Annotated in this window: 63 protein-coding genes, 2 tRNA genes and 1 pseudogene (1 of these 66 cut by a window edge); 42 read left to right on the plus strand and 24 right to left on the minus strand. The window is 63.6% G+C overall.

The window, feature by feature from the left end; all coding sequences use genetic code 11:
* Together JQ587_RS27350 and JQ587_RS27355 are read left to right on the plus strand one after the other, a co-directional pair.
* On the plus strand, positions 1-254 hold a 254-nt coding region (locus JQ587_RS27350), incomplete at its 5' end, for a hypothetical protein (RefSeq protein ID WP_212427375.1).
* A 391-nt stretch (positions 255-645) separates the two neighbouring features.
* Positions 646-918, plus strand: a complete 273-nt coding sequence (locus tag JQ587_RS27355; protein WP_212303762.1) for a hypothetical protein — start codon at positions 646-648, stop codon at positions 916-918.
* A 113-nt stretch (positions 919-1031) separates the two neighbouring features.
* Here the strand turns inward: JQ587_RS27355 and JQ587_RS27360 are convergent, their stop codons facing one another.
* On the minus strand, positions 1032-1247 hold the full coding sequence (locus JQ587_RS27360; protein WP_212427376.1) for a hypothetical protein: 216 nt from the start codon (positions 1245-1247) through the stop codon (positions 1032-1034).
* Between the two features lie 68 nt (positions 1248-1315).
* Here JQ587_RS27360 and JQ587_RS27365 point away from each other — a divergent pair, with 68 nt between their 5' ends.
* Positions 1316-1486 (plus strand): hypothetical protein, encoded by a 171-nt coding sequence (locus tag JQ587_RS27365; protein ID WP_212427377.1) that lies wholly within the window; start codon positions 1316-1318, stop codon positions 1484-1486.
* 85 nt (positions 1487-1571) lie between these two features.
* Here the strand turns inward: JQ587_RS27365 and JQ587_RS37220 are convergent.
* Positions 1572-1676: pseudogene (locus tag JQ587_RS37220) on the minus strand (PEPxxWA-CTERM sorting domain-containing protein); the annotation flags it as partial.
* 854 nt (positions 1677-2530) lie between these two features.
* Positions 2531-2728: a hypothetical protein gene (locus tag JQ587_RS27375; RefSeq protein ID WP_212303759.1), complete on the minus strand. Its 198-nt coding sequence runs from the start codon at positions 2726-2728 to the stop codon at positions 2531-2533.
* A 219-nt stretch (positions 2729-2947) separates the two neighbouring features.
* On the opposite strand from JQ587_RS27375, the gene JQ587_RS27380 reads away from it, so the two are divergent.
* The gene (locus tag JQ587_RS27380; RefSeq protein WP_212303758.1) at positions 2948-3127 is read left to right on the plus strand and encodes a hypothetical protein; all 180 of its coding nucleotides are present in this window, start codon (positions 2948-2950) and stop codon (positions 3125-3127) included.
* 22 nt (positions 3128-3149) lie between these two features.
* Here the strand turns inward: JQ587_RS27380 and JQ587_RS27385 are convergent, their stop codons facing one another.
* On the minus strand, positions 3150-3569 hold the full coding sequence (locus JQ587_RS27385) for a GFA family protein (protein ID WP_212427379.1): 420 nt from the start codon (positions 3567-3569) through the stop codon (positions 3150-3152).
* A 224-nt stretch (positions 3570-3793) separates the two neighbouring features.
* On the opposite strand from JQ587_RS27385, the gene JQ587_RS27390 reads away from it, so the two are divergent.
* The gene (locus JQ587_RS27390) at positions 3794-4081 is read left to right on the plus strand and encodes a hypothetical protein (protein ID WP_212427380.1); all 288 of its coding nucleotides are present in this window, start codon (positions 3794-3796) and stop codon (positions 4079-4081) included.
* A 234-nt stretch (positions 4082-4315) separates the two neighbouring features.
* On the opposite strand, the gene JQ587_RS27395 is transcribed toward JQ587_RS27390, so the two are convergent.
* A complete protein-coding gene (locus JQ587_RS27395; protein WP_212303755.1) occupies positions 4316-4543 on the minus strand; it encodes a hypothetical protein in 228 nt (75 codons plus the stop codon).
* A gap of 217 nt (positions 4544-4760) precedes the next feature.
* Between JQ587_RS27395 and JQ587_RS27400 the strand changes: the two genes are divergently transcribed.
* On the plus strand, positions 4761-4925 hold the full coding sequence (locus JQ587_RS27400; RefSeq protein ID WP_212303754.1) for a hypothetical protein: 165 nt from the start codon (positions 4761-4763) through the stop codon (positions 4923-4925).
* Positions 4926-5225: 300 nt separating this feature from the next.
* Complete coding sequence (locus JQ587_RS27405) at positions 5226-5447, plus strand: hypothetical protein (RefSeq protein ID WP_212303753.1); 222 nt, start codon at positions 5226-5228, stop codon at positions 5445-5447.
* Positions 5448-5488: 41 nt separating this feature from the next.
* On the opposite strand, the gene JQ587_RS27410 is transcribed toward JQ587_RS27405, so the two are convergent.
* Complete coding sequence (locus tag JQ587_RS27410) at positions 5489-5791, minus strand: hypothetical protein (RefSeq protein WP_212303752.1); 303 nt, start codon at positions 5789-5791, stop codon at positions 5489-5491.
* 163 nt (positions 5792-5954) lie between these two features.
* Positions 5955-7502: a carboxylesterase/lipase family protein gene (locus JQ587_RS27415; protein ID WP_212427381.1), complete on the minus strand. Its 1548-nt coding sequence runs from the start codon at positions 7500-7502 to the stop codon at positions 5955-5957.
* Between the two features lie 93 nt (positions 7503-7595).
* On the opposite strand from JQ587_RS27415, the gene JQ587_RS27420 reads away from it, so the two are divergent.
* From JQ587_RS27420 to JQ587_RS27440, 5 genes are all read left to right on the plus strand, one after another.
* A complete protein-coding gene (locus tag JQ587_RS27420) occupies positions 7596-8402 on the plus strand; it encodes an AraC family transcriptional regulator (RefSeq protein ID WP_212427382.1) in 807 nt (268 codons plus the stop codon).
* A gap of 275 nt (positions 8403-8677) precedes the next feature.
* Positions 8678-8974 (plus strand): HU family DNA-binding protein, encoded by a 297-nt coding sequence (locus JQ587_RS27425; protein ID WP_027542683.1) that lies wholly within the window; start codon positions 8678-8680, stop codon positions 8972-8974.
* Between the two features lie 488 nt (positions 8975-9462).
* Positions 9463-9603: a hypothetical protein gene (locus JQ587_RS27430; protein WP_212303749.1), complete on the plus strand. Its 141-nt coding sequence runs from the start codon at positions 9463-9465 to the stop codon at positions 9601-9603.
* Between the two features lie 344 nt (positions 9604-9947).
* Positions 9948-10301 (plus strand): GrlR family regulatory protein, encoded by a 354-nt coding sequence (locus JQ587_RS27435; protein WP_212427383.1) that lies wholly within the window; start codon positions 9948-9950, stop codon positions 10299-10301.
* Between the two features lie 207 nt (positions 10302-10508).
* A complete protein-coding gene (locus tag JQ587_RS27440; protein WP_212303747.1) occupies positions 10509-10706 on the plus strand; it encodes a hypothetical protein in 198 nt (65 codons plus the stop codon).
* Between the two features lies 1 nt (position 10707).
* On the opposite strand, the gene JQ587_RS36960 is transcribed toward JQ587_RS27440, so the two are convergent.
* Together JQ587_RS36960 and JQ587_RS27445 are read right to left on the minus strand one after the other, a co-directional pair.
* Complete coding sequence (locus JQ587_RS36960; protein WP_283815695.1) at positions 10708-10833, minus strand: hypothetical protein; 126 nt, start codon at positions 10831-10833, stop codon at positions 10708-10710.
* A 77-nt stretch (positions 10834-10910) separates the two neighbouring features.
* Positions 10911-11141 (minus strand): hypothetical protein, encoded by a 231-nt coding sequence (locus JQ587_RS27445; RefSeq protein WP_212427384.1) that lies wholly within the window; start codon positions 11139-11141, stop codon positions 10911-10913.
* Positions 11142-11423: 282 nt separating this feature from the next.
* Here JQ587_RS27445 and JQ587_RS27450 point away from each other — a divergent pair, with 282 nt between their 5' ends.
* Positions 11424-11708 (plus strand): hypothetical protein, encoded by a 285-nt coding sequence (locus tag JQ587_RS27450; protein ID WP_212303745.1) that lies wholly within the window; start codon positions 11424-11426, stop codon positions 11706-11708.
* A 72-nt stretch (positions 11709-11780) separates the two neighbouring features.
* On the opposite strand, the gene JQ587_RS27455 is transcribed toward JQ587_RS27450, so the two are convergent.
* Positions 11781-11945, minus strand: a complete 165-nt coding sequence (locus tag JQ587_RS27455; protein ID WP_200467923.1) for a hypothetical protein — start codon at positions 11943-11945, stop codon at positions 11781-11783.
* 270 nt (positions 11946-12215) lie between these two features.
* Between JQ587_RS27455 and JQ587_RS27460 the strand changes: the two genes are divergently transcribed.
* From JQ587_RS27460 to JQ587_RS27475, 4 genes are all read left to right on the plus strand, one after another.
* The gene (locus JQ587_RS27460; protein WP_212427385.1) at positions 12216-12977 is read left to right on the plus strand and encodes an SIR2 family NAD-dependent protein deacylase; all 762 of its coding nucleotides are present in this window, start codon (positions 12216-12218) and stop codon (positions 12975-12977) included.
* A 199-nt stretch (positions 12978-13176) separates the two neighbouring features.
* Entirely contained in the window at positions 13177-13809 is a 633-nt protein-coding gene (locus tag JQ587_RS27465; protein ID WP_212303766.1) for a cold-shock protein, read from the plus strand.
* Positions 13810-13973: 164 nt separating this feature from the next.
* Positions 13974-14459, plus strand: a complete 486-nt coding sequence (locus tag JQ587_RS27470; RefSeq protein WP_212427386.1) for a DUF192 domain-containing protein — start codon at positions 13974-13976, stop codon at positions 14457-14459.
* 112 nt (positions 14460-14571) lie between these two features.
* Positions 14572-14648: transfer RNA gene (locus tag JQ587_RS27475), tRNA-Pro, on the plus strand.
* 280 nt (positions 14649-14928) lie between these two features.
* Here the strand turns inward: JQ587_RS27475 and JQ587_RS27480 are convergent.
* Positions 14929-15318, minus strand: coding sequence for a hypothetical protein (locus tag JQ587_RS27480; RefSeq protein WP_212427387.1), 390 nt, complete (start codon positions 15316-15318; stop codon positions 14929-14931).
* A gap of 296 nt (positions 15319-15614) precedes the next feature.
* Between JQ587_RS27480 and JQ587_RS27485 the strand changes: the two genes are divergently transcribed.
* Positions 15615-16085: a hypothetical protein gene (locus tag JQ587_RS27485; RefSeq protein WP_212427388.1), complete on the plus strand. Its 471-nt coding sequence runs from the start codon at positions 15615-15617 to the stop codon at positions 16083-16085.
* A 154-nt stretch (positions 16086-16239) separates the two neighbouring features.
* Here JQ587_RS27485 and JQ587_RS36780 read toward each other — a convergent pair whose 3' ends face one another.
* Complete coding sequence (locus tag JQ587_RS36780; RefSeq protein ID WP_249210130.1) at positions 16240-16401, minus strand: RNA-binding protein; 162 nt, start codon at positions 16399-16401, stop codon at positions 16240-16242.
* 337 nt (positions 16402-16738) lie between these two features.
* Between JQ587_RS36780 and JQ587_RS27495 the strand changes: the two genes are divergently transcribed.
* Positions 16739-17104: a hypothetical protein gene (locus JQ587_RS27495; RefSeq protein WP_212427389.1), complete on the plus strand. Its 366-nt coding sequence runs from the start codon at positions 16739-16741 to the stop codon at positions 17102-17104.
* 266 nt (positions 17105-17370) lie between these two features.
* Here JQ587_RS27495 and JQ587_RS27500 read toward each other — a convergent pair whose 3' ends face one another.
* Complete coding sequence (locus JQ587_RS27500; protein WP_212303738.1) at positions 17371-17529, minus strand: hypothetical protein; 159 nt, start codon at positions 17527-17529, stop codon at positions 17371-17373.
* Between the two features lie 306 nt (positions 17530-17835).
* Here JQ587_RS27500 and JQ587_RS27505 point away from each other — a divergent pair, with 306 nt between their 5' ends.
* Positions 17836-18030 (plus strand): hypothetical protein, encoded by a 195-nt coding sequence (locus JQ587_RS27505; RefSeq protein WP_212303737.1) that lies wholly within the window; start codon positions 17836-17838, stop codon positions 18028-18030.
* Positions 18031-18045: 15 nt separating this feature from the next.
* On the opposite strand, the gene JQ587_RS27510 is transcribed toward JQ587_RS27505, so the two are convergent.
* Entirely contained in the window at positions 18046-18471 is a 426-nt protein-coding gene (locus JQ587_RS27510; protein ID WP_212427390.1) for a translational machinery protein, read from the minus strand.
* Between the two features lie 162 nt (positions 18472-18633).
* Positions 18634-19812 carry an OpgC domain-containing protein gene (locus JQ587_RS27515; RefSeq protein WP_212427391.1) on the minus strand — a complete coding sequence of 393 codons (1179 nt, stop codon included), beginning with the start codon at positions 19810-19812 and terminating at the stop codon, positions 18634-18636.
* Positions 19813-20065: 253 nt separating this feature from the next.
* Between JQ587_RS27515 and JQ587_RS27520 the strand changes: the two genes are divergently transcribed.
* A complete protein-coding gene (locus tag JQ587_RS27520; RefSeq protein WP_057754809.1) occupies positions 20066-20371 on the plus strand; it encodes an ETC complex I subunit in 306 nt (101 codons plus the stop codon).
* Between the two features lie 97 nt (positions 20372-20468).
* Positions 20469-20963, plus strand: coding sequence for an Lrp/AsnC family transcriptional regulator (locus tag JQ587_RS27525; RefSeq protein WP_212303734.1), 495 nt, complete (start codon positions 20469-20471; stop codon positions 20961-20963).
* A 64-nt stretch (positions 20964-21027) separates the two neighbouring features.
* Here the strand turns inward: JQ587_RS27525 and JQ587_RS27530 are convergent, their stop codons facing one another.
* Positions 21028-22065 (minus strand): AraC family transcriptional regulator, encoded by a 1038-nt coding sequence (locus JQ587_RS27530; RefSeq protein ID WP_212427392.1) that lies wholly within the window; start codon positions 22063-22065, stop codon positions 21028-21030.
* A 171-nt stretch (positions 22066-22236) separates the two neighbouring features.
* On the opposite strand from JQ587_RS27530, the gene JQ587_RS27535 reads away from it, so the two are divergent.
* Genes JQ587_RS27535 through JQ587_RS27555 form a run of 5 tightly spaced genes read left to right on the plus strand, consistent with a single transcriptional unit; the run spans position 22237 to position 28439 of the window.
* Positions 22237-23364: an isovaleryl-CoA dehydrogenase gene (locus JQ587_RS27535; protein WP_249154556.1), complete on the plus strand. Its 1128-nt coding sequence runs from the start codon at positions 22237-22239 to the stop codon at positions 23362-23364.
* Positions 23365-23405: 41 nt separating this feature from the next.
* A complete protein-coding gene (locus JQ587_RS27540; RefSeq protein WP_212427394.1) occupies positions 23406-25010 on the plus strand; it encodes a carboxyl transferase domain-containing protein in 1605 nt (534 codons plus the stop codon).
* Positions 25011-25014: 4 nt separating this feature from the next.
* On the plus strand, positions 25015-27057 hold the full coding sequence (locus tag JQ587_RS27545; RefSeq protein WP_212427395.1) for an acetyl/propionyl/methylcrotonyl-CoA carboxylase subunit alpha: 2043 nt from the start codon (positions 25015-25017) through the stop codon (positions 27055-27057).
* A 1-nt stretch (position 27058) separates the two neighbouring features.
* Positions 27059-27967 carry a hydroxymethylglutaryl-CoA lyase gene (locus tag JQ587_RS27550; protein ID WP_212303729.1) on the plus strand — a complete coding sequence of 303 codons (909 nt, stop codon included), beginning with the start codon at positions 27059-27061 and terminating at the stop codon, positions 27965-27967.
* A gap of 55 nt (positions 27968-28022) precedes the next feature.
* Entirely contained in the window at positions 28023-28439 is a 417-nt protein-coding gene (locus JQ587_RS27555) for a zinc-ribbon domain containing protein (RefSeq protein ID WP_212427396.1), read from the plus strand.
* Between the two features lie 93 nt (positions 28440-28532).
* Here JQ587_RS27555 and JQ587_RS27560 read toward each other — a convergent pair whose 3' ends face one another.
* Positions 28533-29495, minus strand: a complete 963-nt coding sequence (locus tag JQ587_RS27560) for a LysR family transcriptional regulator (RefSeq protein WP_212303727.1) — start codon at positions 29493-29495, stop codon at positions 28533-28535.
* A 126-nt stretch (positions 29496-29621) separates the two neighbouring features.
* Between JQ587_RS27560 and JQ587_RS27565 the strand changes: the two genes are divergently transcribed.
* Both JQ587_RS27565 and JQ587_RS27570 read left to right on the plus strand, forming a co-directional pair.
* A complete protein-coding gene (locus tag JQ587_RS27565) occupies positions 29622-30602 on the plus strand; it encodes a tripartite tricarboxylate transporter substrate binding protein (RefSeq protein WP_212303726.1) in 981 nt (326 codons plus the stop codon).
* 57 nt (positions 30603-30659) lie between these two features.
* Positions 30660-31367, plus strand: a complete 708-nt coding sequence (locus tag JQ587_RS27570) for a dienelactone hydrolase family protein (RefSeq protein ID WP_212303725.1) — start codon at positions 30660-30662, stop codon at positions 31365-31367.
* 58 nt (positions 31368-31425) lie between these two features.
* On the opposite strand, the gene JQ587_RS27575 is transcribed toward JQ587_RS27570, so the two are convergent.
* Genes JQ587_RS27575 through JQ587_RS27585 form a run of 3 tightly spaced genes read right to left on the minus strand, consistent with a single transcriptional unit; the run spans position 31426 to position 34354 of the window.
* Positions 31426-32784 (minus strand): TRAP transporter large permease, encoded by a 1359-nt coding sequence (locus JQ587_RS27575; RefSeq protein WP_212303724.1) that lies wholly within the window; start codon positions 32782-32784, stop codon positions 31426-31428.
* Positions 32781-33335 carry a TRAP transporter small permease gene (locus tag JQ587_RS27580; protein ID WP_212303723.1) on the minus strand — a complete coding sequence of 185 codons (555 nt, stop codon included), beginning with the start codon at positions 33333-33335 and terminating at the stop codon, positions 32781-32783. The genes JQ587_RS27575 and JQ587_RS27580 overlap by 4 nt, the downstream gene beginning before the upstream one ends.
* The gene (locus JQ587_RS27585) at positions 33332-34354 is read right to left on the minus strand and encodes a TRAP transporter substrate-binding protein (RefSeq protein ID WP_212303722.1); all 1023 of its coding nucleotides are present in this window, start codon (positions 34352-34354) and stop codon (positions 33332-33334) included. Before JQ587_RS27585 ends, JQ587_RS27580 begins: the two co-directional genes overlap by 4 nt.
* Positions 34355-34698: 344 nt before the next feature.
* Between JQ587_RS27585 and JQ587_RS27590 the strand changes: the two genes are divergently transcribed.
* Positions 34699-34941, plus strand: coding sequence for a pentapeptide MXKDX repeat protein (locus tag JQ587_RS27590; RefSeq protein WP_045007240.1), 243 nt, complete (start codon positions 34699-34701; stop codon positions 34939-34941).
* A 141-nt stretch (positions 34942-35082) separates the two neighbouring features.
* On the opposite strand, the gene JQ587_RS27595 is transcribed toward JQ587_RS27590, so the two are convergent.
* On the minus strand, positions 35083-35430 hold the full coding sequence (locus JQ587_RS27595) for a DUF6481 family protein (protein ID WP_212303721.1): 348 nt from the start codon (positions 35428-35430) through the stop codon (positions 35083-35085).
* A 266-nt stretch (positions 35431-35696) separates the two neighbouring features.
* On the opposite strand from JQ587_RS27595, the gene JQ587_RS27600 reads away from it, so the two are divergent.
* The 4 genes from JQ587_RS27600 to JQ587_RS27615 all read left to right on the plus strand — a co-directional run bounded on the left by JQ587_RS27600 (position 35697) and on the right by JQ587_RS27615 (position 38203).
* The gene (locus JQ587_RS27600; RefSeq protein WP_212303720.1) at positions 35697-35933 is read left to right on the plus strand and encodes a hypothetical protein; all 237 of its coding nucleotides are present in this window, start codon (positions 35697-35699) and stop codon (positions 35931-35933) included.
* 75 nt (positions 35934-36008) lie between these two features.
* Positions 36009-36236: a hypothetical protein gene (locus JQ587_RS27605; protein ID WP_212303719.1), complete on the plus strand. Its 228-nt coding sequence runs from the start codon at positions 36009-36011 to the stop codon at positions 36234-36236.
* Between the two features lie 198 nt (positions 36237-36434).
* The gene (locus JQ587_RS27610) at positions 36435-37241 is read left to right on the plus strand and encodes a hypothetical protein (RefSeq protein ID WP_212427397.1); all 807 of its coding nucleotides are present in this window, start codon (positions 36435-36437) and stop codon (positions 37239-37241) included.
* A gap of 713 nt (positions 37242-37954) precedes the next feature.
* Positions 37955-38203 (plus strand): hypothetical protein, encoded by a 249-nt coding sequence (locus JQ587_RS27615; RefSeq protein ID WP_212427398.1) that lies wholly within the window; start codon positions 37955-37957, stop codon positions 38201-38203.
* 100 nt (positions 38204-38303) lie between these two features.
* Here JQ587_RS27615 and JQ587_RS27620 read toward each other — a convergent pair whose 3' ends face one another.
* A complete protein-coding gene (locus JQ587_RS27620) occupies positions 38304-38531 on the minus strand; it encodes a DUF2171 domain-containing protein (protein ID WP_212427399.1) in 228 nt (75 codons plus the stop codon).
* Between the two features lie 137 nt (positions 38532-38668).
* On the opposite strand from JQ587_RS27620, the gene JQ587_RS27625 reads away from it, so the two are divergent.
* Positions 38669-39946 (plus strand): hypothetical protein, encoded by a 1278-nt coding sequence (locus JQ587_RS27625; RefSeq protein ID WP_212427400.1) that lies wholly within the window; start codon positions 38669-38671, stop codon positions 39944-39946.
* A 17-nt stretch (positions 39947-39963) separates the two neighbouring features.
* Here JQ587_RS27625 and JQ587_RS27630 read toward each other — a convergent pair whose 3' ends face one another.
* Both JQ587_RS27630 and JQ587_RS27635 read right to left on the minus strand, forming a co-directional pair.
* The gene (locus JQ587_RS27630) at positions 39964-40173 is read right to left on the minus strand and encodes a hypothetical protein (RefSeq protein WP_249149153.1); all 210 of its coding nucleotides are present in this window, start codon (positions 40171-40173) and stop codon (positions 39964-39966) included.
* A gap of 197 nt (positions 40174-40370) precedes the next feature.
* Positions 40371-40447 (minus strand) — tRNA-Arg (locus JQ587_RS27635).
* 403 nt (positions 40448-40850) lie between these two features.
* On the opposite strand from JQ587_RS27635, the gene JQ587_RS27640 reads away from it, so the two are divergent.
* The 7 genes from JQ587_RS27640 to JQ587_RS27670 all read left to right on the plus strand — a co-directional run.
* Positions 40851-46055, plus strand: coding sequence for an alpha-2-macroglobulin family protein (locus JQ587_RS27640; protein WP_212427401.1), 5205 nt, complete (start codon positions 40851-40853; stop codon positions 46053-46055).
* 65 nt (positions 46056-46120) lie between these two features.
* On the plus strand, positions 46121-48256 hold the full coding sequence (gene pbpC, locus JQ587_RS27645) for a penicillin-binding protein 1C (protein ID WP_249154557.1): 2136 nt from the start codon (positions 46121-46123) through the stop codon (positions 48254-48256).
* A 50-nt stretch (positions 48257-48306) separates the two neighbouring features.
* Complete coding sequence (locus JQ587_RS27650; protein ID WP_212427402.1) at positions 48307-50049, plus strand: ArnT family glycosyltransferase; 1743 nt, start codon at positions 48307-48309, stop codon at positions 50047-50049.
* Between the two features lies 1 nt (position 50050).
* A complete protein-coding gene (locus tag JQ587_RS27655) occupies positions 50051-50896 on the plus strand; it encodes a phosphatase PAP2 family protein (RefSeq protein WP_212427403.1) in 846 nt (281 codons plus the stop codon).
* A 66-nt stretch (positions 50897-50962) separates the two neighbouring features.
* On the plus strand, positions 50963-51697 hold the full coding sequence (locus JQ587_RS27660) for a glycosyltransferase family 2 protein (RefSeq protein WP_212427404.1): 735 nt from the start codon (positions 50963-50965) through the stop codon (positions 51695-51697).
* Entirely contained in the window at positions 51694-52032 is a 339-nt protein-coding gene (locus tag JQ587_RS27665; RefSeq protein ID WP_183239273.1) for a lipid-A-disaccharide synthase N-terminal domain-containing protein, read from the plus strand. Before JQ587_RS27660 ends, JQ587_RS27665 begins: the two co-directional genes overlap by 4 nt.
* Positions 52033-52068: 36 nt before the next feature.
* Positions 52069-52390 carry the 5' portion of a DUF3592 domain-containing protein gene (locus JQ587_RS27670; RefSeq protein WP_212427405.1) on the plus strand. The gene runs 116 nt beyond the window's last position, so only the first 322 of its 438 coding nucleotides appear in the window; the start codon lies at positions 52069-52071; its stop codon lies off the right edge, out of view.

Below are 52390 nucleotides of genomic sequence, written 5' to 3' on the forward strand. Positions count from 1 at the left end.
TCCTTGTCCTGCCACAGGTCATCCTCGGAATGCCTGTCACTGAAATTATCGTGTCTCACTTCAGGGGTGCAGTCCAGTGCACTAAATTCCGACCGACCCGGCGGTTGGTGCGGTCGACGATGATGGTCGGCAACAATGATGATGGTCGGCAACAATTAAGTGAACCCGTCACCGTGATGGAAGGCGCTGCAACTCACTTGAGCGCAAGAGCCAACCCCGCAATAGGCGGGGCTTCGCAATCGGTATGTCCTTAGTCTATTTCCTCGCCGCCTTAGACATGCACGCAGTCAGGCCGGCCATCCGTTGATCTGGCGGCAGCGTTCCTCTGGCATTTCTTGCAAAAGATGCGTTGCAGCACTTCTTGCCTTGGGCGCCGGGGAAGGTGGCGTAGCACTCTGGTGTCCCTTGAGCGTTGACGAAGTTCAGGGAGAAGATGGTTTTGCTGAGGTCTGGTGTCCAGAGGCAGCGCGCCACGGTGACAGGGCACCCAATCATAGTGAACGACCACCGCACACCGAACCGAAGGATTATCAGGCGGATGATCGCGAACGCGCTTGGTGCATTGTCGCCGCAATTTCGCAAACAAATTGGAACAGAATTCTCCGAGCTGCCCTATCGGTACGAACAACCTCCGGGAGGTTCGAGATGCGCTGCTTCACACTTTGCTTGATTGGCCTTTTGGCAGGGGCTGCTCCTGCGCTGGCGCAAGTCGATACGCGTCAGCCGAACGGACCGGTCGACCTGCGTGTCGACGGGCGCCCCAACAAACGTGTCGGTTTGCCACCCAGCGCCGCAGACAGGGGCAATGGCACTCGCGAGAATCCGATCTACGAGAGCGATTGCGCGGAAGTGGAGCAACTGAATCCGAACGCGCGACAACGTTATCAGGCTCGCGTGCGCAGGGCCTGCGGCTATTAAAGGCGCAGGACGCGGAAGCCGCACGACTAACGAGGTGCTGATGATGAGCTTCACCCCAACTCGCATTGGCGGTGACAAGGCGGGGCGTTGCTTTCGGACAACGGTGATGCCGGTCACAGCACGGGCGCGCCGATATCGACACTCTCCGATGAACGGAGTTTGTCATGCGATATGTCGCAATCATCTTGCTTGTTCTCGCCGGCCTTCAGGCGGTGCGGGGCGGGTATCTCAGCGCCCCTCTCTTCGTCGTCATGGCGGCGGGCGGCGGGGTTGGCGCGATCCTGCTGAGGAAGTTGTGAAGGCACAATGTGAGGTTTGTCACGGTCCAACGCGCGGCTCTCTTGTACAGACACATCACGAAGCGATGATCCGTACAGAAAACAGCGGGAGAATTCAAATGACCCACACGATTCCGAATGACACGCGTGAGCTGAAGATTGGCGAGCTCGACCGCGTGAGCGGCGGCCTCAAGGGGGCGCTTGAGGGCGTGTGCCGCAGAGACGCACCGTCCGGTCAGAGCGACCCGGCCCAGATGTTTCAGCAGATTTTGCAGACATTGGTCCAATGAGGGCAGTAAGCGCACCGCGCGGGCCGACACGGAGGGGCGAAACCCGCGCGTCGGCGATGCGTACGCCCTTCCGGTGCTGTGAAGGCTAGCTCGTGCGGAGTGCCGCGTTCCGGCGATAGGCCGCAAAGCCGAGACTGAAAAAGCCAAGTATCATCATGGCCCAGGTCTGCGGCTCCGGCACCGCAGAGGCGGGCGTCGGAGCGTCGATGCTTTCGAACGTGAAGACTTCCGCGGACGAGTTCGTTCTGCTGAAACCGATATTGTCGAAGTTCGGATCAGCGGCCGTCACACATCCGGAGGCTAGCTTTTGGCAGATGGGATCATCACTGACCACGCGTGGCGCGCCCGGGGGATCCGACGTCAAACGAATGGCAGAGACCGACCTGTTGGTCCCAAAATCGACGGGATGGAGGAACAGCAATAAGTTCAAGAACTGCTGCAAGGACTCGGAGGGATCTCTCCGCGGCTCGCCAATGGCGTTCCATTGCAGGACGCTCGTCCACTGGCCATCCACGCGCAGATCCATCTCGAAGGAGGTGGTGCCGCTGGAGCAGCAGGGGTCAAAAGTGCCAGGTCCTGAAACCCCGACGAGCTTGCTGACCTGGATTGGACCGAGGAGGAATTCATATTCGGCGCTGTTGAAGTCGCTCGCGCCGAGCCAGGTCTCCGATATCGTGGCAGCGCCGGCGCTGGTGGCAGCAACGCAACCCAAGGCGATTGCCGCGACGGTACGAAAAGCTTTCATTCGAAATGTCATGATCAATGGACTTTGAAACTATGAAAAGATTCCTATTAACTATATTCCATAGGGGAGTCAACTTGAAATTGTTGCGACGACCTACGACGTCGCGCACGGATCGTCCTCGTGAAGCCGGAGTTTCCGGGGCGGCGCGGGTCGAGCCAAATTGCGGGGATTGCGAGATTGCAGTCACAGTCCGCTCAACCTGATGCTGCGGAGGACGAGTGGCAACAAGTGGGTGCACTGGACTGCAACAAGGTGATCGCGCTGGACCGCAATTCCGGGCCTGGACCAGTCCTGCTCAATCACCCCTGGCTCATATTGTGCGCGACCTCGCCAACGGCGCTGCCCACGATGACGGCGGTGACGATCGGCCAGGCGCTCGCTACGATGACGATGGCCCCCCAACGCATGTCCTGGCCGGGCCGCCGATAGCCATCGTTGATGCCACCTAAAACCAGCCAAATCAGGCAGCCAATTGCGTATCGTTTGAACCATTTCACGGCGAAATACCTTCCAGCTATGCCCTTTAGTGGCCGGGGCAGTCAGCTTGGTTCACCATCTCCCGATCTTGGCCCCCGACTGGCCGGGATGTCGCTTGATGTACTTCATGAAGGCGGGATCGAGCCGCCGCCCGCATGGGAGATCCCGAGATCATGAGGAAAGAAACCATAAACCGGTGAGCGATAGGGTCTTGAGACGCAACCGCGTGGAGAGATGGCATGGACCTCTTTCAGTCTGTTCTGGCCTTCGTGCTCCTGGTGATCTGGTACGCAGGAGCCGTCTTACTCAGCGTCATCGGCTTTATCCTGCAGAACTGGATTCTCTCGATCGTGGTTGCCGGGTTCATCGCCATCATCGTGATCATCAGAATGCGCGATGCCGGCGGTGAGCGCACTTAGCGTCGCCGAAAGCGATGTTTTCTCAGTCTGACTTGTCCGGATGGTAGTTTTCCCGGAAATGCTTCACGGCACCCTCGATTTTGACCCAGTCGTGTTTCGATTGCTCGAAAATCGATATGATCGGGGCAGGGTATTTGGGATTTGCCATCGCGCCGACTGCAACGCCGATCATCGCAGGCAGGCCAGTCACTCTCCAACAGACTGTCGATCCGCACTGCGGACAAAAATAGTTATGCATGTCCCCGCCGCTTGCGGCGGCATGCGTGAACTCCTTTGTAATTCCTGACACGGTGACGGCTTCTTCGGGGTAGTAGGCGCCGACACCGAACGGCGCGCCGGTTCGGCGCTGACAGTCGATGCAGTGACAAGCAACGACGATCCTGGACGGCTCGTCCGGAAGCGAGAGCGTGACTGCACCGCAGTTGCACCTTGCGTGGCCCATCGCGGGAGCTCCTCATCGTCGTCCGAGTCTCACCCCAAAGCACGAGACTAGCAGAGGTACAGGGAATTGCGGTGACCGTGATGCTCAATTGATGGGGAATGAAATCTGCTGCACTGGATGCACTCCCACCGTATTCGCAGCTTTGTTCTCGGTGTTCACACTGACCAGTCTTGTCGAACTTCATCAAAACGGTAGTGTATCCCATTGCAACCAGGGGGAGAGTTATGAAGTCCACGTTCTATGCTGTCATCGCCATTTGTGTTTTTGCATCTGAAGCCATGGCCGCAGGCTGTGGTGGCATGGTCTGCAACAACAATCCGACGTGCCAGAGCTTGCGCAATGCGGGCAATTGCGAAGCAGCCCGTGCGGCTGGCGGCATGAAGCCCAACGGCACCAGCGGCAAGACCGCAGGCGAGTGCCGGCAGCAAGTCGGGTTCACGCAGGCGCAGTGGGAAGCCGGACAAACCACCAAGGCTCAGCGCAGGGCTTGGGACAGGTGCATGGGGCGGTAAGGAAAGACCGGACGCGGGAAGGGCGTCGGCGAAAGCCGGGGCCTTTTCTTTTCACCATCGAGGAGAAGGTTGAGCGAACGAGCGTTCAAAGAAGTCTCTTTGGCAAAGGCACGGCCGAGGATGCGCGATCTCTGTGCGCGCGATCAGACGGAAACCACGATTGCGGATCAGACATCAAAGAGGCCGCCGGTGAGGCGGCCTCCAGGTTTCGCGGTGACGTCCGGACGGACGATATCAGAAGGGCGGCTGCCCCGGTCCCGAACCCGGACCGAACGGGCCGCGCAAATTGCCCGGCCCCTGCAGGCCGCCGGCGATGATGCCGCCGACCCATTCCACCGCATGCACGATGGCGCTGCCGATGGCGCGGAAGGCGTCGCCCAGCCAGTTGCCGCCGACGATCGAATCGAGCTCGGCATCGGTCAGCTCGATCATTCCAGAGGTCGCATGATCACTGTTCTGCATGGTCTGCTCCTGTTGAGATCGGGCGGCGGACCATTCCGCCGTCGACGGGGAGCGTGCTCCCCTTGCACCTGTGATCTCAGGAGTACCCCGCGCCATTTCTGGCCGCTGTGACGGTCGTCACAGATGGCCCGGCGGTGTGAACCGGCGCGGAATTCGCGGCGACGAATGCCTGGAAACGAGGGCGCTTCGCCCTGAATTGGTTGCAAGGCAGGATGCGATGCTTGACGCTTTGCTCGGCTTCATCTTCGACCTCGTCCTCAGCGCGGTCGGGACGGTGATCGTCAAAATGTTCGGCGTGGACAACGCCGCCGAGGTCGCGACGGCCATCATCGGTCTCGGCTTCATCGCCATCGGCCTCGCGGTCACGGTGTGGGGACATTGAGGCAGGACGATCGCGAGGGCGATCGATGGTCGCTGTTCGCCGTCCCTGCGGGATCAAGCGGCAGAACGGGCGGCGGGCGAGGGAGAGCTTCCGCCCCCTCTTAACCTTGATGAGTCAGGTTAATCCGAACCTCTGCTTGAGGCGGCCGGCCGTCTCGATCAGAGTTCCCCCGTCGGACAGGGCTGGTCTTCCATTTTCGCAAAAAGCCGAGACCACGATTTCAATTGTTCGGCACGGGCCGCCAGCGATATCCGCCAAAGTCTGGCGGCCCACTCCAACCCGAATGCGAGTGGTGCGCCGATGCCGTTTGATAATCTGTCAGATTACTTCGTCATGCGGATGTACGAGAGCCTCCGCGATGAAGTGCTGGCAGACGCAACCTCCGGCGTCCGCATCGTCGGTGAGCCGGCAAAGGCCCGCGCGGAAGAGCTTCAGCGCGAGATCGAACGCCGCGGCCTGTTCTGCACGCCCATCGCGTGGCCCGGCGAGGCGGCGTCCGCACAGCCGGGCACATCGTTCTGATCAGACGGGCTTTGCGAGGGCGGCAAGAACACTCTCGGCAGTTACGCCGCGATCCGTTGCTCGACGGGGGCCGTCAGATGCTTGAGCACTTCGGCATGCTCGAGGTCCGGAACCGCGATCGCCGTGTGGCTGTAGATCGCATGCGAGCGTGATTTTGCGATTCCATCCAAAATCTCTTTGCCCTTGATGACGTGAAGACCCATGCCGTCTCCGGACGGGAAGATCGCCAGCACCACGTCATAGGCGCCGATCACGGCCCTGAGCGCTTCGGCCTTGTCTTCGGCGACATCGACAAACACACGAACATCGGCTGCGAGTTCACGCAGCTCGTCAAAATCCAGCACTTTTTGGGTACTCCAACGCAACGAGACTGATTGGAGAGTGGCGGCGTTGGGTTACCAGAGTCTGAACAACGTCCATCAAGTTGCAAGTTTCACGATGAGGTGACGCATCATGTGGAAAACCCGTCGTGGGAACCACGCGGGGCGTGCTCTCGCGTTGCTGCCGCTACGTCGCCTCGCGCCCGCGTCTCGGAAGCACACCGTGCTCTCTGAAGCTGCCGAGGAAGCCGAAGCGATCGGCGTGCGGATTTGGGCGGGCTTGGATGGTGTTGCCGAGGATCTGCACGACGTCGCTCTCGTCATGGGATGGCCAGGGCGGCAGGCCGGGTCCGTTGGGATCGCCGCGCGTCGCAAAGTTCACCCAATAGGCCATCATGGTCCGGGACAAAGCGCGGTCTGCTTCCGCCGGCGGCGTTGCGCAGCCGACGATCCGCTGCGGCGTCAGCGTGCCGAAGACGAAGGGGATCTCGGTGACGTGCGAGGCGATCGGCGTGTAGGGCGAGGTGTAGTTGAAATGGTAGCCGTAGACGGGCGCGAGCGTGCTGCTGCGATGCAGCCGCAGCACCTGCCAGCATTGCTCGCCAACCACCATGTCGCCGGTCAGCGCAGCGGCGGACGCCCGGGCCTGTTCGTCGGTGTCGGCGGGATAGTTCTTCAGGAAATCCGCCAGCCGGTCCGTGCCGAACATCCGTTCGGCCGCAGCGCGGAACGCTTGCGCCGTGTGATGGGGAAGCGATTGCGACATGAAGGGGAATTGCTCCGCACTGTTCCAGCCGGCGAGGAGGGGGATGCGCATCTGCTCGCCGCGCAGGAAGCGGCGCGCGGGCACGTCAGGCACGACGTGGCGATCGATGCTCGGTGAGAACGCCTGGGTGACATGGTCGCGCTCGAAACGCCATGGCGCGGCGGCATTCAATTGCTCGGCCGGCATCGCGCGCAACGTTGCGATCGATGCGTCGCCTTGCCGGCGCGCGAAGGCGAGGCCGCGTGCGCGGGCTTCGTCATGACTTTGCAGCGGTCCGTGCCGGCCGTCCCAGAACGCGCCACTCTCGCAGATGGCCTTGTGGAATAGCCCGCGCGCGAGCGGCGAGGCCATGAGAATGCCGACGGCCATGGCGCCGGCGGATTCACCGAACAGGGTGACGTTGTCGGCGTCGCCGCCGAACGCGGTGATATTGGCCTGGACCCAGCGTAGCGCCGCGAGCTGATCCTGCAGGCCGTAATTGCCCGACGGCGCTTCCGCGTCGAGCTCGGGATGGGCGAGGAAGCCGAAGATGCCGAGGCGATAATTGAAGCTGACCACGACGACACCTTTCGCCGCGAGCAGGCGGCCGTCGGTGGCGGAATTGGCCGAGGAGCCGAACTGAAAGCCGCCGCCGTGAATCCACACCATCACGGGCCGCTTCTCGTCCGCATCGTTCGCCGCGGTCCACACATTGAGCGTGAGGCAATCCTCATCGCGCGGTCCCGGGCGCGGATCATCTGCGAGCGACGAGAGAGAGCCGGCGCCAAAGCCAAGCGCATCGCGCACGCCAATCCACGGCATCGGTGGCTGCGGTGCACGCCAGCGCAAGGGTCCGACCGGAGGTGCCGCGTAGGGGATGCCTTTAAATGCGAGTACACCGCTCGCATCGCGTGGCGCGCCGCGCACCTGGCCCGCTTGCGTGCGAATGGTTCGGCCTGGCGCTGCTTGAGGAATGATCGAGCCATGCATGGTCGCATCTCCTGAGTTGAGCGAGGCGAGATCTAGCGCCTTTCCCGGTGGATGAATTCATGCATAATTCCAATTGATCGCTAAAAACCGTCAATGACCTCGCAGAAACGCCGTTACCCCCTTCGTTATCCCTGGCTCGACCTGGACGTGGACGACCGTTCCGCGCCGGTCATTGCCGTGCGCGTCGATGCCGACGGGACCAAGGGTGAGGTGCCCAAGCACAGCCATCGCAAGGGCCAGCTCGTGGTGTCGCTCGGAGGCGGCGTCACCACCAGCGTTCCCAATGGTCTGTGGATGGTGCCGCCGCATTGTGCGGTCTGGATTCCCTCCGGCATGCCGCACAGCAATCGCGCGACCGCGAATGCGCGGCTGTTCTTCGTTTACATCGAGGCGGAGCTGGTCGACTTGCCGGATCGCTGCTGCACCATGTCGATCTCGCCATTGCTGCGCGAGTTGATCGTCGAGCTGTCCGACGGCGCCCAGCATGACGAGGCGAGGCGGGAGCGCCTGATCGGCGTGCTGCTCGGCGAGCTGCCGCGCATGCCGATGCAGCAATTGCATCTGCCGCTGTCGGGCGAGCCGCGGTTGAAGCGCATCGCGGCGGCGCTGGCGGACAATCCGGCGGACCGCCGCACGCTGGCGGAATGGGCGGCACACGTCGCGCTCAGCGAGAGCAGTCTTGCGCGTCTCGTGGCGAAACAGACGGGGCTGACCTTCGGACGCTGGCGCCAGCAACTGCATCTGATCGTCGCGATCCGCGAGCTCGCTGCGGGCGCGAGCGTGCAGCAGGTCTCCGCCGATCTCGGCTATGAATCGGTCACGGCCTTCATCACCATGTTCAAGAAGGCGCTGGGAAAGCCGCCGGCGAAATATCTGAGCAGTGTGGCTCAGGAGACGTAGTCGCATGCAAATGTGGATGAGTCCGCAAGTCGGCCGAACTCTCTAGGGACATTGTGGAATTCGATTTGTCGCCGCCGCAGACGACGTTATCCGGGCGGGTCACATGGCGGAACTTACGCCGAACTGCTGCTTGCGTTTTCAGCCTCAATGGGTTCTAAGCCCGGCTGCTTCGTGGCCGAAAGGCCTGAACAGACGCGGGCCCCGCGCAGTTTTACCGCTTCCCGGACAAAGCACCGTCGCGGCTCGCGCGCATCCAATTCAGAGGAAATCCAGACATGGCGAAGATGACCAAGACCCAATTGATCGATGCAATTGCGGAAGGCACGCAGCTTGCGAAGAACGACGTGAAGTCGGTCATCGAGTACATGGCGACGGTCGGTTACAAGGAGCTCAACGAGTCCGGTGAATTCGTTATTCCCGGTTTCGTGAAGATGTCGGTCGTCAACAAGCCGGCGACCGAGGCCCGCATGGGCGTCAATCCCTTCACCAAGGAGCCGATGCAGTTTGCCGCGAAGCCGGCGAGCAAGTCGGTCAAGGCCTCGCCGCTGAAGGTGGCCAAGGACGCCGTCTGATCCGGCCGTCGCGCGGTCCTGAGGCCGCGCAGGCCAGCGACACGGTCGGCAAAAAGGGGAAAACCCCGCCTGGGGGAAGCGGGGTTTTCTGATGGGGGTGAAGCCTGGGGGAAGCTTCATCTATTAAGACAAGCTAGCGCTGAAAAGGTTCACGCGCAGAGCGCAAATCATCGTCCGTTTCTCAAAAGAAAAACCCCGCGCTTGCGCACGGGGTTCTCTTGCTGGCGGCGATGGGATTTCAGCGCCTGGCCGCCAGCGGTGCGTCTAACTTAAGGTTGAAAATCCAAAAAAGCAACAGCGCCGCGGTGACGGAGTATGTTCGTCCATCGCGGCGCTGGCATATGACTGGGCGCTGAAATCCCCCAGCCTCCATAGGTCAGCGGCGCGCCGAAAAGGTTCAACGCGACATGAACAGGAAATCCGGTGCGTAGGGCTGGACTTTTTGTTCTCATTTTGTTCTAGTGAGTCATCCGCTTGGGAGGTGACTCATGACTGTCGAGAAACAGCGCGAAGTGATCAGGCTCTGGAACCAGCTCAGGAAGGTGGAGGGCCCGGCCGCAGAAGAACTCCGCATCCAGATCCTGGAATGCTTCTCGGAGAAGGGCAGCGCCAAACGTGCGGCGGCTTGAGCGTTCTCGGCGTGAGGCGGCGAACGCATGACGGCGCGCCGCGTCATCGATCGTTTGGAAACGCGTCGCGCTGATCGACCGCGCAAGGGCAAGATGTCTGTGCCGCAAGTGCCGCCGCGAGCGCGATCGACAGCCGCATGTGAGGGCACGTCCATGCGCGCACTGCAAACCAATTGTTAGGAGTTGCTCCGCGCCGATTTCGTCGATTCCGATTCGTTCCTTGAGAACGAAACGGCGGCGAAGCCTGAACAAATATGGTCGCGGAGCTGCGATAGGCCCGCGCGTCACCGGCTCGACGCTTCCAGCGCCGCGCGCTATCGTCGCGCGTGACGGCGGGCGCATCCATGAAGAACGGGCTCTACTCGATCCACATCCACATGCTCGACGGCGTGAAGGGCCGCGACAGCGGCGTGTTGATCCTGCGCGATGGCGTGCTGCTCGGCGGCGGACCATACTTCTGGTCACGCGGGTCCTACACGGTCGGCGATGGCACCTGGAAGGGCGAGCTTGCCACCAACCAGCATTCGCCGTTCGCCGATCCACTTGTGAGGCCGCTGTTCGCCGGCACCGAAGCGACCAGCGGCTTCTCCGGCACGTTCAGCGGGGAGGGGGCCGAGGTGTACGGCACCGTGCTGGTCGCGGGCCATCGCAGCCTCGGCTTTCGCGCTTCGTTGAAGTGGCTGGCTGCTGAAGCCTGAGGCAACCGGCGCAACTCTCGTTTGAGCATGATCGTTTCGGAAAGCCGCGGCCCGCTTTTTTCGGATCATGCTCCCTAACGAAAGCTTGCGGGGATCGCGATAACCCTATTCGGTTAGGTTAAAAGCCCAATCGCGTTGCGCTTGCGGCGCGTTGGGATAGGTGTCTGGCAACGACAACAAGAAAACCGTTTTTTGCCAAGCACCATTATGACCCCGTTTTTAGCACCGTCATTTTATCAGGGCGACCGCCAGACCTATCGCCGCGTCGCTCTCGTCGGGACGCTGTTCTGTCTCGCCTTCGTGGTGATCAGCTTTTCGCTGCGGCCGCAGCTCGAGGACACCCGCGTCGCGGTCAAGGCGGACCGGCTGGTCCGCACCGCAGGCCAGCCGCCGCACGCGAACTAGACTAGCGTTTGCCGCCATAGAGCTCGTCGTCGGTGGAATCCCGAGGGCATGCGACACCGCTTGTCGCAAGCGCCACGAAGCCGGCATAGCCGGACAAATTAAGCAAAACTTCGAGCCAGGCGGGCATGGCAGGCCTCCTCGTGCGGAAGACCACCTCAACGTGTGTGCGCAATCCTTGTTCCGCGCTCGCTGAAGAAACGCTGCTCAGAGCGGCGAGGTGGGATCGAGCCGCCGGCCCAGCGTTGCAACCGATTCCGACGAGGGCGAGTCCTTGAGGAACTCGGCTATGGCGCGGGCGAGCTCGCCATCACTCATCGGCGTTGACGGCGGGCGGAGCGCGCCGACGCCGAAATTGCGGACGATCTCGTCGAAATGCTGTGCATTGTTTTTGGGAACAAGCTTGCGGATGCGCGCCAGCAAAGCGGATATCGGCATCGTTCCTCCTCGACCTCCGCCCCCCGTTGGCAGCGATCCATGTGTGCTGCCATTTTTTGTCGTTGAAACTGAAAACCCCGCCAGCACCGCGGAGATGCTGACGGGGTCTTCGTGCTGTTGCCTCGACCCGGATGGCGGAGGCTCCCGCACTTGCAGGGCCAATCCCCCGGCCTGGATATTGTTCCCTTCGGCTCGATATTTTTTTGGCGCAGTTCGGTTCCACGAGGCGCGAACCATCACGTGCGGTCCGCGTTGTCTCCGCGAGATGCGAAGGAGGAGATCATGAGGAAGACACTCGCAGTTCTGGCCACCGTCGCCGCCGTCGGCGTGACCGCTGTTGCGGCGCCGGCACCTGCTCAGGCGCGAGGCATCGGTCCGGGTCTGGCATTCGGTCTCGCCGCCGGTGCAATCACCGCGGGCGCAGTCGCCGCATCCCATCCGTATGGCTACGGCTATTATGGTCCGGGCTACGGCTATTACGACGGCCCGGCCTATTATGGCCCTGGCCCGTATGCCTATTATGGTGGACCGTACTATCGGCACCACCGCTACTATCGTCACTGGTAGCAGCTGATGAATCGAAAAGCCCGGAGCAGTGCTCCGGGCTTTTTTCGTGCGCATAAACGCCTGCGCGATGTCTTACGGCCAGAGCGAGGGCCGCTCCGCCTTGCGCGCGTTCTCGAGCGTCGACACAAAATATTCCTCGCGCTCGCGCTTGAACTTTTCCTGGGTGGCACGGAAGGCGGCGACACGGGCGGCAATCTCTTCGCGTTCGCGAATCTTGCGTTGTTCGTCTTCGGTCATGTCAAAATCCCCACTACACCTGAGTATGTGTGCACTTGTGAACTCAAGCGCTGCCGCCGCAATCACGTTGAGTCGCGTCAACACATGCATTGGCGCTTCTGATTGGGGCGTCAATGGGGAAGAGGCATTGCAGGATTGTGATAAGCGATGATCGGAAAAAATTGCCGCCCCATGACAGCGCACGACTTGCGCAGCGGTGGATAAGAACGTCAACAATCTTGTCGCTTGCACATCTTGCAGCTAGCGCGGCAGCAAATCAGGAGGCGGCGAGTGATTGCATCGGACCTTCAGAGCGGTGTCGAACGGCTCGGCGATATGATCGCGCGCGCCAAGATCATCGTGCCGTTCACCGGCGCCGGCATCTCGACCGAGTGCGGCATCCCGGACTTCCGCTCGCCGGGTGGAATTTGGACTCGCAACCGTCCGATCCAGTTCGAGGAGTTCGTCGCAAGCCAGTCAGCGCGCGATGAATCCTGGCGACGGCGTTTTGCGATGGAAGAGGTCTTCGCCGCAGCGAAGCCCGGCCGCGGTCATCGCGCACTCGCCGCACTCCATCGCGCCGGCAAGATTCCCGCGGTCATCACCCAGAACATCGACAATCTGCACCAGGCCTCCGGCTTCGCCCCCGATCGCGTGATTGAACTTCACGGCAACACCACTTACGCGCGCTGCATCGGATGCGGGCAGGCTTACCCACTCGACTGGGTGAAGCGCCGGTTTGAGCAGGACGGCGCCGCGCCCGACTGCACCGCATGCGACGAGCCGGTAAAAACCGCAACGATCTCATTCGGTCAGGCGATGCCGGAGGATGAAATGCAACGGGCGACCGAGCTGTCGCAGGCCTGCGATCTCTTCATCGCGATCGGTTCCTCGCTCGTGGTGTGGCCGGCGGCAGGCTTTCCGATGATGGCGGAGAACGCCGGTGCACGTTTGGTGATCATCAATCGCGAGCCGACCGAGCAGGACGATATTGCTGATCTCGTCATCCGCCATGACATCGGCGAAACGCTCGGACCCTTTGTCGGCAATTAAGGCGTTAGTTTGATTCGCGGCTGTGCAAGCTGTTCATAGGTTCCGGCGAATCTCTTTTTTATCTATGCGTCGCAACCGGGAGTGTTATCTTTTGAGTCGAAAGATTCGCGTCGCGTCGAAGTGAGAAGATTCTCTTAAGACGCGTGATTCGAGCACCGCCAATGTGGCGGGTTGCATGAAAGTTGTGGGGTCCGGGGTTATGGGGTCGTCGGACGGATTTGAGTCCAAGAAGCTGGGAGTTCCCGCGTCGGGCGAGCACAGCGCCGGTCGCGACAATACGCTCAGTCCCTTCACCGGGTTAGGTGAGGGGAGTGCCAACCTCGTCGAGGTCCACGGCGTCATCAAATGGTTCGACGCTTCAAAGGGCTACGGCTTCATCGTACCTGACAATGGCTGGCCCGACGTGCTCCTGCACGTTACCGTGCTTAGGCGCGACGGCTTCCAGACCGCCTACGAGGGCGCCCGCATCGTCGTCGAGTGCATCCAGCGCGCCAAGGGATACCAAGCCTTCCGCGTGGTCTCGATGGACGAGTCGACCGCGATCCATCCCGCGCAGATGCTGCCGCCGCGCACCCACGTCACGGTGACGGCGACCAGCGGGCTCGAGCGGGCGCAGGTCAAATGGTTCAACCGGCTGCGCGGCTTCGGCTTCCTGACTTGCGGGGAAGGTACCCCCGACATCTTCGTGCACATGGAGACGCTGCGTCGCTTCGGCATGACCGAGCTGCGGCCAGGCCAATATGTGCTGGTCCGCTTCGGGCCGGGCTCCAAGGGCATGATGGCCGCCGAGATCCATCCGGAGACCGGTTCACCGGGCCTGCAGTCGCATTAGCGGCTTCAAATTTCCGTATTCCCGAGCAGAAGCGCGCGGCCAGGGTCGCGCGCTTCTGGCTTTTGCGATGGTGGCCGCGTAAGGATGGCGCGGTCCGCGGCCGTTGGCCCGGTCCCTGCCGTTCCGAGTTTTCCATTCCGCGAGTCCTGCCGAGTTTCCCGCCCATGAGCTTTGATCGAAAGGCCGCCTGGTCCCGTGCCCAGGGCTGGCTTGCCGCAATTCTCGTCGTTGTCGGCTTCGCCGTTGCCGGCGTGCCTGTTCATGCCGCCAGCTTCCAGCCGCTCGAGATCGTCACCAAGAACGGCGTGCAGGTGTTCTCGGTGGAGATGGCGACCACGGAGGAGGAGAAGCAGACCGGGCTGATGTACCGCAAGGAGTTGGCGGACGGCAAAGGCATGCTGTTCGACTTCAATCCCGAGCAGGAAGTGTCGATGTGGATGAAGAATACCTATGTCTCGCTCGACATGATCTTCATTCGTGCTGACGGCCGCATCCTGCGCATCGCCGAAAATACCGAGCCGCTCTCGACCAAGATTATCTCGTCCAAGGGGCCTGCCCGGGCCGTCCTGGAGGTGGTGGCGGGAACAGCGCAGAAATACGGCATCCGTCCCGGCGACCGCGTCGGTCACCCCCTGTTCGGCAGCAAGTAGGTCCTGACGGTGCGGCCAAGGCCGCCGTCGTTGGCCGCCGGGAGAGCTTGCTGGCCCTTACTAAGCTTGCTGGCGCTTGGGGAAGCGTGTATCGACGGGGCCGGTTGGATATCGGGGTATAGCGCAGCCTGGTAGCGCGGCAGTTTTGGGTACTGCAGGTCGTTGGTTCGAATCCAGCTGCCCCGACCAATATCTTCAAAGGCTTACAAGCCAGGCCTCAAAGTCGACTCTTCCCGGATTTTCGGATTGGGACGGTCAGGTGAGCGGGCGCCCCCTGTCCGGCCCCTTACGTATTGGGTGACGGTGACACGCCGCGGATGCCTGAGGGGTTTGTGTCGAAGCCGACAAGGACGGCTGGCGGTATTACGGGCCAAGAATTTCAACTGTTTGTGGCCTATGTTACAGACGGCGTCGCTGAAACCGCGCACTCTCCCAGGTGGAGGGCATGGGGATGCGGAAGTCAGTCGCGTTATCGCTCGGCGAGCAACGCCTTAAATCGATTGATCAGATCAAGCGACGCCTCGCGGCCATCGAGGACATGCAGCAACGACTTGCTGCTTATCTGCCGGTTCCGGAAAACAGCGTCCCGGCACCGCGCACGTTGCAACGGCCTCGCGATGGAAGCCGCCATGGCTTGAACGGTCGCTCGCCGGCTCCATAAAAGCTGTTGAGATTCTCGGCCGCCGCCGCCCGCCGATTCAACGCAATATGCCCGCGGGCGGGAGCGGCGCTGCGAAGCATCGATCTTCGGCTCACGTGCCTTGCCGGACAGGCTCTGCCGGGACTGGCGGCCGGGCCGTCGCGCATGCTTTTTTTTTGGAGCGGCTGCAATCGCCGCGACGAAGCCGCAGCGAAACAATCCACGACATCCGCCGGCGACATGCGCGCGTTAGTTTGACCCCTGTTTGGGGGCACTTTCGATGATCATACCTTTAGAACCGACCAACGGCATCACCACATCAACTCGCGTTTTCAGCCTTGCAATCGTGACGCTCTTCAACCCTACCGGCCTCGTGTTGCCCTCGGTACCGGCGCACCGTGGCCTGAACGTCGCGATTTAGGCTTCGCCTACCCGAGCTCGCTCGGTCGCGTCACAGGCGCGGTCCGCCTGCACCCATACCGTCTGCATTGCTCATTCAACATTAGGAGGCCAACATGCATCTTGCTCGCTTTTCCAAGTTCGCAATTGTCGCCGTGGCACTTGTTGCAGGAAATCAAGCCAAGTCAGCATCAACGAACTACGGCACCTACTATGACGAGTACACGTATACTAGCTGTGGAGCGAGTGGCTATTGCCGGCTCAACTTCTCGCAATTGTCGTCGACCGATCTGACAAAGATCAAAAAGATACATTGCACGGTCATCACACAGACCGCGCCGGTCATAGCGCGGTTGCAGGTCGCGGCAACAAATAACGGCGGCCAGCTCGGGCGGGCTTTGCCATTACAACTTCCTCCGCCAAGCGCTCCGGTTTCTAATGGCTACATTTATACGTCCATACTGGTTGAGACCGATTGGCTGATAGGTCAAGCAAGATTCCCCTACATTGAGGTTTTTCCAGTCAGCGCGACCCCCTTCTCCATGGAGTGCACGCTGATTGGGGAAACCGTCGCCCCAATTTCGTAGACCGAGGCCGAGCCCACGCGATCGTGGGTGGCCTCGCCACTTTCACCAACTGCGTCGTCTTGTCGTGTGACCGAAGCTGGCGGCCTGCCGAATGCAGCCGCCAGACCGACGCGCTCGTCTGCGGAAGCCAGACCAATGCAGGTCCGCTCTTGCATCAAGACCACAGCCAATCGACCAGACGCCAGGCCAGCCAACCGAGTGCGTAGATCCAGCCCACCATCGAGATCGCCGCGATCGCGAGCCAGCCCACTGCAAACAGCGATGTCCGGGGCTCTTCCAGCTCGGACAGTTTGTCGGTCGCATCAACTTGGCTCACAGCATCTCCTTGCCTTACGGGCCGCTGCTCATTGGTCTCCGCTCGCTCGCGAAAATTCACCGGCCGCGCTCCAACTCACATGGACGTGAGACGGGATGACTGTCCGTTCGTTGCGAGCGGGAGCTGACACAGCGCCGCTCGCATGCTCAAACGGACAGGGTGGGAAAAACCTGCAACGCGTGGCGGGGGGATTGGTTGCTAGCCCGGAAGCGAAGATGCGGCGGGCGTCGCAGCTTTTTTTCGCGCTCGCAGCGCCTGCTTCGCGCATGGCCGGCGTTGAAGGGACGAGCAGGGCGCGCCAACGACGCCTTGCCCGCAACCTTCAGGCGAGGTCTTCATGTCGATCAGTGCGATTGCATCTTCCGCCGCCGCGGTAACCGCCACCCCGTCGGGCGCTGCGACATCGTCCTCGGCCTCATCCTCAGCAACCTCGTCGACCTCAGCGACATCGTCGTTGCAATCGGCGAGCGGCAACTCGGCATCGGGCGGTGGCGGCAGCGCATCCAAGACCATCGTCAGCGAGGTCTCCACCACCATCAACGGGATCACGACAACGACGATCACCTACTCCGACGGGACGACCGAGGTGGAGACCTCCGCCGCCAGCTCCCAGGCCAGTCAGGGCAGCCAGGCGGGACAGACCTATAATGCGCAAGGCGCGCTCAGCACCAGCGGTGCCTCGACGGCTGCGAGTGGAGTTTGAACGGGCGACGATCGGGCGCCTGGCAACGGCAAGGTATGGTCCGGAGGCGCGGTCACAAGCGGCGTCGCCACCTCAGCGTTTGTTTCTCCACTCGTGCGATTTACGCAAGAAATCGAGCGGGTTAACGGGCGCAAAATGACCAAAGCTTCATCGAACCTTTGGCCGTCGTCATCGACATACGGATGTTGGGGATTTCAGCGCCCAATGCCTAACGGACGCCGCCAAGCGAAGATACTCCGCTTGCGCGGCGTTGCGCTTTTGGTGGCTCAATTCGAGGCGTGCCAGCCCGCCGGAAACGGGATCAACGGCCACACCGGATCATTGTCGTTGTCGGCCTTCGTCGACTTGTCGTGAGTTGGCTTGGCGGCCGGTGTCGGGGGTGGCGAGAACGTCGCCAGACGCAAATGCGCACATTGCAAATTCATGATCATCCACCTGCGCAATCAGCTTCTCAAAATTCAGTCTGAGTTCAAAATCACGGGGGCACGCACAAACGGCATGCTCATTCTCAAATTGCGCAAATATCTTAGGAAAGATGGCCAGGCGATTCAACCGGCAAGGCGGTTGCCTGCCGGCGGGTAAGGTTGATCGGTTAGGTTAAGCACGAGCTGTCGTTGCGGCCGTTTTGACGACTGGTATCAAAGCGGTCCCGGCACGCGACGACGCCCCTATCAGCGGCTCACACAAGATCACATTCGTCGCGGCGTTTCGTTTCGCGCGAGTTGTTCGTCATGGCTTTCGATCCCACCTCGAAAACTCTCCGCCAACCGTCGAACTGGGCTGAGATCTGGCACCTCTGGACCGTCATCGTGCCGCGCCGCTCGATCAACGGGCAGCTCGTCTACGGCAAGGTCTGGCGCCGTCACGACGGCCGTGACTGGATCTACAAGAAGTTCACCGAATATGACGGCGAGGCGGCGGCCTGAGGCGGAGGCGCGCCCTCAGCCCGCTTGCCGCTCGCCCGGGGCCGCTCCCGGTGCCTGAATGCGCGGCAGCGGCAATTTGAAATGACGCTTTGCGTAAGCGACGATCTCGTTGTCCGAGGGATGATCGGCTGCTTCCACCGCGGCAATCCGCTTGGCGACATCGGGCGCATGGGCACGAATGTGGCTGGCGAGCTCTGTCTTCGCGCCCGCCGGACCGATGATGAGGATTTCGCCCGCATCGGCGAGGGCCGCGGTGACCTCGGCATAGAACGTCTTGTCGGGGGCGGCATGGCCGCTGCCGATCTCGTTAGCCTTGTGATGAAGATGCCGCGTCGCCAAGTGCGGGTGCAACGTGACTTCGTCCGAGCCGCTCAGACCGAGATGGAAGATCCGAGCCTGCGAATGGTCGATCCAGACCACGGCGTGAAAATGAGAGGGCATGTGCTGGGCCTTGTCCGGGGGAGGCCGCCGGCATTCGGCGGCGTGTATCCAACCAACATTAGGCCTGCCGGTGCAGTCGCCGGTTGACGCAGGTCAATCCGGTCCCCGACAAGGCGGACATGGCAACGGAAAGCTGAACGCGCGCTTGAAAAAGCGCGCGTCTCAAGCGGCCTTCGCAGCCGGATTAGCCGCAGGCTTCGCCGGCGGCGGCTTCAGCGGCTTGTCCTGCCGCTTTGACCAGGAGATGTAATAGGCGACCGTCGTCATGATCGCGATGCCCGCGATAGAGACGAAGAGCTGCGCGAACAGCGAGCCCGAGCTCATTGACAGCTCGAAATGGCCGACGAACGACAGGAACACGCCGACGCAGAACACGGCGAGCGATTGCTGGCCGCAGACGATCACGGGATCGAAGATCTTCCACTCCAGTCCCGGCCAGTCCTTAGGCACAAAACGTATCACCATGATCACGATCACGACGAAATGGATGAAGCGGTAGGGTGCAAGGTTGGTCTTGTCGTTCGGGTTGAAGGCCGAGAACAGCCATTCCGGGAACATGCCGCCGAGGGCGGGGAAGCGGCCGGCCATGGTCATGACCAGCGCGAACAGCAGATAGCCGAGGCAGAGCCACAGCGTGATCGGCGAGTTGATCAGCGCCATCGAGCGGCGCGCACCGCCCATCGCGCACCAGGCGCCGAACACGAACAGCACCTGCCAGCAATAAGGATTGAAGTACCACTGACCGGCCGGATAGGCGTTCAGGTTCAGGCCCAAGTGACGCGCGGTCAGCCACAGGATGATGGAGAGCACCATCGTCAAATCGGGTTTGCGCAGCATGAACCACAGCACCGGCGGAAACAGGCCCATCAGCACGATGTAGAGCGGCAGCACGTCGAGATTGAGCGGCTTGAAGCGCAGGAACAGCCCCTGGCGCAGCGTCTCGGTGGCGTTGTCGACGAGGCCGGCGACATTGAACTCGTTGATCATCTCGGAATCGCCGAAACGCAGCGCGAGATAGCTGATCGAGGCGATGTAGATCACGAACAGGATGATGTGGGCGACGTAGAGCTGCCAGACCCGCTTGGTCAGGCGCGTGGCGCCGACGATGAAGCCGCGCTCCAGCATCATCCGCGCATAGACGAAGGAGGCGGTGTAGCCGGAGATGAAGACGAACAGGTCGGCGGCGTCGGAAAACCCGTAGTTGCGGGTCGTGATCCAGTTCACGACGTTGTCCGGGATGTGGTCGAGGAAGATCGCCCAGTTGGCGACGCCGCGAAACAGGTCGAGCCTGAGGTCACGGCCTTTTTCGGGCAGCGTGGCGTTGATGTTCAGGAAAGCCATGCGACGGAAGCTCTCGAAGGGGACAGATGCGCTGGAATGGGCGAGGCTGGGCCGCCGGGCGGGATTCCCGGGCGGAAGGCGGGTACGCAATTGTCACAGTGCAGCATAATGACTATACCCGTCGGTGACGACCCTGGGGCCCGGAATCACCGACCGGTTCCCGTAAGGTGTCTCTATACTATGTCCGCGGTTTCCACCAATCGCTACCGTGACGCATTAAAATCGAACGAAAGACGAAGAGGCCGGACCGCCAATGACCGCACGCATTTTCAAGCCCGCCAAGAACGCGATGCAATCCGGCCGGTCCAAGACCAAGGAATGGCAGCTCGATTACGAGCCGGAGCAGCCGCGTGCGGTCGAACCGCTGATGGGCTGGACCTCGTCGGGCGACATGAAGCAGCAGATCACGCTGCGCTTCCACACCAAGGACGAGGCGGTCGCTTATTGCGAGCGCAAGGGCATCGCCTACCAGGTGATCGAGCCGAAGGAATCGCTGCACCGCCAGGTCGCGTATGCGGACAATTTCTCGTTCCGGCGCGGCGAACCCTGGACGCATTGACGGGCTGCGCTTCGAGCATCCTTCCGGAGAGCCCTTGGCACCCCTTCCGCCGCGTGCTTCGCTGCTCCGCATGACGGGACCATGACGAGGGTAGGGGATGGCCGGGCGTGACCAGCTCGACGGCGTCGATCTGAGGATACTTTCGGAGCTGCAGCAGGACGGGCGGGTTCGCAACAACGAGCTGGCGCTGCGGGTCGGCGTGTCCGCCCCGAACTGCCTGCGGCGGCTCAAATCGCTGTTCAGCCGCGGCGTGATCCGCGCGGTGCGCGCCGTCATCGACGAGCGTCTGCTCGGCTACGAGGTGGTGTCGTTCGTCTCGATCCAGCTTGGCAGCCAGGCCCAGCCGGTGCTGGAGGCCTTCGAGGGCTCGATCGCCGTCATCCCGCGCATCCAGCAGTGCTGGCGGATTTCAGGCGACACCGACTATCTGCTCCGATGCGTCGCGCCGAGCGTCGAGAGCATGCGCCAGCAGCTTCTGCATTTCGCAGCCATGCCCAATGTGAAGAACGTGCGCAGCTTTCCGGTGCTGGGAGTTGCGAAGGACGTGCCGCTGCCAGTGCAGGAGATCGCTGCAGTGGCGCCGGCTGGATAGGAGCCGCGCGCGGCAGGTAGTCCGTCGTTGGCCGCAAATCCATGACGACAGCGACGACAGTCCTTCAGCGGTACCGGCCGCGAAACTCGCGAGGGCTGGCGCCGGTCCAGATGCGGAAGGCACGGGAAAAACTCTTCTCGTTGCGGAAGCCCGCGATCTCCGCGATGCGCTTGATCGGGGTCCGGCCGCGCATCAGCTCCTGCTTGGCGAGCTCGAGCTTTGCTTCTTCCTTGAGGTCGCGCAGCGAGGTTGCCTCCTCGCGCAGGCGGCGGTGCATGGTTCGGGTGGAAAGCGCAAGCTCGCTTGCGACATCCTCCGCCCCCGGAATACGCCCGCGTGCCGCGCGCAGCACCCGCCGGACACGCTCGACCAGGAGCCGGTCGCGGCGATAGGGCCGATAGGGCAGCACGGTCAGGCGCAGGGCGCCCTTGAGCATGCTGTCGAGATCGGCCGCACTGCGGGTCAGCGGCAGCGAGAGATAATGCCTGTCAAAGACGATGCTGGCGCGGCCTGCGCTGAAGCGAACGGTCTTGCAGAAGATGGTCGGATAGACCGAGACGTGCCCGGGCTCGGCGTAGGGAAATTCCGCCGCGCGCAGGGCGATGGTGGAATCGATCGCCCAGCAGGAGAAGCCGAGCACGTAGCGGAGCAGGGTGACGAGGCAGAACTCCCGCAATGCGCCAAGCTCGTGCTGCTCGCGGATCGAGATGGTCGCGGTTTCCTCAGTGACCGAGAGCTCGAACAGCACGTCCTCGGTCAGCAGGCGATGATGCCGGCACCAGCGTTTCAGCGCGACCTCGAGCGTGGCCGCGGTGATCGAGGCACGGCACAACATGCCGTAGGTGCCGAAAGGAAGCCGGCGCGAGAACCAGCCGAGCGCCTCGTCGTCGAGCTCGCGCATGGCATGGCCAGCCAGCGCCTCGAACTGGGCGGCCGTCACGCGCCCATCCCTGGATTCGACGAGGTCCGGGAGAACCTGCCCCTTGCTCAGCGCCTCGGCTGGATCCCGTCCGTAGCGGGCGTAGGCCGCGACCACGCCGCGCACAAAGGCGGCGGGCGTCATGGCGCGGCGAGGCGGGGCGGTCGCGGCTTGAGGGGGCACGAAAAGTCCTTTGGAAAATCCTCGCCAAACTTGGCGGAAAATGCAACCTTTTCGACCGCCGCGGCGCCCGGCCGGGGGTAGGTTCGGGCAGACAAAGAGCTTTGCAAGAAATTGGGAGGAATCGCCGTGAACATCCCGAGCATCGACTTCGATCTGGGCGAAGACATCGGCATGCTGCGCGACACCGTGCGCGCCTTTGTGGAAGCAGAGGTGGCCCCGCGCGCAGCCGAGGTCGAGAAGGCCAACCTGTTCCCGGCCGACTTGTGGAAGCGCTTTGGCGACCTCGGCCTGCTCGGCATGACCGCGCCGGAGCAATATGGCGGCACCAACATGGGCTATCTGGCCCATGTCGTCGCCATGGAGGAGATCTCGCGCGGCTCGGCTGCGATCGGGCTGTCCTACGGCGCCCATTCCAACCTCTGCGTCAACCAGATCCGCCGCAACGGTAATGACGCGCAGCGCCAGCGCTATCTGCCCAAGCTGATCTCCGGCGAGTATGTCGGTGCGCTCGCAATGTCCGAGCCCGGCGCCGGCTCCGACGTCGTCTCGATGAAGCTGCGCGCCGACAAGCGCGGCGACCGCTACGTGCTGAACGGCTCCAAGATGTGGATCACCAATGGCGGCGACGCCGACGTGCAGGTGGTCTACGCCAAGACCGATCCCGAAGCCGGCCCACGCGGCATGACCGCGTTCCTGGTCGAAAAGGGTTTCAAGGGTTTCACCCACGGCCAGCATCTCGACAAGCTCGGCATGCGCGGCTCCAATACCTATCCGCTGTTCTTCGACGACTGCGAGGTGCCGGAGGAGAACGTGATGGGCAAGGTGGGCGAGGGCGTCAAGGTGCTGATGTCCGGCCTCGACTATGAGCGCGCGGTGCTGTCGGGCGGCCCGCTCGGCATCATGGCGGCCTGCATGGACGCCGTGGTGCCCTACATGCACGAGCGCAAGCAGTTCGGCCAGCCGATCGGCGACTTCCAGCTGATGCAGGGCAAGCTCGCCGACATGTATGCGACCTGGCAGGCCACGCGCGCCTATGTCTATGCCGTGGGCCGCGCCTGCGACCACGCCGATCACGCCCGCAGCTTACGCAAGGACGCGGCGGCTGCGATTCTCTATTCCGCGGAGAAAGCGACATGGATGGCCGGCGAGGCGATCCAGGCGCTGGGCGGCGTCGGCTATACATCCGAGTTTCCGGTCGGCCGGCTCTGGCGCGACGCCAAGCTCTACGAGATCGGCGCGGGGACGTCCGAGGTCCGCCGCATGCTGATCGGTCGCGAGCTGATGGCGGAAACGGCCTAAACCTTCCACGCAACCACCTCATAAGGCAACGCGGGACCTCAATGCCGCTCCATTCCAGCATCGATCCATCGTCATCAGATTTTGCGCGCAATTCCGATTCCATGCGTTCGCTCGTCGCCGATTTGCGCGAGAAGCTCGCCCAAGTCGCCGGCGGCGGCGGCGAGGCCTCGCGCAACCGCCATACATCGCGCGGCAAGATGCTGGCGCGCGAACGCGTCGACCTCCTGGTCGATCCCGGGACGTCGTTCCTGGAGCTGTCGCCGCTCGCAGCCCATGGGCTCTACGGCGGCGACGTGCATTCGGCGAGCATCGTCACGGGCGTCGGGCGGATCTCGGGCCGCGAATGTGTGATCGTCGCCAACGACGCCACCATCAAGGGCGGCACCTATTATCCGATGACCGTGAAGAAGCATCTACGTGCGCAGGACATCGCGCGGCAGAACAATCTGCCTTGCGTCTACATGGTCGATTCCGGCGGCGCCTTCCTGCCGCTGCAGGACGAGATCTTTCCGGACGAGCGGCATTTCGGCCGCATCTTCTACAACCAGGCGCAGATGTCCTCCCAAGGCATTCCGCAGATCGCGATCGTGATGGGCTCCTGCACCGCCGGCGGCGCCTATGTGCCGGCCATGTCGGACGAGAGCATCATCGTGCGCAATCAGGGCACCATCTTTCTCGGCGGCCCGCCGCTGGTGAAGGCCGCGACCGGCGAGGTCGTGAGCGCCGAGGAGCTCGGCGGCGCCGACGTGCACTCGCGGCAATCGGGTGTGACCGATCACTACGCCCAGAATGATGCGCATGCGATCGGGATTGCGCGGCGCATCGTCGGCACGCTGAAGCCGTCAGCGCGGCCGAACCTCAACATGCATCCGCCACGCGATCCGCTGTTCGCGGCAGAGGAAATTTACGGCGTGGTGCCGGTTGACGGCCGCAAGCCCTTCGATGTGCGCGACATCATCGCGCGCGTCGTCGATGGCTCCGAATTCGACGAGTTCAAGAAGCTCTACGGCACGACGCTCGTGTGCGGCTTCGCCCATATCTGGGGCTACCCGGTCGGCATCATCGCCAACAACGGCATTCTATTCAGTGAGAGCTCGCTGAAGGGCGCGCATTTCATCGAGCTGTGCTGCCAGCGTGGCATTCCCCTGGTGTTCTTGCAGAACATCACCGGCTTCATGGTCGGCAAGAAATACGAGGCTGGCGGTATCGCGCGCGACGGCGCCAAGCTGGTGACCGCGGTCGCAACCGCCTCGGTGCCGAAATTCACAGTCGTGATCGGCGGCTCCTACGGCGCCGGCAATTACGGCATGTGCGGGCGCGCCTATTCACCGCGCTTCCTCTGGATGTGGCCGAACGCGCGCATCTCGGTGATGGGCGGCGAGCAGGCCTCGATGGTGCTGAGCCAGGTCCGACGCGACAATATCGAGGCCAAGGGCGACAGTTGGTCGAAGGAGGCCGAAGATAAATTCCGCGAGCCCATCCGCGCGCAATATGAGAGCCAGGGGCATCCCTATTACGCGACCGCACGCCTCTGGGACGACGGCGTGATCGACCCGGCCGACACGCGGCTCGTGCTCGGCCTCGGCCTCTCGGCGGCGTCGAATGCGCCGATCGAACCGACGAAATTCGGCCTGTTCAGGATGTGATGCGATGGACCGTTCAAAGCTCTACCGTCGTTTTCGCACGCTCCTGATCGCCAACCGGAGCGAGATTGCCTGCCGCGTCATCCGCACCGCGCGCGCAATGGGCCTGCGCACGGTCGCCGTCTATTCCGAGGCAGATCGCGACGCGATGCATGTCGCACTTGCGGATGAGGCCGTGCTGCTCGGGCCGTCGCGGGCCCGCGACAGCTATCTCAATGTCGAGCGGCTGATCGAGGCCGCCCGCAAGACCGGCGCCGAGGCCGTGCATCCCGGCTACGGCTTCCTGTCGGAAAATGCCGAGTTCGCGCAAGCCTGTCTCGACGCGGGCCTCGTCTTCGTCGGCCCGACCGCCGAGATGATGACGGCGATGGGCTCGAAGTCCGGCTCGAAAGCGCTGATGGAGAAGGCCGGCGTGCCGCTGGTGCCCGGCTATCATGGCGAGGCCCAGGACGATGCGACGCTGGCGAAAGCCGCCGACAAAATCGGCTTCCCGATCCTGGTGAAGGCGTCCGCCGGCGGTGGTGGCCGCGGCATGCGCATCGTGCGCTCGGCGGCTGAGCTCGCGCCCGCGATCGTCAGCGCCAAGCGCGAGGCCAAGGCTGCGTTCGGCGACGACCGCATGCTGATCGAAAAATATGTCGACAATCCCCGCCACATCGAAGTGCAGATCATCGGCGACAGCCATGGCAATCTGCTGTCGCTGTTCGAGCGCGAATGCACGTTGCAGCGCCGCCACCAGAAGGTGATCGAGGAGGCGCCGTCACCGTCGCTCAATGCCGCCCAGCGCGAGACGGTCTGCGCCGCGGCGCGAAAGGCGGCAGGCGCGGTGAACTATGTCGGCGCAGGCACGATCGAGTTCGTCTCCGACGGCAAGGACGTATTCTTCATCGAGATGAACACGCGTCTCCAGGTCGAGCACCCCGTGACCGAGCTGATCACCGGGGTCGACCTCGTCGAATGGCAGCTGCGCGTGGCGTTCGGCGAAGCGCTGCCGCTGAAGCAGGACGAGATCAAGCTCCACGGCCATGCGGTGGAGGCGCGTGTGTACGCCGAAAACCCGACCAAGAACTTCATGCCGTCGGTCGGCAGGATCTCGACCTGGCGGTTGCCGGCGGAGGAGACCGGGGGCTTGCGCATCGATGCCGGCTACAGCGAGGGGGATACCGTCTCGCCGTACTACGACGCCATGCTGGCCAAGATGATCGCGTGGGCGCCGACGCGGGAAGTCGCGATCGACCGGCTCAACCGCGGGCTGGAGGACTCTGACGTCCGCGGGATCGTCACCAATATCCCGTTCCTGTCGGCGCTGATCACGCATCCCAAGGTGCGGGCGAATGCGATCGACACCGGCTTCATCGAGCGTGAGCTGGCGGCGTTGACCTCGACGTCGGCGGCCCCCGGCGAGCTCGAGTTCTGCGCTGCAGTGGCCGCGATCGTCAACGACGAACGGCGAGCCGCGCAGGGCGCCGCGAGTTCGCCGTTGAATTCGCCGTGGCACACCTTTGGCTGGCAGCCGGTCGGCCGCCGCCAGCGCAGCTTTGCCTTCCGCGTCGGCCATGGTGTTGGTCATGGTGCTGGTCATGGGCCGGAGCAGAAGATCACGCTCAACTACGGCAGCGGGCCGTCGACGCTCGTGATCGGCGAGCGCGAGCTGGCGTTCACGATTGCGCCGAAGGAGGGCGGCTTCGATCTGACTCTGGATGGCGTCAAGTCATTCGTCGCCGCCGTGATCGATGGCCACGAGCTATATCTGCGCACGCGCAATGGCCGCTTCGACCTGCACTGGGTCGATCCATTTGGCGGTGAGACCGAGGAGCAGACGGGCGCCGACAAGATCGCGGCCCCCTTGCCGGGCACAGTCGTCGCTGTGCTGGCCGAGGAGGGCGCCAAGCTCGACAAGGGCGCGCCGATCCTCACGCTGGAAGTGATGAAGATGGAGCAGACGCTGCGGGCGCCCTATGCCGGCGTGCTGAAGTCGATCAAGTGCAAGGTCGGCGACATCGTGCAGGAAGGCATCGAGCTCGCCGTGGTCGAGCCGTCGGGAGAGTGACATGAGCGATCCCGTCCGCATCGTTGAAATGGGGCCGCGCGACGGTCTGCAGAACGAGAAGATGCCTGTCAGTGTGGAGGCCCGCATCGCCTTCATCGAGGCACTGGTCGCCGCCGGCCTCGATACCGTCGAGGTCGGTGCGTTCGTCTCGCCCAAGGCGATCCCGCAAATGGCGAGCTCCGATGCCGTGCTGCGCGGCGTCAGTCACGTCAAGGGCGCCGAGTTCCACGTGCTGGTGCCGAACGAGAAGGGCTATGACGCGGCCCGAGCCGCCGGCGCCAAGGTGGTCTCCGTGTTCGCGGCGGCCTCGGAAGGCTTTTCGCGCGCCAACATCAATTGTACGGTCGCGGAGTCCATCGAGCGGTTCAAGCCGGTGCTGGCGCGCGCCAAGGCCGACGGCGTGAAGGTGCGCGGCTATATTTCCTGCGTGCTCGGCTGTCCGTTCGACGGCGAGATCAAGCCGAAGGCGGTCGCCGATCTGGCCAATACGCTGTGGGAGCTCGGCTGCTACGAAATCTCGCTCGGTGACACCATCGGCGTCGGCACGCCGGCCAAGGCGAAGGGCATGTTGCGCGCGGTAGCTGCCAACATCTCGCCTGCAAAGCTCGCGATGCATTTCCACGACACCTATGGGCAGGCGCTGGCCAATCTGTATGCCGGCCTGCAGGAGGGCGTCCGCGTGATCGACGCGGCCGCTGGAGGGCTCGGCGGTTGTCCCTATGCGCCGGGCGCCACGGGCAATGTGGCGACCGAGGATGTCGTCTACATGCTCGAAGGCATGGGCATCAGGACCGGTGTCGATATGGAGAAGCTGCTGGCGGCGACAAATGAAATGAGCCGCGTACTGGGCAAGCCGCCCGTGAGCCGTGTGGCCTCTGCGTTGAACGCGAAGAAGCGCCGCACGACTTAGGAGTAAGCAGGTAGGCTTCGCTACCTTAACCACCTAATGGGCTGGATTGCTCAGGATGAAGAGCAACAAGCAGAAGCGATCCGAGATCGCCGCGCGCAAGGCCGCAAAGCGGGAAAAAGAAACGATCCTGGCTGCGCAGGCCGCGAGAAAAGCGCGGTTAGAATTCTTGCGAAGCGTCGGTTCGCGCGGCGAAGTACCCGTGGATACGACCAAGCTCGGCTCGGCGGGCAACAGCTATAGCGTTCCTGCATTTGTCGAGCGCGGCTGGTATGTACCGGTCGATTTCACTTGCAAGGCGTGCCGAAAGGCCGAGACGTGGACGGCCGAGCAGCAGAAATGGTGGTACGAGACCGCCAAAGGCAGCCTGTTCACGACGGCGACGATGTGCCGTTCCTGCCGGCGTAAGGAGCGGGCACGCCAGGACGAGGTGCGCCGCGTTCACCTCGAAGGCGTGGCGCGGAAGAAGAAGTAGTCGGATTCCCAGGGGCCGAGTTCGTAAGTTCGATCAGGTACGTTTCGCTTCGATGGCAAGCGCTTTTGCGCGCTCAGCAGATGATACGATGCGTCAGTTGCGGACATGCCCAGGTGATTTTGGCTTCGCCATCGGTTTTGCAAGCTCACGAGCACTGTCGATGGTCAGTTGGGCAACAGGGCTGAGGGCGCGATCCTTGAGCGTGACGATCCCGTTTGGCCGGCGGGCTTTGGGTAGATCGACGGGCAGGACCCTGAGGGCGGACTTCCTGGCAAGAAATCTCAGCGCCGAGGCGGGGAAGATCGTGATGAAGCGGCCTGTCGTCAACAGGCTGACCCGCATATGCGGGGAATCGGTCACGACTGTCGCGTGGGGGTAATCAAGCCCGGCGGCTCGAAACGCTTCCCATACGATTGATCCAATGACGCTCTCGCGCGGTGGCAGCACCCAGGATTCGTCGGCCAACTCGGAAATTTGGATCTTGCGGCGGCGGCCCCATCGATTCTTCGCACCTGCGACCACGACGTAGCGGTCTTCGAAAAGAAATTCGAAACGCAGCCGATCGTCGGCAAGCTCGCCGGTGCTGCGCACGATCAGCAGATCGACCTTGCGCTCGCTCAAGTCGCGGTGCAGGGCCTCTATATAGCCGGTCACGAGCTGGAATTTGATCCGCGGATGACGCCGGGAGAGCCGATCTATGAGAGCGCAAACGAAGCTCGCCGCCAGAAAGGCCGTGCTTCCAATCCGTACTTCTCCAGCTGTGGGGTCGGCCAGAAATTCGATGCTCTTCACGCCCTGGCGGAGCTCGTCGAAGACGGCGGCTCCGCAATCGAGCAGGGCCCGCCCGCACTCGGTCGGTTCGATTCCCCGTTGGTGGCGATCGAGCAAGCGGACGCCAAACGCACGCTCGAGCTCCCCGATCGATCTCGAAATATTGGGCTGGGTGGTATTGAGCATGAGCGCCGCCTTGCCCATGCTGCCGGCCTGCACCACGGCCATGAGCACATGCAGGTCCTGCAGCTTCATTCGTTTCCCGATGCGATCGCTCATCTGCATGAGGGCACCCATTTCCGTTCTGATATGATCCCATCAGATAATAGCCTTATGTGCTTATGACGGCATCAACTATCCTCCGCCGCTGAGGAGAGCCGGCGCGAGTGCGGGTTCGACGGAGCAAAGCTTATGCCTCCCTCCCGACGTCGATTTCTGCGTCTTGCGGCGGCCGTGGCTGCGCCCCCTCTGCTTTCCCGCTTGGCTTGGGCGGAGACTTTCCCGTCGCGGCCGGTCCGCATCATGGTTGGTTTTGCCGCGGGCGGGCCAAATGACATCCTCGCGCGCCTGATCGGGCAATGGTGTTCGGAGCGGCTCGGCCAGCCGTTTGTTATCGAGAACCGCCCCGGCGCCGGGAGCAATATCGCCACCGATGCAGTCGTGCGCGCGCCTCCGGACGGTTACGCTCTCCTGTTGGTCGGTTCGCCGAATGCGATCAATGCCACGCTCTATCGAAAGCTCGATTTCAATTTCCTGCGGGATATTGCGCCGGTTGGAGGCCTGTCGCGCGGCGCCCTGGTGATGGTGATCCACCCATCGGTTCCCGCCAACACCATTGCGGAGTTCATCGCCTACGCCAAGGCGAACCCGGGAAAACTCTCCTATGGTTCGGGCGGAGTAGGTGGGATCACCCACATCGCCGCCGAACTGTTCAAGCTGGAGGCCGGCGGGCTGGATATTCAGCATGTGCCTTATCGGGGCGTGGCGCCCGCGATCACCGATCTGCTCGGCGGGCAGGTGCAGGTCGTGTTCGTGAACCTGGCGCCGTCGATCGGCTATATCAACAGCGGCAAGCTGCGCGCGCTCGGGATAACGACAGCGGCACGGTCCGAAGCATTGCCGGATCTGCCGGCCATCGGCGAGTTCGTGCCCGGCTATGAGGCGAGCTCGGTGTTCGGCATCGGCGCGCCGAAGGGCACGCCGGTCGAAATTATCGACAGGCTCAATATGGAGATCAACGCTGCGCTGGCCGATTCCGGGTTCAAAGCGCACCTCGCTAGTCTCGATGCCGCGGGACTTGGTGGTTCGCCGGCCGACTTCGGCAAGCTCATGGCCAGTGAAACCGAGAAGTGGGCCAAAGTGATAAGCCTCGCGAAAATCAAGCAGGAGTAGCGCGGCGAAATCCGCGATGGTCACAGCTTCGTCTCGAAACGAAGGGACGGCTCCGTCATGCCTGGAAGGACAAGAAGGATTTGCGCGAAAGGCGGCGGTGAGTTCGATTGCTATCTCGTCGCGCCCGAGGCTGAAAAGCCGGTTGCCGCGGTCGTGCTTGCTTCCGCCATTCACGGTGTGGATGCCGACATGCGCGCGATCGCAGAGGAGCTTGCGACATATGGAGTTATCGTAGCGGTACCCGATCTGTTTTGGCGTTCGATTGCCGGCCCGCTTTCACGGGACGACCAGCGTGCTGCCCAGCGTTCGCAGCCGCGTCTCGAGCAAATCAGGGTCGGCGAGGCCGACATGGCCGACACGCTGAGACACCTCGGCACACTCCCGCAGTTCAATGGACAGGCGGCGGTCATGGGGTTTTGCTACGGCGGTCCGTACGCGATCCTCGGACCGAAGCGACTTGGCTACGCCGCCGGCATCTGCTGCCACGGATCCCAGATGCTGGATTATCTTCACGAGCTCGTCGGCGTTCGCGAGCAAGTCTGTCTCATCTGGGGCGACCAGGACAATCGCGCGCCGGTCGAGGTGCTGGAGGCATATCGTGACGTGGCGGCGCGCATGGCGAACGTCGAAGTGCACATCTTCCCCGGGGTGCGTCACGGTTACATGATGCGGGGAAACCCGGCCGCCTTCGATCGGGCGGCACGTGATTTCTCAATCAAGCGCGCCCGGGAGGTTCTTGCAGGTCTGGACGGCGCACTGTGCTGAGCGCGAGGACGAAGCGGGCCAGGCATGGCGCTACGCGCCTTTGCCCACCCTTGCAGCGTCATCTGCTCCCATCCGGCCCCATCACCAGGTCGGGCAGCCAGGTCGAGATCTCCGGCACGAAGCAGAGCAGCAGCACCGCGCCCATCATCAAGAGCACGAAGGGCAGCGTGCCCCAGATCACTTCGCTGAGCGAAATGTCGGGCGCGACGTTGCGGATGACGAAGATGTTGAGGCCGACGGGTGGATGGATCAGCCCCATCTCCATCACGATGGTCATCACCACGCCGAACCAGATGATGTCGAAATTGGCGGCGCGGAGCGGCGGCAGGATGATCGGCGCAGTCATGAGAATGATCGAGACCGGCGGCAGGAAGAAGCCGAGCACGACGACCATGACGAGGATCGCAAACAGTAGCCCCCAGCGCGGCAGATGCATCGCGACGACGGATTCGGCCGCCGATTGGGAGATGTGCAAATAGCTCATCACGTAGGAATACAGCAGCGACATGCCGATGATCATCATCAGCATGGTCGATTCCCGGATCGTCGATTTCATGATGGGCGCGAGGTCGCCCGGCCGCCACACGCCGTAGATCGCCGCGATCAGCCCCAGCGCCAGCAATCCGCCGAGGCCGGCGGTCTCCGAGGGCGTGGCATAGCCGCCATAGAGCGCCGCCATCACGCCGGTGAGCAGCAGCACGAAGGGGATCACGCGCGGCAGCACGCTGAAGCGTTCGGCAAGCGTATATTCGTCGCGGGCCAGGATCGCCGATTCAGGGCTACCTTTCTTGTAGGCCGCTTCGGCCACCGCATATTCCTGGCGAAAGCGGATCACGGCATAGCCGCCGAACAGCGAGACCAGCAGCAGGCCCGGGCCGATGCCGGCGAGGAACAAGCGTCCCAGCGATTTCTCGGCGGCGACCGCAAACAGGATCATGGTGATCGAGGGCGGCAGCAGAATGCCGAGCGTGCCGCCGGCGGCGATGATGCCTGCGGCGAAGCCGCCTGAATAGCCGCGCTTGCGCATCTCGGGGATGCCGGCCGAGCCGATCGCCGAGCAAGTCGCTGGGCTCGAGCCCGCCATCGCCGCGAACAGTGCGCAGGCAAAGACGTTGGCGACGCCAAGCCCGCCGGGCACGCGGTGCAGCCAGGCATGCAGCGCCGAATAGAGATCCTGACCGGCGCGCGATTTGCCGATCGCGGCACCCTTCAGGATGAAGAGCGGGATCGACAGCAGCGTGATGGACGCCATCTCCTCATAGACGTTCTGCGTCACCGTATCGAGCGACGCTGAGGGCATGTAGATGCCCATGAACACGACTGCGACCGCGCCGAGCGCGAAAGCGATCGGCATGCCCGAAAACATCACGAGCAGCGTCGCGACCCCATAAGCGATACCGATACCGAAGACGCTCATGGACGCCTGGTTCCCGCGAAAGGCAGCGCCAGCTGCACGAGGATCTGGACGCAGAGCAGGCTCATGCCGAGCGCCATCAGGGAATAGGGAATGGCGAGCGGCGGCGACCACATCGAGTTCGAGACCTGGCCGTCGACATAGGCTTCATGCGCCAGCGTCCACGACTTCCAGGTGAAGAACGCGCAGAACAGGAACGTCACGGCGTCGACGAACCAGAGCCGGATCCTGTTCGCCAGCGGCGACAAGAGGCCAACGAAGGCCTCGATGCCGATATGGCCGCGGTTCTGCTGCACGTAGCCCGCCGTCATGAAGGTGGCGCCAACCAGCAGGAACACGGCGGCCTCGTCCTGCCAGTAATTGGCGGCCTTGAACAAGGCGCGGCTGAGCACGCTGTAGCTCAGGATGGCGCAGGCGGCGACCAGCGCCATCGCGGCGAACACGACGATGATGCGGTTGAGGATGGCGAGGCCGCGATCAGCCGCCGCCGCAAGGCCGGTCCTTGCGGTCGCGTTCGCCATGTCCTCACGATCCCCGAGCGGACCGTGGCTCATGCAGCGACGTCGGAGGCGAGCTTGAGCAGATTCGCGGCGGTCGCGGTCTTGGCGCCGTAATCCTTCCACGCGGTGTCGCGGGCGATGTCGCGCCACTTGCCGACGGTGGCGGCATCGAGCGCCGAGACTTTCGCGCCGGCCTTCTCGTAGACCTTGGCGACCTCGACATCGTCATCCTGCGCGCCCTTGCGGCCGAAGGCTTCGAGCTCTGCGCCGACGGCGACTAGGATGTCCTGCTGGTTCTTCGGCAGCTTGTCGAAGATTGCCTTCGACATCATCAGCGGCTCGAGCATGAACCAGTAGGAGGCGCCGGCGCCTGAGGTGAGCGACTTCGCGACCTCTTCGAGGCGGAACGAGATCAGGCTGGTGGAGGAGGTGATGCCGGCGTCGCAGGCGCCGGTCTGCATCGCCGCGTAGATTTCGTTCGAGGGCACCGACAGCACCGAGGCGCCGGCAGTCTGCAGCACCATGTCCATCTCGCGCGAGCCGCCGCGCACCTTCAGGCCTTTGGCGTCTTCAGGGGCGACGATGGCCTTGGAGCGGCTGGCGACGCCGCCGGCCTGCCAGACCCAGCTTAAGAGGATGATGCCCTTGTCGGCCAGGAAGTCGGTCAGCGCCTTGCCGACCGGCTCCTTCTTCCAGCGCATGCCCTGGTCGTAGGTGGTGACGAGGCCGGGCATCAGTCCGATATTGGTCTCGGGCAATTCGCCGCCGGCATAGGGCATCGGATACAGCGAGATGTCGAGCGCGCCCTTGCGCATTGCGGAGAACTGCGCGTTGGTCTTGATCAGCGAGGAGTTCGGATAGATTTCGGCGGCGATGTCGCCATTGCTGCGCTTAGCGACCTCGGCGGCGAACATGCGGCAGAGCCGGTCGCGAAAATCGCCCTTGTCGATGGTGCCGCCGGGGAATTGGTGCGAGATCTTGAGCGTGGTTGCGGCATGCGCGGTGCCAATGCCGAAGCGGAGAATGGCGGGTGCGGCGACGGCGGTCGCGAGCAGATGGCGGCGCGTGAACATGGTGGATCCCCTTGGACGGTTCTTAGGACGGTTCTTGCTTGGCGTGGTCTGGGTGGGTCATCAGACCGGCGCGATGGCCCATCCTAGCCGGTCTTCGACCCCGAGTTCTCTAGTCTGATAGTTCGAGACGGAACGCCGCGGCAAGTGTTGGCCTTGCTGCGCTGCACACAGCGCGCCTCACATGCCCCATCTCCAACGCCGTGCGTCAGGCGACGATCGCGCAGGCAGCCCGATGCCTTGCGAAAAAATCTGCAACCTCGCGTAACAAGCACGCGCATTGATCCGTCGAGAATGTGTAGCGGCACAAGTCGCTGACAAACACCATCTCGAAGGGAATATTTCTCATGACCATTCGCACCCGCATCGTGCTCGGCGTCTCGGCTGCCGCTCTCTCGCTTGGCCTGGCGCTGTCGCCGGCCGCCTTCGCCCAGGACAAGATGGGCAAGGATGACGGCATGATGAAGAAGGACACGATGTCCAAGGACGGCATGAAGAAGGACACCATGTCCAAGGACGACGGCATGAAAAAGGACACGATGTCGAAGGATGGCATGAAGAAAGACGACGGGATGATGAAGAAGAACTGATCTTCTGCGTCGTCGCAGCGTTTGCGAAAGGCAGACGCGCGTTCTCAAATGCATTCGGACGTCAAAATTCCGGGGCGGTCAGATCGGCCGCCCCGGAATTGATGCTTCAATTCAAATTCAATTGAACGTGACTGGCGGACGCTACTTGCGCTTGGCCTTGCGGGCGGCGTAGCGGGCGTCGCGCTTGGCCTTCTGCTCGGCTTCCAACTCAGCCTGCTTGGCAATCGCTTCTTCTGCTTCGCGCGCGATCCGCACGGCTTCGGCCGCTGCAGCTTCTTCCGCGAGACGCTTCTGCTCGGCCTTTTCCGCCTCGCGCATGGCCTTTGCTTCGGCGCGCTTGGCCGCGAGTGCTTCGCGCTCGGCGCGTCGCGCCGCAACGGCGGGATCGTCATGTCCCGGCTGCGACTTGAACTTGTTCAAAAGATTTTTGCGTGCTTCCTGCGCGGCTTTTTGCCGGTCGGAGAATCCTGGTTCCCTGAATCCACTCATCGACGAGCCTTGTCTTCCTCGCTTTCGATCCTACATCAGCGTCTGTTGGTACGTCGGCTGGGCACAAGCAGGCGCCACGCGACGCAGAAGCGTGTACATCGCCGCGCGCCGTGAAGCCACCCATAATCGCAGCCGATCAGGTCAACGAAAATCGCTTACCCAGCCGATCCTTCGTAGCCCGGAAAAACTGCCGAATTGTGATGCCTCTCATAAGGGCACCCAGCGGCGGCGCCTAGCGTCCGCCCGATACGAGACGGAGCACGGGCATGATCTATTTCCGGCTGAGCCTGAAAGCCCTTGCAATCACCATCGCAGCAGCGGCGGTAGCGGGTGCGGTGCTGTTGGCCGCCCGTCCGCAACCCATGGAAAGCACCGTTCTGGGGGCTGCCTGGGAGTGCACCCAGACCGCGTTCATTCTAACCAGCTGCGCGCCGCGCGTGCAGGAGGCAATCCCTGCGGTCGAGACGTCGCGCAAGGAGGCGCTGAGGCGGACCAAGGGCTGAGCGGCGAGGCGCCGAGCAGGATGTGACGCGCCGTCGCAGAGGTGATAAAGGGCCTCACCGAGCGACAAGGTTCTCATGTCCAAGCCCGACCCCACCGAGAAGCCCAACGCTTCGAAGCCGAACACTTCGCCAAGGGCCCAATCCGGCGACAGTCGCCGCGGCGCTATCGCGGGGTTGATCATCGCCGCCGTTATCCTCGGCGTCGGCTTGTGGCTCGCCCGTGACCTCACGGCTGCCAGCAAGATGCAGGACTGCCTGATGTCGGGGCGGAGCAATTGCAATGTGATCGAGCCGGCCCGCTAGACGGTCTGGCGGGTGGCCTCCGGACGAAAAAATGCCGTGATCTTAATCATTTGTAACGGGACAGAGCCGGGTTGGCAGGTCAATTTCGATAAGCCGCCTTGGCAGGTCAGTCATGTCCGCCGGCATCAGCCATGAGCGATCCGAATCATCTATCGCGCGTGGACCACAGCAATTTCTGAAAGTAGGGGGTAGGCACGAATGAGTGCGTCCAGCCGCATCAAGATCATCATTCCCATGGTTTCGGCCATGTCGTTGCTGGCGTTGTCAGCGCACGCGCAGGATGCCGGGCAGCCGAAGGGTTTTGGCCAGCCGCCCGCGCAGGGCGCAGGCTCGCCGCCCCCGGCCAATCAGAACATGCGTAAGGCTGCTCCGCCGCAGCAGGCCGTGCGCCCTGGACCTCAGCCCGGCGGGCAAGCCCACGTGGTTCCGGGCGCAAACCCCGGCCCGCACGGTCCAGGACCGCGTAATGCGGGCGGCCCACCGCCCGGATCCGGCCGCTACATGGCACGCGGCCCTGCGCCGGCGCGCGACTGGGGTGGACACGCCTATCGCGGCAATCTTGCCTGGGACGGCGGACGTTGGCGCCACGAGGTCCACAACGGCCGCTCCGGCTGGTGGTGGGATGTCGGCGGCGTCTGGTACTACTATCCGCAGCGGATGGACGGACCGCCTGCCTATATTTCGGAAGACTATATCGACGACGTGCCGGTGGCCTATGCGCCGCCGGGTCCGCCGGTCGCCTATGAACCGCCGCCGCCTCCACCGCCGCCCGCGGATCCCGGCGCGAGCGCGCTCGGCGGGGCCATCGTCGGCGGTGTGCTTGGCGGCTTGCTTTCCGGCAACGCCACGGGCGCGGCGGCAGGCGCCGTGATCGGCGGGGCGACCGGCGCGATCGCAGGCGCCACAGCTGCGTCGCGCCCCGGTTATTATCTCGCCCAGGGCAATTGCTATTACCGCTATCCGAGCGGCCAATATGTGCAGGCCGATCCGCGCGCCTGCTATTGAGCTCCTCGCGCGCAGTCCAACATGAATGAGGCGGGCCCGATGCCCGCCTCATTTGCGTTGAAGGCGCTGCAACCGGGGTCGCATACGCCGACGGTCCGGCAAGCGCCGTTACCTCACGCAATGAGGAAAATACGAAAATTGACAAGGGCAGGTCATCGCGTCAGTCCCGGACAAAATTCATCGCGGTAACATCGTGCGGAATGCGCGCGATGGTGCGACTTTTGTCCACCGCAATCATACGGACGAAATTGCCACGCACTTGTCCATATCGGCCGGCTAAACTTGACCTCATGTGTACGAAGTACGATCCACAGCATGAAGCCGAGGCGGCGATGAAGCGCGCCGCGGCGTCAGAAGGCCCCGACCGGCAACGACTCATCGAGCTGGCTCTGGCCTGGCATCAGCTCGCCCGCGATCGTCGCGAAGACGAGCGCAGGGACTAATCTTCGTTCAACAGAAGTTCGCCCAGTTCGGCCTCGTCACAGGCCATGAGAAAGCCCCGCGCTCGGGGGGACGAGCACGGGGCCCTTCAAAGCCGACCGGGGCTGGCCGGTCGGCACCACCAGATTTCATCGTCGACAACATGCTGGTCGCGTCTGCGTTCCACGCGAGCTTCGCACTTTGTCGATCGCCGCTCGCCACAGCTGGCTTGTAACTTCGCTTCATTGAATCTCGGAATAGGAACACCTGGTCCCGGCCGACGTTGGTCGGCCATGACAGACCTTGAATTGCGCGCACAGTCTTTCGAGATCGCCTGGAAATATCTCGATCAATCCGGTCTGCTCACGGGCGAGCACGAGGATTCCGCCCGCTTCATCCTGAACAGGATCGACCGCATGATGATCCGCGGAGAGCGGCGCAGATTGTTGCTGTCGAACGCGGCGATCGATGCGTATCGGTTGCGGCCTGTGATCGTGCCGCTCGACGCCTGCTCAATTCAAGCTGCGGAAACGCGGCGTTAAGAATCGTTGGCGTGCCGATTTCGCTGTCTCGATTCGTGCTGGAGGAACGAAGCGGAGTCGGATCGTGAACAAACAAAAGGCCCCCGAAGGGGCTTCTGCATCAGGCGGCTTCCGTCTTCGGGACGACGTCGGCATTCACCGAAAGCTTGACGACATCGCCCTCGACTGCGCCAACATATGTCGTGTCGATATAGTGATGATGATCCTTGTGACCTTCCGGGCTGTCGTTGCGGGGCAGCTTGATGCGATGTCCCTCGACGCGATCGACCGTGCCGACATGCGCGCCGTCCTTGCCGATGATCTTCATGTGTTCCCTGATTTCCGACATGCAGTCCTCCTTGTGGTCGATCAACGGCGCAGATGCAGCTTCGTTGCAACGCGCGCGCAATCCGATGTTTGGACCTCCGGCACGCGGCAGGCGTTGAAGGACGATGGAAGCTTTCCGGTCGTTGCAGCAAGACGCGCATGGAGACCATTGAGGCCTATCTGGAGCGGAAGCACAGGGAGATCGGGCTGCTCAACGATTGCCTGATGAGCCCACGGCGCCTGCCTCGTCCGCGATCGGTGGATGAGGTGATCCGGACCAAATTCCAGCTCACCGCCATGTTGCGGGCGGAGCATGCGGTGCATGACTGGAAGGCAACGGAGACGGCGTGGTCGGCGTCAGCCAGCCCTGCGAGCGGGCCGTTCGTATTCAGCTACGATTATCAGCGCGCGGATCTTCGTGTCAGCGGCCCTTCGTTCTACGAACTCGAGCCCGGCTGTGCCAGCGAGACGATCTATGCCGCCTCCGGCATGGCCGCGATCTCAACGCTGCTGGTGGCTTTCGCGCCGGTGGTCGCCAAGGCCGATATTCTGGCGCTGCCTGGCTCTTACGGCGAGACGTTGGAGCTGATCGAGCGCTTTGTCCCAAACCTGCGACTCGTTCAGCTGACGCTGCCGTTGCCTGAGGCGCCTGCACCGGCCGGAGCACCCCGGATTTTGCTGCTGGAGTCATGTGTCTCCGCCAGGGTGTTCGACGAAGCCCTGCACTGTGACGGTTCGGCGCTCGATCTGCTGGTGTTCGACACGACCTGCTTTGCCGGCCGGTCGGGTCGCATCCGGCGCGTGCTGCGCTGGGCCCGGCGGTGCAAGATTCCGGTCGTGATGGTGCGAAGCCATAACAAGCTGGATTCGCTCGGTGCGGAGTATGGGAGGCTCGGTTCTGCGGTCTTCGTCGGCTGGTGCGAGCAGGGCGCCGAGGCAGGCCGCGCGATCCTCGAACGGCTTACCGCGGAAACCCGCAATGCGGTCCGGCTCCTGGGTAGCGCGGCGTTGCCGGCGCACTTTCCGCCCTATGTGGGAAGCGAAGCCTACTGGGCATTAACGAAGGCGCGGGTCTCAGCCATCCTGCGCAACGGCCGCGATGCGGCCTCGATTTTCGCGCGTGAGCTTGCCTCGCTCGCGGCCGAGCTCCACTTCACCCACGGCCTCTACGTCACGCTCCGCACCCGCCGTTCCCGTGATGAGGCCAGCGCGCGGCAAGCCGCGGAGGCCATGAGCCGCGATCTGAGCCGGAAGGGATATCCCATCCGTCACGCCGGCAGCTTTGGTTTCGACTTCGCCGCCACCGAATGGTCCCACGATGCGACCACGGATCAGTACAACGTCCGGGTCACGGTCCCGGATTTGCCGACGGAATTGTGGAACGATCTTGCAGCGGCGATTGCCGAGTGGTGGACGTCGAATCAATGCCGGCTCTGATCGTCACGCGACCAGAATCATTCGATTGCCGAAGGCTCTTTCTGATGGCCTCGATGCGTCCAGGCTTGAACGGCCCAGGCGAGCTGATGATGGCTCTTGGCGACATCAACAATCGAGGCCTGCGCCGTCTCGATGCGCTTTGCGATCACACTGGAGTTGACGTCCACGATTGCATCGAGCGCCAGGAACGACATTGCGGCGATCGCCACCGCAAAGGCGATTCCCATTCTGGTTAATTCGGCTCGTGGCATCGACAGTCCTTAATCGCGAGCAATTTGCCCGCCGCGCATAGATAGGGCGGGTCCGCTCGGTTCAAAGGCCGGAGTAGGCCAACCCACGCGTTCGTGAAAGACCACAGGTTGGCAATGAACGGCGCGTGGCGCGTTAATGATGAACGCCGGCACACGTCCGCAAGAATCAGGCTTGGCGATCCCGGCAGGAATCGAACCTGCAACCCTCAGAGTAGAAATCTGATGCTCTATCCAGTTGAGCTACGGGACCGTCCTGAACCGCCCCGGTTTGGGAGCCGGCTGTTCATATCACATGCCAATATGAAAAATCTGGTCTTTCGCCAAGCCTGAACCGAACCGTTTTCGCCCCCGGAGCGACAAAGCGGAACGGTGGAGTGTCAGGGTGCCGGGTTGAGCGGCAGCGAACTGGACGACGGATCACGTCGCCGGCAGCGCTGGCTAGCTTCCGGGACACGGCTGCCGGCCGACTGGTCCGGTATTGCTGCGCCTCAGGACGGCGTGCGCGGCGATAGCGCGATCGGTCTCCTCTGGGCCTGCCTCGCCATGGCGAATGCGACGTTTTGCACCTCTGGTTCCATCGCCTTGAGTCTGTCACCTTTCCGCGCACTTTATCGCCGCCGCGGCGATCGTCCGCGTTTTCCGGGAGTCCATTCATGATCGGTCTGGTTCGCGCCGTCACCTTCTGCGCCACGTTGGCGCTCGGCCTGAGCGCTGCACACGCCGCTGACAAGGCGTTCAAGCGCGACGATCTCGCTGATTCCGCCATCAAGCTGGAAGCCCAGATCAAAAGCGAGGCGGGGCCGGTCGCCAAGACCAACGCGACGCTGAAGACGGACGCCGACGCCGCCTTCCGGCGGAACGATTACCGCACCGGGCTCTCGGTACTCGGCCAGATCGCCGCCACCACGCCCGAGGACGCCGGTAACTGGCTGCGGCTCGCAAAAGTCATCTTCCAGATCACCCCGAAGAGCTCGAGCGAGCAGACCTTCCTGCTGGAGCGCGCCTCGACCGCCGCCTATATCGCCTACCAGCGCGCTGGCAACGCGGGCGAGGAGGCGGATGCGCTCGCCGTGCTCGGCAAGTCGCTCGCCGAACGCAAGCTGTGGCGGCCGGCGCTGGATTCGCTGAGGCTGTCGCTCGACATGCGCGAGGTCGCCGACGTCCGCGGCAATTACGAGAAGCTGCGCGACGAGCACGGTTTCCGGCTGCTCGACTATACCGTGGACTCGGATTCGGCGAGTCCGCGCGCCTGCTTCCAGTTCTCGGAGGAGCTCGCCAAGCGCACCGACTTCGCACCGTTCCTGGCGCTTGCCGGCCAGGACAAGCCGGCGCTGTCGGCCGAGGGCAAGCAGCTCTGCGTCGATGGGCTGAAGCACGGCGAGCGCTACAACGTCAATCTGCGCGCCGGCCTGCCGTCGACCGTGAAGGAAGGTCTGCCGAAATCGGCCGAGTTCAACATCTATGTGCGCGACCGCAAGCCGTTCGTGCGCTTCACCAGCCGCGCCTACGTGCTGCCACGGACCGGCCAGCGCGGCATTCCCGTGGTCAGCGTCAATACCCCCGCGGTGAACATCAATGTCTTCCGCATCGGCGACCGCAACCTGATCAACACGGTGGTCGACAGCGACTTCCAGAAGACGCTGTCCAAGTACCAGCTCAGCGATCTCGGCAACGAGCGTGGCGTAAAAGTCTGGTCCGGCGAGCTCGTGACCGCGATGAGCCTGAACCAGGATGTCATCACCGCGTTTCCGGTCGATCAGGCGCTGGGTGAACTCCAGCCCGGCGTCTATGTGATGACGGCTGCGGCCAAGGGCCCGGGCAGCGACGATGATTACCAGCTCGCCACCCAATGGTTCATCGTTTCCGATCTCGGCGTCACCGCCTATTCCGGCAATGACGGCATCCATGTCTTCGTCAACTCGCTGGCCTCGACCGATCCGGTCGGTAAGGCCGAAGTGCGGCTGGTCGCCCGCAACAACGAGATTTTGGCGACGCGCAAGACCGATGATGCCGGCCACGTGCTGTTCGAAGCGGGGCTGGCGCGCGGCGAGGGGGGCCTGTCGCCGGCGATGCTGACGGTCACCGGCGAGAAGGCGGACTACGCCTTCCTCAGCCTCAAGACCTCGGCCTTTGACCTCAGCGACCGCGGCGTCGCGGGCCGTACGGTGCCGCCGGGCGCGGACGCCTTCGTCTATGCCGAGCGCGGCGTCTATCGCTCCAGCGAGACCGTCTACCTGACCGCGCTGCTGCGCGACGGGCAGGGCAATGCCGTCACCGGCGGTCCGCTGACGATGGTGATCGAACGTCCCGACGGCGTCGAATTCCGCCGCGCTGTGCTCGCCGATCAGGGCGCCGGCGGCCGCACGCTCGCCGTGCCGCTCAACTCGGCCGTTCCGACCGGCACGTGGCGGGTGCGTGCCTTCACCGATCCGAAGGGGTCTTCGATCGGTGAGACCACGTTCATGGTCGAGGATTACGTTCCAGACCGGATCGAATTCGACTTGTCCGCCAAGGACAAGCTGATCAAAGCTAACGCTCCTGTGGAACTTAAGGCGGACGGCCATTTCCTCTATGGCGCGCCAGCCTCCGGCCTCCAGCTCGAGGGCGACATGCTGATCGCGCCGGCTGCCGAGCGTCCGGGCTTTGCCGGCTACCAGTTCGGCGTTGCCGACGAGGAAACCACCTCGAACGAGCGCACGCCACTTGAGAACCTGCCCGAGGCCGACGCCAATGGCGTTGCGACTTTCCCGGTGACGCTGGAGAAGCAACCGGCCTCGACCCGTCCGCAGGAAGCGCAGATCTTCGTCCGCATGGTCGAGACCGGCGGCCGCGCCGTCGAGCGCAAGCTGGTGCTGCCGGTCGCGCCTGCGACGGCCCTGATCGGGATCAAACCGCTCTTCGGCGACAAGAACGTCGCGGAAGGCGACAAGGCCGAGTTCGACGTCGTGTTCGTCTCGCCCGAGGGCAAGACGCTTCCCCGCGACGGCCTCCGCTACGAGCTCCTGAAGATGGAGTCGCGCTACCAATGGTATCGCCAGAATAATTACTGGGAGTACGAGCCGGTCAAATCGACCTCGCGCGTCGCCGACGGTGACGTCACCATCGCGGCCGACAAGCCGTCCCGCATCTCGTTGGCACCGCGCCCCGGCCGCTACCGGCTCGACGTGAAGTCGAACGACGCCGACGGCCCGGTGACCTCGGTGCAGTTCGACGTCGGCTGGTATTCCGACGGCAGCGCCGACACGCCGGACCTGCTGGAGACCTCGATCGACAAGCCGCAATACGCTTCCGGCGACACCATGACCGTGTCGGTCAACGTCCGCTCCGCCGGCAAGCTCACCGTCAACGTGGTCGGCGACCGCCTGCTGACGACGCAGACCATCGACGTCAAGGAAGGCACCGCGCAGGTGAAGCTCCCGGTCGGCAAGGACTGGGGCACCGGCGCCTATGTGGTAGCGACGCTGCGCCGTCCGCTCGACGCGGCGGCCCAGCGCATGCCGGGTCGTGCCATCGGCCTGAAATGGTTCGGTATCGACAAGCAGGTCCGCACGCTCCAGGTCGAACTATCGCCGCCGGCGCTGATCCGACCGAATGCGACGCTGAAGATCCCGGTCAAGCTCGACGGGCTCAATCCGGGCGAGGACGCCAAGGTGGTCATCGCTGCGGTCGATGTCGGCATCCTCAACCTCACAAATTACAAGCCGCCGGCACCGGATGATTACTATCTCGGCCAGCGCCAATTGAGCGCGGAGATCCGCGATCTCTATGGGCAGCTGATCGACGGCATGTCGGGTACGCGCGGCCAGATCAAGTCAGGCGGTGACGCCGGTGCGGCCGAGCTGCAGGGCTCGCCGCCCGCACAGAAGCCGCTCGCGCTGTATTCGGGCATCGTCACGGTCGGCGCCGACGGCAGCGCCGAGGTCAGCTTCGACATTCCCGAGTTCGCCGGCACCGCGCGCGTGATGGCGGTGGCGTGGACCGCGACCAAGCTTGGCCGCGCCAACACCGATGTTGTGATCCGCGACCCCGTGGTGCTGACCACGACCCTGCCGCGCTTCCTGCTCAATGGCGACCACGGCACGGTCAATCTCGAGATCGACAATGTCGAGGGGCAGGCCGGCGACTACGTCATCAACACGAAGACGGGCGGCCCGGTGAAGATGACCGGCAATCCCGCCACCACGGTCAAGCTCGCCGCCAAGCAGCGCAACTCGTTCTCGCTCGCGCTCGACGCAACCGCGGCGGGACAGGCGACCCTCGACGTCGACATCAAGGGGCCGAACGGTTTGGCGCTCGCGCGTCACTATGCCTTCGACGTCAAGGCGGCGACGCAGGTGCTGGCGCGGCGCTCGATCCGCACCCTGGCGAAAGGCGAGAGCCTGACGCTGACCTCGGACATGTTCTCCGACCTCGTGCCGGGTACCGGCAGCGTCTCGGTGTCGGCGAGCTTGTCGACCGCGCTTGATGCCGCGACGATCCTCAAGGCGCTCGATCGCTATCCTTATGGCTGCTCGGAGCAGATCACGAGCCGCGCCATGCCGCTGCTCTACGTCAACGACCTCGCGGCCGGAGCGCACCTCGCCATGGACACCGAGGTTGACCAGCGCATACGCGACGCCATCGAGCGGCTCTTGGCCCGTCAGGGCTCGAACGGCTCGTTCGGCCTGTGGTCGGCGGGTGGGGACGATGCTTGGCTCGATGCCTATGTGACGGATTTCCTCACCCGCGCCCGCGAAAAGGGTTTTGTGGTGCCGGACATCCTGTTCAAGAACGCGCTCGACCGTATCCGAAACTCCGTGGTCAACGGCAATGAGCCGGAAAAGGACGGCGGCCGCGATCTCGCTTACGGCCTCTACGTGCTCGCCCGCAACGGCGCCGCGCCGATCGGCGACCTCCGTTATCTCGCCGATACCAAGCTGAACAACCTCGCGACCCCAATCGCGAAGTCGCAGCTCGCGGCGGCGCTGGCGCTGGTCGGTGACCGCAATCGCGCCGAGCGGGTCTATGGCGCCGCGCTCGACAGCCTCGCGCCTAAGCCGGTGCTGGAGTTCGGCCGCGCCGACTACGGCTCGCAGCTGCGCGATGCCGCAGCTCTCGTCTCGCTTGCCAGCGAGGGCAATGCGCCGAAGGCGACGCTGACGCAGGCCGTCGCACGGGTCGAGACCGCGCGCGGCCTCACGCCCTACACCTCCACGCAGGAGAATGCGTGGTTGGTGCTGGCCGCGCGGGCGCTCGCCAAGGAGAACCTCTCGATGGAGGTCGACGGCCAGCCGATCAAGACCGCGCTCTACCGCAGCTACAAGGCGGACACGCTGAGCGGCAAGCCACTGAAGATCACCAACACCGGCGATGCGCCGATCCAGGCGGTGGTCTCGGTCTCCGGCTCGCCGGTCACGCCGGAGCCGGCCGCGTCGAACGGCTTCAAGATCGAGCGGAACTATTTCACGCTCGACGGCAAGGCCGCCGATATCAGCAAGGTCAAGCAGAACGATCGCTTCGCTGTGGTGTTGAAGGTCACGGAAGCGAAGCCCGAGTACGGCCACATCATGGTGTCCGACTATCTGCCGGCAGGTCTGGAGATCGACAACCCGAAGCTGGTCTCGTCGGGCGACAGCGGCACGCTGGACTGGATCGAGGACGGTGCGGAGCCGGAGAATACCGAGTTCCGCGATGACCGCTTCACGGCGGCCGTGGATCGCGCCTCGGATTCCAAGGCGGTGTTCACTGTCGCCTATGTCGTGCGCGTGGTCTCGCCCGGCAAATATGTGCTGCCGCAGGCCTATGTCGAGGACATGTACAATCCCTCGCGTTACGGCCGCACCGGCACCGGATCCGTCGAGGTGCGGGCGGCGAAGTGAGTGGCGAGATGAACGAAGCCGCGCCTCATATTCCGCCGTCATGCCCGGGCTTGTCCCGGGCATCCATGGACTGTGGCGCCGTGGGCAAGAACGTGGATGGCCAGGACAAGCCCGGCCATGACGGAGCAAGGGGCTGGGGGCTTCGTATCCTCTCCGCTCTCGCGCTCTCGTTCATCCTCGTCATCATCGGCTTCGTCGGCTGGGTCTATTCCCTCGGCCCGCTGCCGCTCGATGAAGCGCGCCGCGTCTCGACCACCGTTGTCGATCGCAACGGAAAACTGTTGCGCGCCTACGCCATGGCGGACGGGCGCTGGCGGCTGCCGGTCGAGGCCACTGCCAATGTCGATCCGACCTACCTGAAGCTGCTGTTCGCCTACGAGGATCAGCGCTTCCAAACCCATGACGGCATCGATCCGCTGGCGCTGGGCCGCGCGGCATTGCAGCTCTCGACGCGCGGGCACATCGTGTCGGGTGGCTCGACCATCTCGATGCAGCTCGCCCGCCTGATGGAGCCGCGGCGGCAGCGCTCGCTCTATGCAAAACTGCACCAGATCGTGCGCGCGATCGAGCTGGAGCGGGCGCTGAGCAAGGACGAGATCCTCAACCTCTACCTTGCGCTGGCGCCCTATGGCGGCAATCTCGAAGGCATCCGCGCCGCATCGATCGCCTATCTCGGCAAGGAGCCGAAGCGGCTGTCGCTGGCGGAAGCGGCGCTGCTGGTCGCGCTGCCGCAATCGCCGGAGACGCGCCGGCTCGACCGCTATCCGGAAGCTGCGCGCATCGCCCGCGATCGCGTGCTCGACCGCATGGTCGAGGAGCATGTGGTCAGCGCGGACGACGCCAGACAAGCGAAGGCCACGCCCGTGCCGAAGCTGCGCAAGCCGATGCCGATCCTGGCTCCGCATGCGTCCGACAGCGCGCTGGCGACGGTCAAGGACGCCCCGGTCATCAAGCTGACGCTGGATTCGGGTCTTCAGAAGGTGCTGGAGCCCTTGGCGCGTGACCGCGCCATTGCGCTGGGGCCGAACGTCTCGGTCGGCATCATCGTGGTCGACAATGAGAGCGGCGACGTGCTCGCCCGCGTCGGCTCGGCGGATTATTTCGACGAGAGCCGGGCAGGGCAGGTCGACATGACCCGCGCCATCCGCTCGCCGGGCTCGACGCTGAAACCGTTCATCTATGGCCTTGCCTTCGAGGATGGCTTTGTTCACCCCGACAGCCTGATCGACGATCGCCCGGTGCGCTTCGGCTCCTACGCGCCGGAAAATTTCGACATGACGTTCCAGGGCACGGTGCCGGTGAAGAAGGCGCTGCAATTGTCGCTGAACGTGCCGGCGATCGTGCTGCTCGACCGCGTCGGCTCCAGCCGGCTGGCCTCGCGGCTGCGGCAAGCCGGCGGCAATCTCATTCTGCCCAAGGACGAGGCACCGGGCCTTGCCATGGGCCTCGGCGGCGTCGGCGTGACGCTCCAGGACCTCGCGCAGCTCTATGCGGGCTTTGCCCGGCTCGGCAGCACCAAGCCGCTGCGCGAGATCATGACGGCCGAGGATGATCGTGAGCCGCTGCGGCTGCTGGATCCGGTCGCCGCCTGGCAGGTCGGCAACGTGCTGTTGGGAACCCCGCCGCCGGAGAACGCCGCCCATAACCGCATCGCCTTCAAGACCGGCACCTCCTACGGCTATCGCGACGCCTGGTCGGTCGGGTTCGACGGCCGCATGACCATCGGCGTCTGGGTCGGCCGGCCCGATGGCGCGCCAGTTCCCGGCCTGATCGGCCGCGTCGCCGCGGCGCCCATCCTGTTCGATGCTTTTGCACGCACCGGCAAGACGCTGGTTCCGCTGCCCAAGCCGCCGAAGGGAACCCTGGTCGCCGGCAACGCGAAGTTGCCGTTGCCTTTGAGGCGGTTCCGCCCCGTCGGGGACCTCGTCCGGACCGGTGGCGAGCAGGCGCTCCACATCCAGTTCCCGCTCAACGGCTCCCGGATCGACGTGGATCGTTCGGGCGGCGCAGAGGCGGCGGCTATGCCTATCAAGGTCGCCGGCGGGGTGTTGCCGATGACCGTCATGGTCAACGGAACCGCGCTCGGCGAAATCGACGGACGGCGCCGGCGCCTGATCGATCCACCCGGCCCGGGCTTTGCACGGCTGACGGTGATCGACGCCACTGGCGCCGCGGACACAGTTGTCATTCGAATTCAATGACGCTGGCTTAAGCGGTTGTAGCGATGGCGGTTTCAGCGTAAGCGGAACCAATGGCCGAGACCTACCCAACTCCCCGTTTTGGAGCGCCCCGAGAGCCGAAAACGCCCGTGAATCCGGGCAGCCGGCTCGTGCTGATGCTCGACTTTGTCACCGCCAGCCACGCCCGTGCCGTGGGTTTCCTGGTGTTGTGCGCGCTTCTGCTGTTCCTGCCCGGCTTCTTCACCATTCCGCCGGTCGACCGCGACGAGGCGCGCTTCGCGCAGGCCACCAAGCAGATGGTCGAGAGCGGCGACTATGTCGACATCCGTTTCCAGGAGGACGTGCGTTACAAAAAGCCGGTCGGCATCTACTGGTTGCAATCCGCGGCGGTCGAGGTCGCGACGGCACTGAAGCTGCCGAAGGCCGAATTGCGCATCTGGGTCTATCGGCTGCCCTCGCTCATCGGGGCGATCGGCGCGGTGTTGATGACCTATTGGACGGCGCTCGGCTTCGTGACGCGGCGGGCTGCGGTTCTAGCCGCGCTGCTGATGTCCGCCTCCGTGCTGCTCGGCGTTGAAGCGCGTCTCGCCAAGACCGACGCCGTGCTGCTGCTCTGCGTGGTCGCCGCCATGGGCGCGATGGCGCGCGCCTACCTGTCCTGGCAGCGCGCCGAGGACGAGACTCATCCACCGTGGAGTTGGCCCGCGATCTTCTGGACCGCGCTCGCTGTCGGCATCCTGATCAAGGGCCCGCTGATCCTGATGTTCGCAGGCCTGACCATCGTCGCGCTCGCGATCCAGGATCGCGATTCCTCGTGGCTGTGGAAGCTGCGCCCGGTCTGGGGCCTGATGTGGATGCTGGTGCTGGTGCTGCCCTGGTTCGTCGCCATCTTCTGGCGCGCGGGGGACGCCTTCTTCGCCGACTCCGTCGGCGGTGACATGCTGAGCAAGATCGGCGCGCAGGAATCCCATGGCGCGCCGCCCGGAATTTACCTGGCACTGTTCTGGATCACGTTCTGGCCCGGTGCGCCGCTCGCGGCGATGGCGGCGCCTGCGGTGTGGCGGGCGCGGCGCGAACCCGGCGCGCAATTCCTGCTGGCCTGGCTGATCCCGTCCTGGATCGTGTTCGAGGCGGTGCTGACCAAGCTGCCGCATTACGTGCTGCCGCTCTATCCGGCGATTGCGATCCTCACCGTCGGCGCGCTGGAGCGCAACGTGCTGTCACGCTCCTGGCTGGCGCGCGGCTCGGCCTGGTGGTTCGCGATTCCCGTGGGCGGCTCGATCATCGCTGTGGTCGGCGCCGTGATGCTGACGCGGCAGCCGGCCTTCGTGGCCTGGCCGTTCATCGCGGCATCGCTGATCTTCGGCCTGTTCGCCTGGTGGCTCTACGACAACAATCGCGCCGAGCGCTCGGTGCTCAACGCGTTGGTCGCGGCGCTGATGCTGGCGGTCGTGGTCTATGGCATCGTGTTGCCGTCGCTGACGCCGCTGTTTCCGAGCATCGAGGTCGCGCGCGCCTTGCGCAACGTGACCTGCGTCGGGCCGAAGGCGGCGTCCGCCGGCTATCACGAGCCGAGCCTGGTCTTCCTGACGGGCAGCCAAACGCTGCTGACCGACGGGTCTGGCGCGGCCGATTTCCTCAGGCAGGGAAGTTGCCGGTTTGCGCTGATCGAGCAGCGCTCGGAGCGCAGCTTCGTGCAGCGCGCCGAGGCGATAGGGCTGCGTTACAAGGTCGGCGCGCGCATCGACGGCTATAATTTCTCGCAAGGACGCGCGATCTCGATCTCGATCTTCCGCTCCGAGGGCACCGAATAGGATGCCGACTACCACCACCATCGCGCCGCGTGCGAGCTATCCCGTGCAGTTGGTCGCGGTCGCGCGGCACGCGCTGGCGCAATTGGTGCGTACCCCCTCGCATTCGCGCCGCGCCGCGGCTGCGCGAAAGCTGGCGCGGCATTCGCTGTGGCTCAGCGCAGCGGGCGCAGCCCTGGTCATCGTGCTGATGCTCGCGTTCGATCGAACCGAGATCCAGTTGATGCCAGCGCGCGGCACGCCTGCGCTCTGGCCGATCCGCATCCTCACCGATTTCGGCCAGGACGAGTATGTGCTCTCGGTGCTGGGCGTTGCGCTGGTGATCGCGGCGCTCGTTGCTGCCGGAATGCACGGGACGCGGCGCGCGCTGCTGCTCGGCTTCGGTACCCGCCTGCAATATCTGTTTCTGTCCGTTGCCGTGTCGGTGTTCGTCGGCGAGATCCTGAAATATCTCATCGGCCGCGGGCGGCCGTTCGTCGGCGGCAAGGCCGATCCGTTCAACTTCATCCCCTTCGAGGGCACGGGGGCTTATGCCAGCCTGCCGTCGGGGCATGCGGTGACGGCGTTCGCTCTGGCCTTTGCAGTCTCGGCGCTTTGGCCACGCCTGCGCATGTTCATGTACACTTACGCAATCGTGATCCTGCTGACGCGCCTCGTGCTGCTTGCGCATCACCCGAGCGACGTCACGGCCGGCGCCCTGGTCGGCGTGGTCGGAGCGATGGCGGTCCGCTACTGGTTTGCGGCGCGGCGCCTCGCATTTGCCATCCAGGCCGACGGCACCATCGTGCCGCTTCCGGGCCCGCTTCCCGGGCGCCTCAAAAGGGTTGCCCGCGGCCCCTCCGCCCCATAAAAGCGGCTGCCTGCCGGGGCCGCCGGTTCCTCAGGTCGCAGGCCAATCCAACCACGAGCGCCCGATTTGTCGTCGTCCCAGCCTTCGGTTTCCATCGTTGTCCCCGTGCGCAACGAAGCCGGCAACATTGCGCCCCTGATCGAGGAGATCACGGCCGCGCTCGATGACCGCTGGGCCTATGAGATCATCTATGTCAACGACGGCTCGACCGATGCGACCGGCGAGCGGCTCGCAGGCATCATGGCGCAGCGGGACAATCTGCGGCAGTTGCGTCATACGAAATCGGCCGGCCAGTCGGCGGCGGTGCGCAGCGGCGTTCGCGCGGCGCGCGGCACGATCGTGGCGACGCTCGATGGTGACGGCCAGAACAATCCGGCCTTCCTGCCGGACCTGATCGCGGCGGTCGAGAAGGGGGCCAATGTCGGGCTTGCCGCGGGACAACGCGTCGGGCGCAAGGATACCGGCTTCAAGAAATTCCAGTCGCGGGTCGCCAACAAGGTCCGCAACGCCATCCTGAAAGACGGCACGCGAGACACCGGCTGCGGGCTGAAGGCGTTCCGGCGCGAGGTCTTCCTGATGATGCCCTATTTCGACGGGCTGCATCGGTTTCTGCCGGCGCTGATCCGCCGCGAAGGTTATGACATCGCCTATGTCGACGTGATCGACCGACCGCGCCATTCTGGCGTATCCAATTACGGGTTCTTCGACCGGCTGTGGATCGGGATCATGGATCTCGCCGGCGTGTGGTGGCTGATCCGCCGCAAAAAGCCGACGCCGGAAGTGACTGAGGTGAAGCCATGATCATCCAATACGGCCAGGCGCTGAGCAACTATCTCTACGATGTCTTCGTCGCCAAGTTCGATTTCTGGCTCGCCTTCGGCCTGGTCGCGCAACTGTTCTTCACGGCGCGCTTCCTGGTGCAATGGATCGCGAGCGAGCGCGCCGGCAATAGCGTGGTGCCGATGGCGTTCTGGTTCTGCTCGATGGGCGGTGGCCTCATGACGCTGGTCTACGGCGTCGTGAAGCGAGAGCCCGTCATCATCCTCGGGCAGGCACTGGCGACGATCATCTATGTCCGCAACATCATGCTGATCATCAAGAACCGCGGCCGCACGTCGAAGACGCTGGAGCGTTGATCGCGGTCGCGTGAACATGCAAATCTCCGGATAAGCATGGGCAAATTTGCGATAGTCCTCTATCTCTCGGTACTTTTGGTCGGCCTGGTCCTGCTCGGTCTCGGCCTTTTCGATCTGGGTCGCACGATCGCATTTCTCGCCAGAGCCGAGCAGACAGAGGCGCGCTTCGCCGGCGCCATCGCACGAAGCGGCGGAAATCATGGCGGGACGTTTCTCTATCCGACGTTCCAGTTCGTAACGCGCGATGGCCGCGCCATGACCGTCACATCCCCGTCGGGTTCGACCGCACAGCCCTATGCCGATGGCGAACGGGTCGGGATCGCCTACGATCCGCAGCGGCCCGAGGATGCGCGCCTGC

It is taken from the genome of Bradyrhizobium manausense (genome assembly GCF_018130615.1).
Lineage (GTDB): Bacteria > Pseudomonadota > Alphaproteobacteria > Rhizobiales > Xanthobacteraceae > Bradyrhizobium > Bradyrhizobium manausense_A.

What these genes read in the sequence shown, in the direction of transcription:
- JQ587_RS27355 (WP_212303762.1), top strand. Translation starts at nt 646, where the DNA reads ATGCGCTGCTTCACACTTTGCTTGATTGGCCTTTTGGCAGGGGCTGCT.
- JQ587_RS27365 (WP_212427377.1), top strand. Translation starts at nt 1,316, where the DNA reads ATGACCCACACGATTCCGAATGACACGCGTGAGCTGAAGATTGGCGAG.
- JQ587_RS27380 (WP_212303758.1), top strand. Translation starts at nt 2,948, where the DNA reads ATGGACCTCTTTCAGTCTGTTCTGGCCTTCGTGCTCCTGGTGATCTGG.
- JQ587_RS27385 (WP_212427379.1), bottom strand. Translation starts at nt 3,569, where the DNA reads ATGGGCCACGCAAGGTGCAACTGCGGTGCAGTCACGCTCTCGCTTCCG.
- JQ587_RS27390 (WP_212427380.1), top strand. Translation starts at nt 3,794, where the DNA reads ATGAAGTCCACGTTCTATGCTGTCATCGCCATTTGTGTTTTTGCATCT.
- JQ587_RS27395 (WP_212303755.1), bottom strand. Translation starts at nt 4,543, where the DNA reads ATGCAGAACAGTGATCATGCGACCTCTGGAATGATCGAGCTGACCGAT.
- JQ587_RS27400 (WP_212303754.1), top strand. Translation starts at nt 4,761, where the DNA reads ATGCTTGACGCTTTGCTCGGCTTCATCTTCGACCTCGTCCTCAGCGCG.
- JQ587_RS27405 (WP_212303753.1), top strand. Translation starts at nt 5,226, where the DNA reads ATGCCGTTTGATAATCTGTCAGATTACTTCGTCATGCGGATGTACGAG.
- JQ587_RS27415 (WP_212427381.1), bottom strand. Translation starts at nt 7,502, where the DNA reads ATGCATGGCTCGATCATTCCTCAAGCAGCGCCAGGCCGAACCATTCGC.
- JQ587_RS27420 (WP_212427382.1), top strand. Translation starts at nt 7,596, where the DNA reads ATGACCTCGCAGAAACGCCGTTACCCCCTTCGTTATCCCTGGCTCGAC.
- JQ587_RS27425 (WP_027542683.1), top strand. Translation starts at nt 8,678, where the DNA reads ATGGCGAAGATGACCAAGACCCAATTGATCGATGCAATTGCGGAAGGC.
- JQ587_RS27430 (WP_212303749.1), top strand. Translation starts at nt 9,463, where the DNA reads ATGACTGTCGAGAAACAGCGCGAAGTGATCAGGCTCTGGAACCAGCTC.
- JQ587_RS27435 (WP_212427383.1), top strand. Translation starts at nt 9,948, where the DNA reads ATGAAGAACGGGCTCTACTCGATCCACATCCACATGCTCGACGGCGTG.
- JQ587_RS27440 (WP_212303747.1), top strand. Translation starts at nt 10,509, where the DNA reads ATGACCCCGTTTTTAGCACCGTCATTTTATCAGGGCGACCGCCAGACC.
- JQ587_RS36960 (WP_283815695.1), bottom strand. Translation starts at nt 10,833, where the DNA reads ATGCCCGCCTGGCTCGAAGTTTTGCTTAATTTGTCCGGCTATGCCGGC.
- JQ587_RS27445 (WP_212427384.1), bottom strand. Translation starts at nt 11,141, where the DNA reads ATGCCGATATCCGCTTTGCTGGCGCGCATCCGCAAGCTTGTTCCCAAA.
- JQ587_RS27450 (WP_212303745.1), top strand. Translation starts at nt 11,424, where the DNA reads ATGAGGAAGACACTCGCAGTTCTGGCCACCGTCGCCGCCGTCGGCGTG.
- JQ587_RS27455 (WP_200467923.1), bottom strand. Translation starts at nt 11,945, where the DNA reads ATGACCGAAGACGAACAACGCAAGATTCGCGAACGCGAAGAGATTGCC.
- JQ587_RS27465 (WP_212303766.1), top strand. Translation starts at nt 13,177, where the DNA reads ATGGGGTCGTCGGACGGATTTGAGTCCAAGAAGCTGGGAGTTCCCGCG.
- JQ587_RS27470 (WP_212427386.1), top strand. Translation starts at nt 13,974, where the DNA reads ATGAGCTTTGATCGAAAGGCCGCCTGGTCCCGTGCCCAGGGCTGGCTT.
- JQ587_RS27485 (WP_212427388.1), top strand. Translation starts at nt 15,615, where the DNA reads ATGCATCTTGCTCGCTTTTCCAAGTTCGCAATTGTCGCCGTGGCACTT.
- JQ587_RS27495 (WP_212427389.1), top strand. Translation starts at nt 16,739, where the DNA reads ATGTCGATCAGTGCGATTGCATCTTCCGCCGCCGCGGTAACCGCCACC.
- JQ587_RS27500 (WP_212303738.1), bottom strand. Translation starts at nt 17,529, where the DNA reads ATGAATTTGCAATGTGCGCATTTGCGTCTGGCGACGTTCTCGCCACCC.
- JQ587_RS27505 (WP_212303737.1), top strand. Translation starts at nt 17,836, where the DNA reads ATGGCTTTCGATCCCACCTCGAAAACTCTCCGCCAACCGTCGAACTGG.
- JQ587_RS27510 (WP_212427390.1), bottom strand. Translation starts at nt 18,471, where the DNA reads ATGCCCTCTCATTTTCACGCCGTGGTCTGGATCGACCATTCGCAGGCT.
- JQ587_RS27515 (WP_212427391.1), bottom strand. Translation starts at nt 19,812, where the DNA reads ATGGCTTTCCTGAACATCAACGCCACGCTGCCCGAAAAAGGCCGTGAC.
- JQ587_RS27520 (WP_057754809.1), top strand. Translation starts at nt 20,066, where the DNA reads ATGACCGCACGCATTTTCAAGCCCGCCAAGAACGCGATGCAATCCGGC.
- JQ587_RS27525 (WP_212303734.1), top strand. Translation starts at nt 20,469, where the DNA reads ATGGCCGGGCGTGACCAGCTCGACGGCGTCGATCTGAGGATACTTTCG.
- JQ587_RS27535 (WP_249154556.1), top strand. Translation starts at nt 22,237, where the DNA reads ATGCTGCGCGACACCGTGCGCGCCTTTGTGGAAGCAGAGGTGGCCCCG.
- JQ587_RS27540 (WP_212427394.1), top strand. Translation starts at nt 23,406, where the DNA reads ATGCCGCTCCATTCCAGCATCGATCCATCGTCATCAGATTTTGCGCGC.
- JQ587_RS27545 (WP_212427395.1), top strand. Translation starts at nt 25,015, where the DNA reads ATGGACCGTTCAAAGCTCTACCGTCGTTTTCGCACGCTCCTGATCGCC.
- JQ587_RS27550 (WP_212303729.1), top strand. Translation starts at nt 27,059, where the DNA reads ATGAGCGATCCCGTCCGCATCGTTGAAATGGGGCCGCGCGACGGTCTG.
- JQ587_RS27555 (WP_212427396.1), top strand. Translation starts at nt 28,023, where the DNA reads ATGAAGAGCAACAAGCAGAAGCGATCCGAGATCGCCGCGCGCAAGGCC.
- JQ587_RS27560 (WP_212303727.1), bottom strand. Translation starts at nt 29,495, where the DNA reads ATGCAGATGAGCGATCGCATCGGGAAACGAATGAAGCTGCAGGACCTG.
- JQ587_RS27565 (WP_212303726.1), top strand. Translation starts at nt 29,622, where the DNA reads ATGCCTCCCTCCCGACGTCGATTTCTGCGTCTTGCGGCGGCCGTGGCT.
- JQ587_RS27570 (WP_212303725.1), top strand. Translation starts at nt 30,660, where the DNA reads ATGCCTGGAAGGACAAGAAGGATTTGCGCGAAAGGCGGCGGTGAGTTC.
- JQ587_RS27575 (WP_212303724.1), bottom strand. Translation starts at nt 32,784, where the DNA reads ATGAGCGTCTTCGGTATCGGTATCGCTTATGGGGTCGCGACGCTGCTC.
- JQ587_RS27580 (WP_212303723.1), bottom strand. Translation starts at nt 33,335, where the DNA reads ATGAGCCACGGTCCGCTCGGGGATCGTGAGGACATGGCGAACGCGACC.
- JQ587_RS27585 (WP_212303722.1), bottom strand. Translation starts at nt 34,354, where the DNA reads ATGTTCACGCGCCGCCATCTGCTCGCGACCGCCGTCGCCGCACCCGCC.
- JQ587_RS27590 (WP_045007240.1), top strand. Translation starts at nt 34,699, where the DNA reads ATGACCATTCGCACCCGCATCGTGCTCGGCGTCTCGGCTGCCGCTCTC.
- JQ587_RS27595 (WP_212303721.1), bottom strand. Translation starts at nt 35,430, where the DNA reads ATGAGTGGATTCAGGGAACCAGGATTCTCCGACCGGCAAAAAGCCGCG.
- JQ587_RS27600 (WP_212303720.1), top strand. Translation starts at nt 35,697, where the DNA reads ATGATCTATTTCCGGCTGAGCCTGAAAGCCCTTGCAATCACCATCGCA.
- JQ587_RS27605 (WP_212303719.1), top strand. Translation starts at nt 36,009, where the DNA reads ATGTCCAAGCCCGACCCCACCGAGAAGCCCAACGCTTCGAAGCCGAAC.
- JQ587_RS27610 (WP_212427397.1), top strand. Translation starts at nt 36,435, where the DNA reads ATGAGTGCGTCCAGCCGCATCAAGATCATCATTCCCATGGTTTCGGCC.
- JQ587_RS27615 (WP_212427398.1), top strand. Translation starts at nt 37,955, where the DNA reads ATGACAGACCTTGAATTGCGCGCACAGTCTTTCGAGATCGCCTGGAAA.
- JQ587_RS27620 (WP_212427399.1), bottom strand. Translation starts at nt 38,531, where the DNA reads ATGTCGGAAATCAGGGAACACATGAAGATCATCGGCAAGGACGGCGCG.
- JQ587_RS27625 (WP_212427400.1), top strand. Translation starts at nt 38,669, where the DNA reads ATGGAGACCATTGAGGCCTATCTGGAGCGGAAGCACAGGGAGATCGGG.
- JQ587_RS27630 (WP_249149153.1), bottom strand. Translation starts at nt 40,173, where the DNA reads ATGGGAATCGCCTTTGCGGTGGCGATCGCCGCAATGTCGTTCCTGGCG.
- JQ587_RS27640 (WP_212427401.1), top strand. Translation starts at nt 40,851, where the DNA reads ATGATCGGTCTGGTTCGCGCCGTCACCTTCTGCGCCACGTTGGCGCTC.
- pbpC (WP_249154557.1), top strand. Translation starts at nt 46,121, where the DNA reads ATGGACTGTGGCGCCGTGGGCAAGAACGTGGATGGCCAGGACAAGCCC.
- JQ587_RS27650 (WP_212427402.1), top strand. Translation starts at nt 48,307, where the DNA reads ATGGCCGAGACCTACCCAACTCCCCGTTTTGGAGCGCCCCGAGAGCCG.
- JQ587_RS27655 (WP_212427403.1), top strand. Translation starts at nt 50,051, where the DNA reads ATGCCGACTACCACCACCATCGCGCCGCGTGCGAGCTATCCCGTGCAG.
- JQ587_RS27665 (WP_183239273.1), top strand. Translation starts at nt 51,694, where the DNA reads ATGATCATCCAATACGGCCAGGCGCTGAGCAACTATCTCTACGATGTC.